The following is a 56895-nucleotide window of genomic DNA, read 5'->3' as shown; positions in this document are numbered from 1 at the left end:
AGGGGAAGAGCTTGAACAGCAGCACCCCAAGGATGAACGGCAGCGCGAACAGGAATCCCAGTCGCTTGTTTTCGTACATGCTGTCCCCTGCTTTTTATGGTTTTACAGGCATGGTCGGGAAGATTACCGCGTAGGGTGCAATAAGGCCGGAGGCCGCATTGCACCAAGGCTTGGGCGGTGCAATGCGCTGCGCTTATTGCACCCTGCGCAGCGTGGTGGCTTCTAGCCCCTCTCCTCGCGGGAGAGGGGTTGGGGTGAGGGAGCGGCGCTTGTTCATGGTGCCAACGGTTGATCAACCGTTGCTCCCTCACCCTGCCCTCTGATGAATCTCCTAAGCATCGAGCTAGGCCATCAAACAACAATGGCCAAGTCGCTGCTTATCCCAGAGGGAGAGGGTTCCAAAGCTAAACAGCTACGCGTTGACCAATCAACGCGCCAACCAACCACCATCCACCGCCACCGTATAGCCATTGATATAACTCGACGCCGGCGAAGCCAGGAACACCACCGGGCCGGCCAGATCGTCCGGGATACCCCAGCGACCGGCCGGGATGCGCTCCAGAATACTGGCATTGCGCTGCTCATCGGCGCGCAATGCTGCGGTGTTGTTGGTGGCCATATAGCCGGGGGCGATGGCGTTCACATTGATGCCGTGGGCGGCCCATTCGTTGGCCATCAGGCGGGTGATACCCATCACGCCGCTCTTCGATGCCGTGTACGAAGGCACACGTACACCGCCCTGGTATGACAGCATCGAGGCGATATTGATGATCTTGCCGCCCGTGCCTTGCGCAATGTACTGGCGCGCCACGGCTTGCGAGAAAAAGAAGGTCGACTTCAGGTTCAGGTCGATCACATCGTCCCAATCCTTTTCGCTGAACTTGATCGCGTCTTCGCGGCGGATGATGCCAGCGTTGTTGACGAGGATATCGACGCGGCCATACACGGCCAGCGCTTCTTTGACCAAGCCTTCAATGCAGCTGATGTCCGACAGATTGGCGCGCAGATCCAGAAACTTGCGGCCCAGCGCTTCGATCTGTTCGCGCGTTTCCTTGGGGTCGCTGACGTTCACACCCACGATATCGGCACCCGCCTGCGCCAGTGCGCGCGCCATGCCTTGACCCAGGCCGGTATCACAGCCCGTTACGATGGCAACGCGGCCATCCAGTTGGAAGGTATCGAGAATCATCTTGTTATTGCTCCGCTTGGGTTGAGCAGCATGTGCTTCCTTCCCCCTGCGCCGTCAGGGCGCGCGCGGGTCGGGCTTTGGTACGGTGACCGCAGCGGGGCGTGAGGCCCCGCTGACGGTATGAATACGGTGTGCCTGCGGATCAGCGCAGCGTGCGCATCGGCACGTGGTCCATATCCTTGAACACCTGGTTCTCGCCAACCATGCCCCAGATGAAGGTGTAAGCCTGCGTACCGACGCCGGAGTGGATGGACCAGCTCGGGCTGATCACAGCCTCTTCATTGCGCACGACCAGGTGACGCGTCTGCGTGGGTTCGCCGAGCATGTGGAAGACCACGGCATCCGGGTTCATGTCGAAGTAGAAATACACTTCCATGCGGCGATCGTGCGTGTGGCAGGGCATGGTGTTCCACAGGCTGCCCGGCTCCAGCTGCGTCATCCCCATCAGCAACTGGCAGGTCTGCAGCACATCGGGGACGAGGAACTTGTAGATCGTGCGGCGGTTACTGGTCTCGGGCGCGCCCAGCGTTTCGGGCGAGGCTTCGGCCAGCGTGACCTTGCGGTGCGGATACGCCACATGCGCGGGCGCACAGTTGAAATACAGCTTTGCGGGCGTAGCACCATCCACCGACTCGAAAGCCAGCTCCTTGGCACCCTGGCCCACATACAGCGCCTCACGCGCGCCGATCTCGAATACCTTGCTATCCACCGTGACGCGTGCAGCACCACCGATATTGATCAGGCCCAGTTCGCGGCGTTGCAGGAAGAAATCGGTGCCGGTGTGCTTGCCCAGCTCGGCCGAGAAAGTCACCGCCTTGCTCACCGGCATGATGCCGCCAACGATGATGCGGTCGATCTGGCTGTAGGTCAGCGTGGCTTCGTCGGGCTTGAACAGGCCTTCCACCAGAAACTGCTCGCGCAGGCCTTCGGTATCCAGCGTGCGGGCGTGTTGGCTATGGATGGGTTGGCGGATTTCCATCTTGTTCTCCTTGGCCGGACGGCCGGTATTCAGGTTTGGGTACAGATCATCGCGGCGATGCACGGCGCGGCAATCTGCACATCGTATTCGGGGGACTCACGTCGTTTCAAACATTGAACCAACGTTTCAACATTTTTGCCATACTAGCAAAAAAATTTATTGTGAACCACCGTTTCAAAATTTTCTTGAGTATACTTCGAAAAAATTACGTAAAAGCTCCAGCGCACCAGCAAAGCGCCGGACACCCCGAACAAGAGAACCGCGATGAACTTCTTCTTTGAGAACAGCAATACGCCCTGGACTGAACTGGGCGACGGCATCCGCCGCAAGATCGTCGGCCACACCCCCGAGCTGATGTCGGTGCTGGTGCACTTTGATCACGGCGCCATCGGCACCCCGCATGCGCACGATGCGCACGATCAGATTGCCTATGTGATTGCCGGCTCGTTCGAAGTGGAAGTCGATGGCCACAAGCGCATCTGCCGTCAGGGCGATGCCTTTGTCGCACCGCGCCTGCATACGCATGGCGTGGTGGCACTCGAAGCGAACAGCATGCTGCTGGATCAGTTCTCGCCGCGCCGCGACGACTATCTGTAAACGAATCCAAACTCGGGGGTTGGCACTGCAGCCATCGCCCGGCGATCTTGTGGCGCCCTCCGCGCGTTCACCCAGCCTGCCGGCTCGGGCTTCCCCCGCCCCCCGGCATCCCGTCCGGTCACTGCGGCCGCAAACGCAGCCCGGTGGGTGTTTCATAAATAGAACTGGAGACAACACAATGACCAAGCCTTACCCCCCGCATCGTGCCAAGCCGTTGGTTCTTGCCCTGATGGGTGCGGTATCGATGACTGCCGTGTCGCTGGGCTCTGCCCATGCCGCTGATGCCGCCAAGCCCGCCGAAGAAGGCATCGTCGTCACCGGTCTGCGCGCCTCGCTGCAAAGCGCCCTCAAGGCCAAGCGCAATGAAAAAGGCATCGTCGATGTGGTCAAGGCCGAAGACATTGCCAAGTTCCCTGACACCAACCTGGCCGAATCACTGCAACGCGTCCCCGGCGTGGTGATCGACCGCGATGCTGGTGAAGGCCGCAACATCACCGTGCGCGGCCTGGGTGCCGACTTCGCGCGTGTACGCATCAACGGTATCGAAGCCCTGGCCACCACTGGCGGCACCGATAGCTCCGGCGGTGCCAACCGCTCGCGGGGTTTTGATTTCAACGTGTTCGCGTCAGAACTGTTCAGCAGCCTCACCGTGCGCAAGAGCGCCTCCGCCGATGTGGAAGAAGGCTCGCTCGGTGCCACCGTCGATCTGCAGACCATGCGTCCGTTCGATCTGAAGAAGGGCATCACTGCTTCGGGGTCGGTCAAGGCACGCTACAACGATCTGGTCGGCAAGACCGATCCGCGCGCAGCGTTCCTGTTTGCCAACGTCAACGAGAACCGCACCTTCGGCGTGCTGCTGTCGGCCGCGTACTCGGAACGCAATCTGTATGAAGAGGGTTTCAGCACCGTACGCTGGGACAACGGTGCCAGCTCCGGCGGCTGGTGTGCGCCGGTGGGTGTGACCCCAGCCAACCCGACCAACTCCACGGCTACTACCTGCGGCCCGGCTGCCCAAGGCGTAGCACGTCTGCCCGCTTCCAGCGCCGCAACCGATGCCTACAACCTGGCCAGCAGCGCCAATAACTTCCACCCGCGCCTGCCACGCTACGGCCGCCTCACGCATGATCAGCAACGCCTGGGCGTGACCGGCTCGATGCAGTTCAAGCCGCGCGATGGCACCTTGCTGAACTTTGATGTGCTGTACGCCAAGCTCGATGCCACGCGTCAGGAAGATTTCCTGCAAGCGATCTCGTTCAGCCGCACTGCCACCCAGGGCGGCAAGCCGCAGACCAGCGTGGTGGCCACCGAATACGGCCCCAATGGCAACCTGCTGTACGGCAAGTACAACGGTGTCGATATCCGTTCCGAATCGCGTTACGACGAGCTGTCGACCACCTTCACCCAGCCCACGCTGTCGCTGGAGCAGAAGCTCACCGACAACCTGCGCCTGAACGCCCGCATCGGCCGCGCCGATTCCAAGTTCCGCAACCCGGTGCAGACCACGACCACGCTCGATGCGCTCAACGTCAACGGCTACAGCATCGACTTCCGTGGCGATGATCGCCTGCCAGCCATCAGCTACCCCTTCGATGTGACGCAAGCCGGTGGCAGCCTTGGCCTGGTGACGATTCCACAGGTCGCAACGGGCACCCAGCCGACCACGATCACCAACACGACTGCCAGCGAAATCCGCATCCGCCCTCAAGGTGCGAATAACCGTAACAGCTTGTTCCATGCTGATCTGGACTGGGATGTGCGCCCCGGCGAGCTGGCCATCAAGGGTGGCGTGGACTTCAAGAAGTTCGAGTTCGACACCTACGAGTTCCGCCGGGTGAACCAGAACGACACGATCTTCGCCCCGCCTGCCGGCACCACGGTGGCAGGCCTCACGACCATGATCACCGGCTTTGGCAAGGGCCTGAACCTGCCTGGTGGCACGCCCACCGCCTGGGTGATTCCCGACCTGAAGGCGATTGCCGCGGCTTACGATATCTACTGTAACTGCGTGAAGAGCGGGCCTGCCGGCGGCCCCGGCGATTTCAGCCTCTCGTCCACCACCAACGGCAACGCCCGCGGCAACAACCGCGCCGTGACCGAAACCGACAGCAGCGCCTACGTCATGGGTGAATTCGAGACCATGCTAGGCAACTACCCGGTCAAGGGCAACGCCGGTGTGCGTTACGTGAAGACCGAGCAGAAGGCGACGGGTTATCTTGCCACCGGCGGCGGCACGGCCGTGACGGTAGAAAACGAGTACACCGACACCCTGCCCTCGTTCAACCTGTCGGCTGACCTGAGCGACAAGCTGGTACTGCGCTTGGCCGCCGCCAAGGTGATGGCACGCCCGCAGCTGGGTAACCTGAACCCCGGTGGCACGATCAGCACCACGGGCACGCTGTCGGTCACCGCCGGTAACCCGCTGCTCAAGCCGTTCCGCGCCAAGACGCTGGACACCAGCCTCGAATGGTATTTCGATCGCAATGCCTTCCTGGGCGTGGGTCTGTTCCACAAGAACATCAACACCTACATCCAGACACTGCGCAACACCATGTCGTTCAAGGAAACCGGCCTGCCGCTGTCCTTGCTGCCATCGAACTTCACGGGTGACGAACAGTTCCAGGTGCAGGCACCGATCAACACCGAGGGCGGCAAGCTCAACGGCTTCGAAATCAACTACCAGCAACCATTCACCTTCCTGCCGGGCAAGCTCAAGAACATGGGCACCCTGCTGAACTACACGCAGGTGAAATCCAAGATCGCCTACCAGATCACGCCGACCAGCACGACGACGATCACGGACGACTTGCTGAACCTGTCGCCCAAGTCGTGGAACGCCACGCTGTACTACGACGACGGCAAGCTCAGCGCACGGGTTTCGGGTGCTTACCGCATGGGCTTCCTGACCCGCGTACCGGGCCAGAACAACAACGATGTGGAAGGCAAGAACAGCTCGGTGAACGTGGATGCATCGGTCAGCTACAAGATCAACGACCAGCTCGAAGTCACCCTCGAAGGCGTGAACCTGACCAACGAGGCCAACGACCAGTTCATCAGCCGTGCCCGCGACAGCGTGGTGGTCTACCACGTCACCGGTCGCGAGTTCCTGGCTGGCCTGCGCTACAAGTTCTGAACCTGAGGTTCTGCTGCGGATGTAGAACCCTTACCCGGTGCGTTCACGCGCACCGGTTTTTTTATCCCGGAACGCCCCACCAGGAGCGAGTTCATGCCGGCCCTTGAACCAGCCATGCGACACGACCCGCGCCGCCGCCTGCACCTGCAAGCCCTGCTAAGCGCCTGCATCAGCCCCATGCTGATGGCGGCGAGTGCCGACCCCGCACCGGCACCACCCGTCATACCCTCACCGTTCCCACTACAGTTCGCGACCATGCACCCCACACTCCATCTGGTGGGCGACTCCACCATGGCCGACAAGGCCCCCAATCCCCATAACCCTGAACGTGGCTGGGGCCAGCTATTCCGGCCGCTGATGCGCAATCCGGCCCAGCTACTGAACCATGCCGCCAACGGCCGCAGCACCAAGAGCTTCCGCGATCAGGGCCGCTGGCAGCATGTGCTCACACAGCTGGCATCGGGCGATTACGTGCTGATCCAGTTCGGCCATAACGACGCCAAGATCGACGACCCGACACGCTATGCCGACGCGCGCACCAGCTACCGCGACAATCTGCGCCGCTTCGTCTTTGATGTGCGCGAGCGCGGTGCCACGCCGTTGCTGGCCACGCCGATCATGCGCCGCCAGTTCGACGACGACGGCCAGCTGCACGATGGTCATGGCGCTTACCCGGCCGTGGTGCGTGAAGTCGCGCGCGCGCTCGATGTGCCGCTGCTCGATCTGCATCGTTTGAGTTATCTGTGGCTGGTGTCGCTGGGTGCCGAAGAATCGATCCAGCGTTTTGTCTGGATCAGCCCCGGCACCAATACGCTGTATCCCGAAGGCCGACGCGACAACACGCATTTCAACGAGCTGGGTGCAAGCGAGCTGGCAGCGATTGCAGCCGACGAGATGCGCCGTTTGCAGTGGCCGGCTGCCGCTTGGCTGCGCGACGCCGTGCCCACCCGCCCACGGCTGGCCCAGAAGCCACAGGGCATGGTGATGCCCTAGCGAGATCAGGCCGGCAGCACCAGCTCGGCCATCGCCTCAAGCGGAATCAAGGCGCCGCGGTGCTGCACCACGGTGCCAGCCAAGCGGTTGCCGACACTGGCAGCAGCCACTGCCGTGGCACCACCCAAGCGTGCGGCCAGATAGCCGCCGGCAAACGAATCGCCGGCGGCCGTGGTATCGATGACTTGGGCCACGCGCAGCGTCGCGGCCTCTTGTACCGGCTCGCCGGCAATGCGGATCAAGGTCGGCAAAGCGCCGCGCTTGATGACGACTTCGGGGCAGGTCTGCGCCAGGGTGCGCGACAAGGCCGTATCGGCATCCACGCCCCATAGCAGGCACTCATCATCGAGCGTGACCAGTGCCGTGCTCGCCAGCGCATACATACGCGTAAACGCTGCTTGCGCATCGACGTTTGATGCCCACAAACGCGGGCGGTAGTTGTTGTCGAACACGACTTGCGCACCCCGCGCGCGCAAGCTGGCGGCCAGTGCAAACAGGCGCTCACGGCCCGCGGGCGGCAGGATGGCGAGGCTGATACCGCTGACATACAGCACATCAATCTGCGCCGCCTGCAGCTCCAGCGGCGTTTCGCCCTCGGGCACATCAAAGTAGTCGCGCGCGGCGGCGTGCGAGCGCCAGTAGCTGAAGTGGCGTTCACCGCTGGCATCAACCTCGATCTGGTACAGCCCAGGCATGCGTCCCGCAAGACGCCTGACCAGGCTGGTGCTCAAGCCTTCGTCCTGCCAGCGCGACAGCATGCCGGTGCTGAGTTTGTCGTCACCCAGCGCGGTTGCGTAATCGATGGTCCAGCCACGGTTTGCCGCCATGCGCACCAGATACACCGCCGTATTGAGCGTGTCGCCGCCAAAGCCCTGGCGCAGAGTGCCAAACGCCTCACCCTGCAACTCGATCATGCATTCACCGAAACACACCACCCGTAACGAGGACGTCATTGCGCAGCACTTTCAATAAAATGAAACATCATTTCGATATTTTAGAATAGATGGGCCGATTATTGATAGCATCGTCGTCAATCCGACCATGGAACGCTGCCATGAACGCCACCCCCACCCTGCTGCTGACCGGTGCCGCCGGCTTGCTCGGCCGCACACTGCATGATCCTTTGCGCCCATTGTGCGCCCAGCTGATCCTCAGCGATCTGCCCGCCGCACTGCAAAGCGCCGGCCTGCCGTCCACCGCGGCGTGCGACCTCAGCGACGCCGCCGCTACCGATACGCTGCTTCAGGGCGTCGATACCGTGGTGCACTTCGGCGGCATTGCGATGGAAGGTCCGTTCGAACCCATCCTGCAGGCCAATATCCGCGGCATGTTCAATCTGTACGAGGCCGCACGGCGCGCGGGCACGCGGCGCATCGTGTTTGCCAGCTCCAACCACATCACCGGCTGCTACCCGCAAGGCCAGCGCATCACGCCCGATGACCCGGTGCGGCCCGACAGCAACTACGGCGTCAGCAAGCTGTTCGGTGAAGGTTTGGCGCGCATGTATTTCGACCGCTATGGCATCGAATCGGTCTGTTTGCGTCTGGGCACCTGCACGCTTACGCCGCCCGACCGCCGCAGCTTGGCCACCTGGATCAGCCCCGGTGATCTGGTGCGCCTCGTTTGCGCAGCCGTCACTGCGCCCGATGTAGGTTTCCTGATTGCCTACGGCGTATCGGCCAATCCACAGCGCTGGTGGGAGTGCGATGCGGCGTGGGCCAAGCTCGGCTTTGCGCCCCAAGACAGTGCCGAGCCTTGGGCAAGCGAGATCGAAGGAATCTGCCCGGCGCCCGAAGACCCGTGCGCACGGCTGCAAGGTGGCAGCTTTCTGGGGCTGGGCCCGTTTGACTAGCACGTCGGCCCGGTAGCGACACGATGCCGGCGCGCTACACTAAAGGCCAGTCTGCCCCATGAGCCCCACCGTGCACCCCCTTCTAGCTGACCTTGCCCATCTGCTCCCCGCCAGCAGCCTGATCACCGATCCCGCCACGCTGGCGCCGCGGCTCAGCGATATGCGCAAGAAGCTGCAAGGTCAGGCGCTCGCGCTGGCCCTGCCGGACAGCACCGAACAGGTCGCCGCCATCGTGCGCCTGTGCCGTCAGCACGGCGTATCCATCGTGCCGCAGGGAGGCAATACCGGCTTGGTCGGCGGTGCGACGCCACTTGATGCCAACACCCTGCTGCTGGGCAGCGACAAGCTCAATCGCATCCGCGCGGTGGATCCGGTCGGGTACAGCATCACCGTGGAAGCCGGCTGCATACTGGACGACGTACACGGTGCTGCTGCCAAGGTAGATCGGCTCTTTCCACTATGGCTGGGCTCATCAGGCAGCGCGCGCATCGGCGGCCTGATCGGCACCAACGCGGGTGGCATGCAAGTGCTTCGCTACGGCACCATGCGCGAGCTCGTGTTGGGTATCGAAGCCGTATTGCCCGACGGGCGCGTCTACCAGGGCCTGCACGCGCTGCGTAAACGCAATATCGGTTACGACCTCAAGCAGTGGTTCATCGGTGCCGAGGGCACGCTAGGTTTTGTGACGGCCGCCACGCTACGGCTGTTCCCCGCTGAGCGAGGCGAGGCGGTGGCGATGGTCGCTCTGCCCGATGCCGATGCGGTGCTGGCGCTGTTTGCCGCGGCCAAGGCCCGCGTGGGCGAGGTGCTGACGGCCTTCGAGATGCTCGATCACGAGTCGTTCACGCTGATGGCACGACACTTCCCGCAAGTCGCACAACCGTTCGACCCGCTGCCGCGCTATGCGGCGTTGATTGCCCTGACGGGCGGCGAAACCGATGCCGAGCTCGAAACACGGCTCACCGAGCTGCTGGCCGATGGCGACTACAGCGACGCCGTACTCGCGCAGGACAGCACCCAGCGTGCGGCACTATGGTCATTGCGTGAATGGATACCGGACGCACAACGCAAACAGGGCCCGTCGATCAAGCATGATCTGGCCCTGCCGATTGCAGCGATTCCCGCCTTCATGCGCGAGGCCGCGGCGGCGATTGCGAAGGATTTTCCGGCTGCCCGCCCCATCGTGTTCGGCCATGTGGGCGATGGCAATCTGCATTACAACCTGGGGCTGTCACCCGAAGCAGACTTCTACGCGACCGAAGCGCGCGCCAATGCGCTGCTGTTCCCGCTAGCGCGCGCTTATGGTGGCGAGATCAGCGCCGAGCACGGTATAGGTCGCTTCCGGCGCGAACAGGCTGATCAGCTGCACGATCCGGTCGAGCGGGCGCTGATGCGTGAACTCAAGCAGCAGCTCGATCCAGATGGGCTCTTCAATCCAGGCGTGCTGATCTGATCCAACCGGATCAGATCAGCCACATCGACCTTAACGTTTGAGCGTCTTGCGTTCCTGCGCGATCAGCTGGTTGATCGTGGCGAACAGTTTTTGCTCGTTGCCCGCCTGGTGGGCCGAGGTCACGTATTTGCCGTTGACGATAAAGGTCGGCACGCTGTCGATCCGGTAAGCCTTGGTCAGCTGCTTGGCTTTACCCAGCTGGGCGGCCATGCCGAACGAGCGGTAATTGGTTTCGAACTGTGCACGATTGATGCCGCGTGCGTTCACCCAGGTCATCAGCGTCTTCTCGTCGCGCAATTCCATGCGGCCGCCATGAATCGCATCAAAGGCCGCGCGCTGGTGCGCCCCGACGATACCCATGGTCCGCAAGGTTGCAAACAGCTTGGCGTGGCCGTCCATATCGCTGCGGCCATCCCAGAGTGCATGCTCGCGGCGGAACACCACATCGGCCGGCAGGGTCTTCTCCCAGGCTTCCACATAGGGCTCCAGCTGGTTGCAGTGACCGCAGCCATACCAGAAGAACTCGATCACCTCGATCTTGCCTGGCGTGGCCGTGGCTTGGGGGCTGGCGAGACGCGAGTAAGGCTCGCCGTGGTTACCTGCCGCCATGAGATTGAGGCCGGTCAGGGTAAGGCCCAGTGCCAGGGCGGTACGGACAAAATGGCGTTTGCTGTTCATGAATCGGGATTCCTGTTTGGAAAAGGTTCGTCAGGGAATGAGGCAGATCGGTCAGGGCAGGGTCAGCACCTGGGTTTGCGGCGGATAGCACAGGCCGCGTGTCTCGAAACAGCCCTGGCTGCGGGCCAGCAATTTGATCGGGCCGGCAGGCTTGCCCTCCAGTGTCAGCAGCACGCTGAACGGCTGGGTATAGACGGGCACGCTGCCGAATTCAGGATCCTGCTTGATCTCGGGCTGGGGGTAATCCACCCGGCTGATGCGCACACCCGGCGTGTCTTTAAGCGCCAGCTGCAATCGGTCCTTATAGACGTAATACGCCGGCGCGACACCGATCTCGACGCGAACCGTCTGCCGGTCCAGTCGCTTGGCCTTGACCGGAAAGGCCTGTTCCGGCGGCAAAGGCTCGGTGGAGGCGGCTCTGGGTTTGACCAGATTACCCAGCCAATCGGCCCGTACCGGGCTGTGGACCAGCAACAAGGCCGTCACCACCAGCACGTAAAGCAGCGCGGTCAGATGCCACTTGGGATGCGCACTGGCGGCGGGCAAAGAAAACATCGGCATGAGGAGTCGTTCGGATCAGTGGCAACAGGCAAGTTGAGACCACGGTGCGGCGGCAGGGTTCACTGACATGGCGGCTTGGTCAGATCGCCATGCAACCTAATTGAAGGCCCCGTATTTGAAGAACACGCTGACGATGAAACCGGCCACCACCACGAACAGCACGATGGCGGTGCGCAGGTTGCGGCGGCGCATCAATCGTTGCTGTGCATCCTGGCTGGGCAGGCTGGATTCCTGATCTGACATCGAACTTCCCTTGGGGCAAACATGAGGGGCTGGTGGTAAGGGCTTGCAGCCTGGACCACCGCAACAGTCGCCATGGTACCGAAGGGTCGGCGGCAGAGCACGCGTCGCCACCCCGTGCATACGCCGAACGGACTATTTTCCACCGGCATATACCCAGCTATATTTCGGGCATCAACTTGAACGAATGGTCTGGTCATGCTCCTGCGCGCCCTGCTGCCTGCCCTGATCTGCCTCGCCTTGCTACCCGCGCAGGCTGCCGACATTACCGTCTCTGCCGCCGCCAGCCTGGGTAATGCCTTCCAGCAAATCGCCCGTCTCTACGAGGCCCAATACCCCGACGCCAAAGTGGCCTTGAACCTCGGCGCATCGGGCGCGCTTTTGCAGCAGATCGCCAAGGGCGCACCGGTCGATGTGTTTGCCTCGGCCGATCAGGAAACGATGGATCAGGCACAACAGCTGCAACTAGTCACAGCCAAGGCCCGACATGACTTCTGCACCAATCAGCTGGTCGTGGTGACGCCAGCAGACAGCAAGCTTCCCCTGCAGCAGCTGACCGATCTGGCCAAACCCGCCGTGCAGCGCATCGCCATCGGCCTCCCGACCACCGTGCCCGCCGGCCGCTATGCCCGCCGGGCGCTCGATGTGGCGCAGCTCTGGCCGGCCATCGCGGCACGCGTGATTCCTGCCCAGAATGTCCGCCAGGCACTCGACTACGTGGCGCGGGGTGAAGTGGATGCCGGCTTTGTCTATGCCACCGATGCCCTGCTCCTCAAGGACAAAGTCCGGGTCGCCTTCACCGTGCGGCTGGATCAGGCGATCCGTTATCCGATTGCACCGCTGAATACCAGCGCCCATGCCGCCGAAGCCCGGCGCTTTGTGGCCTATGTACGTTCCCCTGCCGGGCAGGCCGTGCTGGCACAACATGGCTTCATGAAGCCCTGATCAGGTCGACCGCCCATGGACGCCATCCCCTCGGCACTGCTCATCTCGCTCAAGGTCGCCTTCTGGGCCACGGCCATCGATCTGGTGCTAGGTGTTGCCGTTGCCTGGCTCCTGGCACGCAAGCGCTTCATCGGGCGTGAGTTGCTCGATACCTTGTTAACACTCCCCATGGTGTTGCCACCCACCGTCCTCGGCTATTACCTGCTGGTGCTCGTGGGGCGAAACGGCTGGCTGGGGGGCTGGTTGCAATCGCAATGGGGCATCAACCTGATCTTCAGCTGGCAAGGAGCCGTACTCGCTGCGGCCGTGGTGGCCTTTCCGCTGGTTTTCAAACCGGCCCGCGCGGCCTTCGAGATGGTGGATACCCAGCTCGAAGGCGCAGCCACGGTGCTGGGCGTAAGCGCCATCGGCGTGTTCTGCCGGGTGACCCTCCCCTTGGCATGGCGCGGCATCATGGCCGGCGTGCTGCTGGCCTTTGCCCGTGCGCTGGGAGAGTTCGGCGCCACCCTGATGGTGGCTGGCAGCATTCCCGGCAAGACACAAACGCTGTCGATTGCAGTCTATGAGGCCGTGCAGGCCGGACAAGATGCACTGGCCAATACGCTGGTGGCCATCATTTCGGTTTGCTGCATTGCCATCCTGCTCACCGCCACCTGGCTATCTCCCGGCCACAGCGCGCGGCGCATGGGGGCGGCATGAGTCTGGAGCTCGATATCCGTACCACCCTGCGCGCGGGATCGCGGCGTTTCGAGCTGGCGGTGCAATGGCAATCGCAAAGCCAGCGCATCGTCGTGCTGGGCAATTCCGGTGCGGGCAAGAGCCTGCTGCTCAAAACCATCGCCGGGCTGCATGCACCGGATGCCGGCCAGATCCGCCTGGGCGGTCGTTTGCTGGTCGATACACAGCGTCGCGTGTCGGTGCCGGCGCGGCATCGCCAGCTCGCTTATGTGTATCAGGACTACGCGCTATTCCCGCATCTGGACGTGCGCCAGAACGTCGCATTTGGCCTGTATCGTGGCTGGCGCAACCCTCCCCGCACGCTGCGGGATCCGGACGTGGAGCACTGGCTGAGCACCATGCAGCTGCAGGAGCTCGCCCACCAGTTCCCCGTCGAGCTGTCAGGGGGGCAGCGGCAGCGTGTGGCACTGGCCCGCGCCCTGCTCACCCAACCAAAAGCCCTGCTGCTGGATGAGCCCTTTGCCGCGCTCGATACCGCACTGCGCGCACAGATGCGCCAGGAGCTCGATGCCTTGCAACGCCAACTGGCCATCCCGATGATCCTGATCACGCACGATCCCGAAGATGCCACCGCACTCGGGGGCGATACCCTGTACCTGCACAACGGCCAGCTTGCCGTGCCGGAGCGCGCTGATGTCCGCGCAGATTGAACTCCAAGGGGCGGTCTGGTTGACCGTCGACGGCGAGAAATTCGGCAGCAGCGCCCGGATCGATCTGCTCGCCGCGATTGCGGATTGTGGCTCCATCACCCATGCGGCCAAGGCGGTGAAACTCAGCTACAAAGCGGCCTGGGATGCGATCGACAGCATGAACAATCTGGCGGGCGAGCCGCTAGTGGAGCGCATGACCGGCGGCAAGGGCGGTGGCAGCACCCGGCTCACCGCGCGGGGCACCCAGCTTGTCGGCAACTTCCGGGCCATCGATAGCGCCCACCGTGCCTTCCTGCAGCAACTGAGCCAGCAAGCCGGTCATCTGGCTGACGATTACGCCCTGATCCGGAGGATGAGCATGCGTACCAGCGCCCGCAACCAGTACCTTGGCAAGGTCTCGCGCATCCGTCAGGGTGCCGTGAACGACGAGGTCGAACTCATCATCACGGGGGGCCATACGCTGGTGGCCGTGATTACCCGCGAGAGCACCGCCAGCCTGGGCCTGCACGAAGGCAGCGATGCCTATGCCCTGGTGAAATCCTCGTCGGTGATGCTGGCCTGCGGCGAGAGCGACGTGCGTTACTCGGCACGCAACCAGCTGGCCGGCACGGTCAGCCGTATCGTGCCCGGCAGCATCAACCATGAAGTCACCCTCAGCCTGCCGGGGGGCAGCAGCATTGCCGCCATCATTACGCGGGAAAGCTGCGACGCACTGGGTCTCGCGGAAGGCCAGCCTGCCGTGGCATTGTTCAAGGCGGCCAGCGTCATCCTGGCCGTACCCGCCTGAGTACACCCATGGCCACGTGGCTATCGTGGTCTTTCCTGATGGTCGCACCGGAACGGGCATCTATACTGTGCCCATGCTCAACCCTTCCGCCTTGCTGCGCATTCTCTCGGGTCACCCCTACCGCATTGCCGCCGCCAGCTGCGCGCTCATTCTGCTGGGCCTGATCCTTGAACTGACGGTCGCCGAGCACCTGCGGATTCCCGACTACGGTGGCTGGCACAGCCTGCTGGAGGCGCTGTCCATCAGCATCAGCTTTGCGGTTGCCATGATGGCGGGCCTGTATACCCGCGGAGCGCCGCGCTACCCCTTGTTTGCGGTTGGCTTCCTGCTGGTTGCCCTGCTCGATGGTCTGCATCTGGTGTCCTATGCAGGCCAGCCGGACTTTTTCTCTCCCGCCACCACCCAGAAAGCCATCGTGCCGTGGCTGGCCGCGCGGTTTGTGCTGGCGCTGACCTTTGCCCAGCTGCTGCTGCCTACCCGCTGGCAGCAAAGGCTGGTGTTCCCGTTTGGCATTGGCGGCATCGTAATCGCGATCTGGGGCGTCGCGCTGCCCGATACCCTGCCTGCGCTGTATGTACCGGGCAGCGGCCTGACCCTGCTCAAGCAGGTACTCGAATGGTCGGTGTGCCTTATCTATCTGGCGCTGGCATGGGGCATACGCTTGATGTTGCCACGCAATAACCCGAACGACTGGCTGGCCGCAGGGCTGCTGGTACTGGGCTGTGGCGAGCTGCTGTTCAGTGTCTACAGGCAGGCCGACAGCGTGGCCAACGGCATGGGGCATCTGTTCAAGCTGCTGGGTCAAGGCTTTTTCCTGATCAGCCTGCTGCAGTCCCGGGTGATCACGCCCTATCGCGAGCTGGAATTCTCGCAACGGCGTCTGCGCGAGAGCGAATCCCGCCTCAATGCCTTGTTCAAGGGTGCCCCCGTCGGGGTACTGCTGGTCGACAACGATGGCAACATCGTCCACAGCAATGCCCGTGCAGATACCATCTTCAGCGCCACGGCCGGCCTCAAGGGCTACAGCGTGGATCAGCTGCTGCCATTCGGGCACCGTCACGCCCACGCACAGAAGCGGGCCGAGTACCTGAGCCATGCCGACACCCGCAGTATGAGTAACCGGCCCATTCTGGCCGGCCAGCGGCTGGATGGCGAGATGCTCAATGTACAGGTGGCGCTGTCGCCCATTGAATGGGAAGGGCAGAGCATGACAGCGGCGTTTGTCAGCGATGTCAGCCAGCAGGTCGAGCAGATGCGCCACCTGGAATGGCTGTCGGAACACGATCCGCTGACCGCGCTGCCCAACCGCACTGCCGCCAACATGATGATCTCCGCCATGTTTGCCGCCCGCGACCGCAAGATCGTGGTGGTGGTGAGTCTGGATGCCCTGAAGAACATCAACCAGGTGTTCGGCCATGAAACCGGCGACAGGCTTTTGCAGGCGGCCGCCGACCGGCTTCGCGCTGCCTTGCGCCCTGGTGAGATGCTGGCACGACTGGAAGGCGATAACTTCCTGCTGCTGCTACCCCGCAATGACGACAGCGATACCCGTGCGCAGGCGCTTCTGGCCAGCCTGGATGCGCCGTTTGTGCTGTCGGATGAGGTCACGCTGCAGGTGCGTGTATCGGGCGGGCTGTGCTATCTGCCCGAGGACGGCGATAGCGCCGAGCAGTTCCTTCAGCACGCGGAACTGGCGCTCGCCTCCGCCAAGCGCAGCCAGAAACGGGGGCTGGTGGGATTCGAGGCCGCGCAGCCCGATCGCAGTCGCCGCTGGCTGGATCTGGCGGGTCGCCTGCAGGGCGCCATTGCCAACCATGAGTTGCATCTGGTCTATCAGCCACGCATCGCACTGGCGACCAACACCGTGGCAGGGTTCGAGGTATTGGTGCGCTGGGACAGCGGCGGCGCCGCCATCAGCCCGGCAGAGTTCATTCCCATTGCCGAGGAATCGGGGCAAATGCCCGATCTGGGACGCTGGATATTCAACACCGCGTTCGACCAGCTGGCGCAGTGGCAGGCACAGGGACTGGATGTCGGTTGCGTGGCCATCAATCTGTCCACCCAGCAGATGGCCGACAACTCCCTTGCCGCTTTTCTGGCTGAGCGCCTAGCGGCGCAGGGGCTGGATGCCAGCAAGCTGGAGCTGGAAATCACCGAAACCGCCGCCATGGAGAACCTGGACTGGGCCATCCCGCGCATGGCCACTCTGCGCCAGCTGGGCTTCCAGATTGCCCTGGACGACTTCGGTACCGGCTACTCCTCACTCGCCTATCTGCAGAGTCTGCCTTTGGCCGTGCTCAAGATCGACATTGCCTTTGTCAGCCGGCTCGACGACCCGGCAGGTCAAGCAGTAGCGCAGACCATCATTGCACTGGCGCAGAGCCTGGGCCTGCGCACGGTGGCAGAAGGGGTGGAAACAGCGGCCCAGCGGACCTGGCTGCATGAGCATCAATGTGACGAAATCCAGGGTTTCCTGGAGTCCCGTCCCATCCGCGCCGAGGCTGTGCCCGAGTTGCTTGCCCGCTATGCACCGCCGGCTGACTGAGGGGGTGTAGCGGATTCGACTGCCGCAGGCGCCGAGCCGACGGGCTCCGCCACGGTGTCGTCCCACCCCAGGCGCCCCACAAAGGGCAGGCGCAGCGCCGGGCGATTCAGATCCAGCCCGAAGTTGAGACCGATCAGGTTCAGCTCCAGGCCCTCCTGTACCCCGATACTCATCCCCAGCAATCCCAACAAAGAAAACTGCACTCCAGCACCCGATGACGACAGGCCCACCGGCTGCGTCAGCGGCCGGTAATCCTTGCCGATGGCGTTGGCGGGCAGGTCGAGCTTGAGGGCCGGCACTTCACGGCCGATATGCGCCAGAAAGGTGTTGCTGTTGGGGCCGGGATAGCTACGGTACTCACTGGCGTAGGGATAACTCGCCACTGCAGCTTCGATATCGCCAATCATGCCCGCGGCACTGGCACCGCGATGATCCACCAGCAAGCGGGGCGTGGCGCCATACCAGAGACCGTCCGCAACGGCGTAATTCCGCTGTACCACCTCGGGCCGCCGCCACCCCACCACGTCGTAACGCGTGTACGCCTGCTCCCCGGCACGCTTGTAGATGATCCAGGGATGCACCGCGAAAGCACCGCGCCAACCATAAGTCGACGCCGCATACACCTGCACGATGGCCTCATCGGCATGGCGTACCGGGTCAGGCGCGATCCCTGCCGAATGCCGCGGCGCCGTCCGCCAGCTACGTTCACCCGAAGCCGGGCTCGCCGCCATTACCGAGGCTACGCTGAGCGCAAAGGAAACCGCGGTCAGCAACAAGCCGCCCAGACCCAAACGGCGGAGAGAAATCCGGTTCGACATCGTCTATCCATGACATGGCAAAAGGGTGTTTGAACACGCCAGCGGCGCCGGGTTCCCCCACGGCACCAACCCGCAACCCAACAAAATAATTGTTTGCTAATATATTAATTATCAACAAGGTGGGGTGCAGCGATTGTGCGACGGAATAGCGATCGCAGTGCCGCACACCAATTACCCCGCTCATGGGAGTCCTACATGCTTTCACTGCTCCGCAACTGGTTCAACGCCACAGACACGGTCCGCGCACTGAATAGCGCCCAGGCCGTCATACAGTTCAAGACCGACGGAACGATAGAGACCGCGAATCCGATTTTTCTCGGCTTGATGGGCTACACGCTAGATGAGATTCGCGGCAAGCATCATCGCATCTTTGTAGAACCAGCCGAGGCCGGGTCTGCCGGCTATCGCGACTTCTGGGCCAAGCTGGCGCAAGGCAAGGCACAAACGGCCTGCTTCAAACGCTTTACCAAAAGCGGCAAGGAAGTCTGGATTCAAGCGTCCTACGTGCCCATTCTCAGGGGCAACCAGGTCACGAGCGTCATCAAGTTTGCGACCGAAGTGACCGCGCAGGTCCTGCAGAACGCTGATTACTCGTCGCAGATTGCGGCCATAAGCCGGTCACAGGCGATTATCGAGTTCGATACCGACGGCATCATCCTCAATGCCAACGAGAACTTCCTGCACTTGACCGGCTACCGGCTCGACGAGATCAAGGGCCAGCATCACCGCATGTTCGTGGCTCCGGACGAGGCGGCGAGCCAGGACTACAGCAACTTCTGGCATCGGCTGAGGCAAGGTGAGTACCAGTCTGCCGAGTACAAGCGATTCGGCAAGGACGGCCGGCCTGTCTGGATACAGGCTACCTACAATCCGATCAAGACACCGGATGGCCGCATCATCAAGGTGGTCAAGTACGCCACGGATATCACTGAGGATATTCGTCGGCGCGAGGAGTTCCAGCTGCTGTCCCTTGTCACGCATGAATCGGACAACTCGGTGATCATCACCGATGCCAATGGGCGGATCATTTTTGTGAATGCGGGGTTCACCGCCATGACCGGCTTCAGCGCTGACGAAGTCAAGGGCCGAAAACCCGGCGAATGCCTGCAAGGACCGGGCACTGACAAAGCCACGGTGGCGCGGATCAGCAAGGATCTAGCGGCACGCAAGCCCCTGGTGGAAGAAATCCTCAATTACGACCGGAACGGCAAGCCTCACTGGGTTTCACTGGCCATCAACCCGGTGTTCAATCAGCAAGGTCAGCTTGAACGCTTCATTTCGATCCAGACCGACATCACCAACACCAAAGAACAGTCGCTGGAGTACACCAAGCGCCTTGAGGCCATTGGTCTGCATAACGGCGTAGGTGAGTACGATCTAGATGGCAATCTGCTGACCGCGAATCAATACATCATTGACCATCTTGGTTACCCCTCGCTGGAAGCATTGCTGCCGCGTTCCCGCAACCTCAGGGAAATCGCTGGTGAGGAAGTATTCCGGCGATTGCGGAGTGGCGAAGACCATGTCGGGGAATTCATCCTGCTCGATATCCACGGTGAGGAGCACCAGTTCACCGGCACGCTCTGTCCGATCCAGAACTCGGAGGGCAATCTGCGCCACATTGTGGCCTATGGCACGGATGTCAGCGCCAAAATCCAGGCGCAGCGTGTCACGGACGAAGAGATGAAGGAAGTGATTGCCTCCACCTCAGAAATCACCCAGATCATCGGCGTCATCAACGCCATTTCCTCTCAGACCAATCTGCTGGCGCTCAATGCCGCCATCGAAGCCGCCCGCGCGGGTGAAGTGGGTCGTGGCTTTGCCGTCGTCGCTGACGAGGTACGCAAACTGGCCGAGCAATCCGCCAGCTCGGCAGACCGTATAGCCGGGCTGGTCACGCGGACCCGCCAGCGCGTGGAAAATCTGGCTGAGTCGCTACGCCGGCTGAACAACGCGGATATATAAATCGGCTTCTCATCAGCCGGGAGGATGTTGCTGCCGTGCGAGCATTTGACGCTATTGGATTTAACAATTCAATAGCACTAAAGCTATTGCGCTGATTTGTAAATGCAATTTGCTCTCATGGGGTACGGATACCAAACTGCATCACGTGATCGACCTACCCGACACTCGCAGACCAAGGAGACCTCCCATGACAGCAGAAGCCAAGTGCCCGTTTTCAGGCGCCATGCAGCACGCCGGTAACGCCGTTGCCGGCGCCAAAGGCAACCGCGACTGGTGGCCCAACCAGCTCAACCTGAACGTCCTGCACCAGCATTCCAGCAAGGTCAGCCCTTTGCCTGCGGATTTTGACTACGCCAAGGCATTCCAGTCACTGGACCTTGATGCCCTGGTGGCTGATCTGAAAGCGTTGATGACCGATTCGCAGGACTGGTGGCCCGCCGATTATGGCCATTACGGCCCACTGTTCATCCGCATGGCCTGGCATGCAGCAGGGACCTACCGGATTGCGGATGGTCGCGGCGGCGCGGGCACCGGTGCACAGCGCTTTGCCCCGCTCAATAGCTGGCCCGATAACGGCAACCTCGATAAGGCGCGCCGGCTTCTCTGGCCAATCAAGCAAAAATACGGGGACAAGATTTCCTGGGCAGACCTGATGATCCTGACCGGCAATGTCGCGCTGGAGTCCATGGGCTTCAAGACCTTCGGCTTTGCCGGTGGTCGCCCCGATATCTGGGAACCCGAACAGGACATCAACTGGGGGCCAGAAGCCGAATGGCTGGCCACCAGCGACAAGCCCGGCGGGCGCTATTCCGGCAATCGTGAACTCGCCAACCCGCTGGCGGCAGTACAGATGGGCCTGATCTACGTGAATCCCGAAGGCCCGGATGGCAACCCGGACCCCGTGGCATCCGGCCGAGATGTGCGCGAAACCTTTGCCCGCATGGCGATGAATGACGAAGAAACCGTGGCACTGGTTGCCGGTGGCCACACCTTCGGCAAAGCGCATGGTGCGGGTGATCCCAAGCTGGTAGGCGCGGAACCCGAAGGCGCCGGGATCGAACACCAAGGGCTGGGCTGGATCAATGCCTTCGGCACCGGCAAGGGGGCTCACACCACCACCAGCGGCATCGAAGGCGCATGGAAGCCTAATCCCACGACCTGGGACAACGGTTACTTCGACATGCTGTTCGGTTACGAGTGGGCGCTGACAAAGAGCCCCGCAGGTGCGCACCAGTGGGTAGCCCAGAATGTGAAGCCGGAGCACCTGATTCCGGATGCACACGACCCCAGCAAAAAGCACCCGCCGATGATGACGACGGCCGACTTGTCGCTGCGTTTCGACCCGGCTTACGAAAAGATTTCCCGCCGCTTCCACCAGAACCCCGCCGAGTTTGCCGATGCCTTTGCGCGTGCCTGGTTCAAGCTGACCCATCGCGATATGGGACCGCGCGCGCGTTATCTGGGCAAGCTCGTGCCCAAGGAAGAACTGATCTGGCAAGACCCGATCCCAGCCGCCAGCGGCCCGCAGCTCGACGCGAAGGATATCGATACCCTCAAAGCGCAGGTGTTGGCATCGGGCCTGAGCACGGCGCAACTAGTCAACACGGCCTGGGCCTCTGCCGCCAGTTTCCGCGGTAGCGACAAGCGCGGTGGTGCCAACGGCGCGCGTATCCGTCTGGCCCCGCAAAAGGACTGGGAGGTGAACCAGCCTGCCGAATTGGCCAAGGTGCTGGCCAGCCTGGAAAGTATCCAGCAGGCGTTCAACGCCGGCGGCAAGCAGGTCTCGCTGGCTGATCTGATCGTGCTTGCGGGTGGTGCGGCGATCGAAGCCGCTGCCAAGCAGGCCGGTCACGTGATCAGTGTGCCCTTCCACCCGGGCCGCACCGATGCCACCCAGGCTCAGACCGATGTGGACTCGTTTGCGGTACTCGAACCCAAGGCCGACGGCTTCCGCAACTATGCACGCAAGGGGCTGGAAAACATGGCTGCCGAGCTAATGATCGACAAGGCCCAGTTGCTGAACCTGAGTGCACCCGAAATGACTGCACTGGTCGGTGGTTTGCGCGCACTGGATGCCAACACGGGCCGGCGTCCGCATGGCGTGTTCACCAAACGTCCCGGCGTGCTCAGCAACGACTTTTTCATCAATCTGCTGGACATGAACACCCGCTGGCAGCGCTCTGCCACAGAGGCGGGGGTACTGGAAGGCCGTGATCGCCAGACCGGCGCAATCAAATGGACCGGCACGGTGGTGGACTTGGTCTTCGGCTCGAACTCGCAGCTGCGTGCCATCGCCGAGGTATACGCGAGCCGCGATGGTGAACAGCGCTTCCTGCAAACCTTTGTGGCCGCCTGGACCAAGGTCATGGAGGCCGACCGGTTCGATCTGAAGTAAGCGACGCCCAACCCGGCCGTCCAACAAAAAGCCCACCCGCAAAGGGTGGGCTTTTTGTTGCTATCCACGCCGGGGTATCAGACCACGCCATCGGCATCTCGCTAGCTAGCGGGACCAAGGTGATTTGGGGGGCTTGGGCTTGGCCAGGCTGGCCTCCGGCTTACCCGACTTGGGTTTGGACGTGGACTTGGGCGCGAGCTTGGGGGCAGCGGGTGCAGCGATACCCGGCACCTTGGGCTTCTTCTGCTTCTTGGGCTTCTTGACCAGTTGCCCGCGAGCGTCGGTCATGGGCACACGATGCGCCGGGATGAAACCCGGCTCCTCATGGCGGGGCAGCATTTGCTGGGTCAGCACTTCAATGGCAGCGAGCTGCTGTACCTCGTCGGCACAGACCAGCGAGATCGCCTCGCCCTGTGCGCCCGCTCGACCAGTGCGGCCTATGCGGTGCACATAGTCTTCGGCCACGATGGGCAAGTCCAGGTTCACCACCAGGGGCAAGTCATCGATATCCAGGCCGCGCGCGGCCACATCGGTGGCGATCAGCAACTGCACCTCGCCAGCCTTGAACCGTGCCAAGGCCCGCAAACGGGCTGGCTGGTTCTTGTCGCCGTGGATCGCATCCACTTGCAGGCCGCGTTCGGTCAGTACGTCGACCAGCTCATCCACGCCCTTGCGTGTCTTCACGAATACCAGCACCTGCCCCCAGCGTCGCTCGGCCAGCAGGTGACAAAACAGCTCGGCCTTGCGCTTCTTGTCCACGGTGATGACCGACTGCCTCACGCTGCGCGTGGTGGTATTGCGCGGGCTGATATCCACGCGCAATGGGTCATGCAATAGCGTATCCGCCATTGCCCGGATCGCCTCCGAAAAAGTGGCCGAGAACAGCAGGGTCTGGCGTCGCCGCGGGACGGCATTGAGCACGGCATTGAGTTCGCGCGAGAAACCCAAGTCCAGCATCCGGTCGGCCTCATCCAGCACCAGTAGCTGCACCTGATTGAACTTGACCGCGTTCTGACCATACAGGTCCATAAGACGCCCCGGCGTGGCCACCAGCACATCCACGCCCCGGCGCAGCTTCATCATTTGCGGGTTGATGCTCACCCCGCCATAGGCCACCAGATAACGCAACGGCAAAAACTGGCCATAAGCACGGAAGCTCTCGTACACCTGTTCCGCCAGTTCACGGGTCGGCACCAGCACCAGTGCACGCACCGCGTTGCTGCCGACCGGCCGGCCATCCTCAACCAAACGTTGCAGCAGTGGCAGGGCAAAGCCGGCTGTCTTGCCCGTACCGGTCTGGGCGGCAGCCATCACATCGCGGCCGGCAAGTACAGCGGGTATCACGGCGGCCTGCACGGGGGTGGGGGTGCGGTACGCCAGCGTGTCGGTGGCACGCAGCAGAGGTTCAATCAGGCCGAGGGCAGCAAAAGTCATGGTATCGCCGAAAAAGAAAACAGGCCGGATTCAGGCAACGGCATCATCGCCGCCCGCGCTATGTGCCGTCTTGGAGCGGGGCGCTTTCGGGGGCTTTGCGGCAGTCTCTGCAGCGGGCTGTGCCGCAATGTCCGCCAGCGGAATATTGCCGCCACGTGGGTCGATGTGATCGCCCATCAGATCAATCAGCTCGTTGAGGTGCTGTGCCAGACCTGCTAACCGGGTCGGGTCCAGCCGGGACAGGGCATCGGGCAGGACCCCGCGTATCGGCTGTGGCGCCTTGCGATACAGTTGCTCACCCGCCTCGGTGGGATACAGCAACACTACCCGCTGATCCAGTTCGCCTCGCTGACGCCGGATCAGACCAAGCTGCACCAAGCCCTCGACCAGATTGCTGGCCGTGGACTGATGAATCGTCATCGCTTTGGCCAGTTCGGTGACTCGCAATCCAGGCGCCTCCACGACCTTGGCTAGGGCCCATAGCTGCGATCCGGACACCCCGCACAGCGCTTCGACCGATTGAAAATGCTTGCGGACCGACTGGAATATCACCCGGAATTGCTTGAGAACGTCAGCTTCCCGATGGGATTCGCGGTGAGAGGCAGGCATGGCGTTAGGTAAGGCGAGGGAAGGATACCCACTAGTTTAATGGGAATGCCTGATCGTAGCGGTGCGATGTATAATTACATTTGTACAAATTGAAATGCCGTCCTGCCTGTTCCTCTCGGCTGCCAATCTGCAGGCTTGGCGCGGCACCGAGGGAGCGCTTGGCCTGGCGGGATCTTTGGGATCAATCCTTCGTCCAAGTGATGCTCTCTGCAGGCACACGGGCCAAAAAAAATGCAGCGCCTGAAGGCGCTGCGCAATGCTCTGGATGCTCCTCGCCCCGAGAGGCGTCGCGTTACCGCGAAAAGGCAAAGTAGCACGCACCATTACATTTGTGCAAATGCACCACCCTCGCGGCGGTATCTATCCCATATCGGAGACCCATCATGCTGACTGTCGCCATCCCCGCCCTCAATGAGGCTGAAAACATTCAGACCGTGATCCGGTTTGCGCTCACACATCCAGCCGTGACCAAGGTCGTGGTGGTAGATGATGGCTCGATTGACGATACGGTCATGCTCGCGCGCGCAGCAGGCGCGCATGTGATCACCAGCACCCTGCTAGGCAAAGGTCCCTCCATGCGGGACGCCCTGACCGAAGTGCATACGGATTTCGTGCTCTATCTCGATGCCGATATGCGCCGCCTTGACCCTGCACTGATCGACCGCATGCTGGCACCACTCCATGGAGGCGCGGATTTCGTCAAGGCGCGCTTTAGCCGTGCCTCGGGCCGAGTGACGGAGCTGACTGCACGCCCCCTGCTCAAGACCCTGTTCCCCGAGCTGTCTGCTTATGGTCAACCTCTAGGCGGCATCATGGCGGCACGCACCGAACTGCTCACCCGGCTGCACTTCGAAGATGACTTCGGGGTGGATGTGGGGCTGCTGATCGACGCCCACTTCATGGGTGCCGCTGTGGTGGAGGTGGATGTGGGCCTGGTGGAGCACGACAGCAAGCCGCTGGATCAGCTCGGCAAGATGGCGATCGAGGTCAGCCGGGCGATCCTGCGTCGGGCTGAGATGGTGGGCCGGCTCAAACCCGAGCTGCTGCTCGAGATCATGGAACATGAGCGGCAGCTCAGTGCGGAGATCGAGGTGATCGCCCACGCCATTGAGCCCGGCGGAAAACTGGCGCTATTCGACATGGATGGCACCTTGCTCGAAGGTCGTTTCATCGAGCATCTCGCCGCGGCAGCCGGGTTGGACAAGGTGCTAGCCGAGCTACTGGATCATCACGAACTGGATGCAGCCACGCGCACCGCCAGCATCGCTCGCGCACTCCAAGGCGTACCCAAGGACTTGTTCGTCAAGGTCGCCAAATCGATCCCGCTGCAAGCCGGCGCCGTGGAAGCCGTGGTGGCCCTACGGCGGCAGGGTTACCGCGTAGGATTGGTGACAGACAGCTATTTCATCGCCGCAGACATTGTCCGCAAACGGGTTTTTGCTGATTTCGCGGTAGCACATGTGCTGAGTTTCAGTAACGGCGAGGCGACGGGCGAGATTCGCATCAATGACCTGTTCCGTCACGAACAAGGCTGCATGGCACACCCCATCTGCAAGCGGAATGTGCTGGTCCATCTTGAAGACTTTAGCGGCATGCCGTTCCGGCACTCCCTGATGGTCGGTGACGGTGACAACGATATCTGCCTGATCCGCAGCGTGCACCAAGGGTTCGCCTACCGCCCCCGTTCCCCACTGGTGCGCATGGCCGGCTTGCCCCTCACGCACCTGGGCGAGCTGGGCCCACAGGTTCAGGCAAGCACCGGCGGCATGAGGGTAACAGCATGATCACACTCGCTGACCCGACGCCATGGCAGACCGCGCCGATTGCCCGCCAGTCCATATGGCTGGCCTGCCTGACCGTACTCACGATCCTGACAGCGCCCGTGCATGCGCTGCAAGGCGAGCCCCCAGTGGTCTCAACACCCATCGACAGCACAGCGCCGGTGACCGAAACCGAGACACCGCCACTGCGGGCAGAGCTGCAAGGCGTGGAGTACGTTCGCGCCTTCGTCGCACCTGTGCAATTGGGAGAACATTGGCGTCTGGTGTATCAGCTTGCGCACACCCCCAGCGCTGGCGATATGCTGATTCTGGCTAAAGGGGCACAACACGTTGCCGTGTATGCCCGGCAGATTGCACAGCTACCCGGCAAGGCAGCACGCTATGCCCTGACAGAAAGCCAGGACCTCCCCACCCTGCCGGCCCATGCGCGTTTGGCTCGCTGCAGCTTGCCGGGAGAATCCACCCGCTCCGCCATCGTGCTTTCGGGACGCGTCGCTGGGCCTACCCAGCGCGTGTGGGGCGTACGGATCGATGACCGCGCGCGCTTGGCGGCACTATCCGCCACCGAACTGGCGAGTGTGCATTGCCTCAAGCAAGGGGTGACCGTGCAGATAAAGTAGCGGGCGCAGCCCTACCGCCGGCCAGGTGCACCTGCAGTTGTCAGGCATTCATGATCCACGGCAAACTGGTGCGACTTGTCCTGTTTGCCTTATGAAATCCATCCCGCGTCAATTGCTGCCCGCCCTGCTGCTCTGGGCCATGATGCTTGTGCCACTGATCGCTGGCCTTGCTCATGGCAGCGTGGCGCATACTGCGCATCCGGCTGCAGTGCATGAGCACGTGCACCTCCACGATCATGCTCACCACCCTGCACATGACGACTCGGGCTACACGCATACACACGGCGCTGATCACTCCCACGATCCCGGCAAGATGCTGCCTACCTTTGTCATACCGGGTATCCAGGCCGCCACGCTGCGGCAGTTCCCGTATCACTTCTCCCTGATCGCCGCACCACCCGCCCCGTTCGAGCGCCCACCCAGAACCTGACTTGCTTGAGATGCCGGGCTACATGCGCAGCCCTCCATTCAATCAAGAACAGGATCAACCATCATGTATAGAACGATCACGGCTGCCGGCGCGGAGGCTTTGCGCGCCGTGCCCGGCTTGAGCCCGGGCCGCGTGCTCTGGGCGCTCTGCTGCCTGCTATGGCTCAGCGGGGCAGCCATGGCTCATGGCGTGGCTGACGGCGACAAGGGCTATATCCAGGAAATCACGGGTGTACATCTGTTGCCCTTTGCTTATCTGGGTGCCAAGCACATGGTCACCGGTTATGACCATCTGCTGTTTCTCTTCGGTGTCATTTTCTTTCTCTACCGGCTACGCGATATCGGGCTGTATGTGAGCCTGTTCGCCATCGGGCACTCGACCATCATGTTGCTGGGGGTGTACTTCGGTATAGGTATCAGTGGCTACCTGATCGACGCGATCATCGGTTTGTCCGTCGTGTACAAAGCGCTGGATAACGTCGGCACGTTCCAGCGCTGGTTCGGATACCAGCCGGATACCGCCACCGCCACGCTGATCTTCGGCCTGTTTCATGGCCTGGGGTTGGCCACCAAGGTTCAGGAGTACGAGATCGCGCGCGATGGTCTGTTGCCGAACCTGCTGGCATTCAATGTCGGTGTGGAGATCGGCCAGCTGCTTGCCCTGTCAGCCATTCTCATCCTGATGAGCTACTGGCGCCGGACCGACAGTTTCCTGCGCCATGCCTACACCGCCAATATCGCCATGATGTGTGCCGGCTTCATCCTCGTGGGGATGCAGCTCACCGGCTACTTCGTCGCCTGAACCCAGAGGAAACACCATGTACAACACGGATATGCCCAGCCGCGCCGAGCTACCCAGCAGCCGGCAACTGATCCAGTCAACCCTGGCTGCTATCGTCATCGCTGCGGTACTGCTGATCACCGTAGTCCTGCCCGCCGAATATGCCATCGACCCCACCGGCATCGGCCAGTCCCTGGGACTGACCCGGATGGGCGAGATCAAGACCCAGCTGGCAGCCGAAGCGACGGGTGCCAGTACGGCAGAGGCCGTTGCGCCGGCCGTGCCTGCGCCGGCACCGGCCGGCCCAGTCACAGCAGAGGTCGCCACACCGGACGCAGGCACGCGCCAGGATCAAATGACGGTGACGCTGAAGCCCAATGAGGCCACCGAGATCAAGCTGGCCATGAACAAGGGCGATCGCATCGACTTCCGCTGGCAGGTGCAGGGTGGCGTGGTGAACTACGACACCCATGGCGACCAAGGCCAGACGATCAAGTACCACGGCTACGGCAAGGGCAAAGGATCAGCGGGCGAGGCTGGCATGCTGGAGGCCGCGTTCGATGGGCACCATGGCTGGTTCTGGCGCAACCGGGGTTCGGCACCGGTCACGGTGACGCTGGAGACCCGCGGTCATTATCAGGACATCAAGAAAGTCCTGTAAGTCACCCAGCCAGCAACGATGAGGAGGCGACGGGTTACCGTGAGGGTTGCCCGCCGCCGCGCCTCAGAGCGTCTCGATCCGGCTCAGGTAGAACTCGGCTTGCTTCAAGGTGGCTTGCTGTTCCGTTTCTGGCAGCTTGCGCCACACGGCATAGGGCATGGCCAGACGGGGATTGCGGCTCAGACGATCAGCGTGGCGGGCATGAAAATGCCAATACAGGCTGTTCAAGGGGCAGGCCCGCTCGCCATGGCGGTCACGCGCGGCGTAGTAGCATGAGCCGCAGTAGTCCGACTGCTTGCTCATGTAACTGGCCGACCCGCAGTAGGGCTTGCTGCCCACGATGCCGCCATCGGCAAACTGGCTCATGCCGCGGGTGTTGGGAAGCTCCACCCACTCAAACGCATCGATATAGATCCCCAGATACCAGGCATCCACCTCGTCCGGATGGCAGCCGGCCAGCATGGCAAAGTTCCCTGTGACCATCAGTCGCTGGATATGGTGCGCATAGGCCGTCTGCAGCGATTGTGTAATGGCTTCCCGTAAACAGGCCATCTGGGTCTCACCGGTCCAGAACCAGCCCGGCAGCGGCCGCTGCGCGCCCAGCACATTGAGCGTGCGGTAATCGGGCATCCTGGCCCAATAAACCCCTCGCACATATTCCCGCCAGCCCAGAATCTGCCGGACAAAGCCCTCGCAACTGGGCAGTGCGACCTTGCCCGCCAGATAGGCGCCAACCGCCGCTTCAATCACTTCACGCGGATTCAGCAGCTTGATATTCAAGGCAAAGCTCAAACCGGAATGAAACAGGGTCGATGAGCGCGTGCTCATGGCATCCTGAAAGCGCCCAAAATGCGGCAAGGCGTGGGTAATGAAGTGCTGCAGCCAAGTGCGCGCCTCACGGCGTGTGAGCGGCCAGCGGCAGTGTTCGGCATCTGGCTCGCCCAAGGTCTGGATGCCGCTTTGCCGAATGGTCGCCCAGAGATCACGCAGATCGTGGCCACCCTGTGGCCAGTCCACCGCCGCCGGTTCTCCCTGCCAGCGGGCACGGTTTTCCGTATCGAAGTTCCAGCGCCCGCCCATAGGGGTGCCATCCGGTTCCAGCAAGCACTGCCAGCGCTGGCGTTCGGCGCGGTAGAAGGTCTCCATGCGCGGTACGCGCTGCCGGAATGCGCTGGCCAGCGCATCGCGGGCGTTAAGGAAGTGCTCGCTGTCCACCACATCGCAAGGCAGCGCCAAGTCTGTCTGGAGTGACTGCAGCGCCGACTCCACACGCCATTCATCGGCTTGCATGCGTGACCAGCAGGAAAACACACCCGACGCCAGGCACGCCTGCACATTGGCGGCGAGGCTCTGGCGGTTGGCCGGATCATCAATCCGCAGGTACTGCACGCGGTGGCCAGCCTGTTCCAGTGCCGCGGCAAACCGGCGCATAGCGGCGAAGATCGCCAGCACCTTTTGCGCATGGTGGCGCACATAGTCCGTCTCGCTGCGCACCTCCATCAGGAGATAGCAGACCGCGGGATCGCGCTGGCGGAACCAGCTATGCCCAGCGTTAAGCTGATCGCCCAGAATCAGTCGCAGCTCACTCATGGCACAGCCAAGTCTGCCGGTAGGCGGCTTCCGGATCATAGCGCCGGGCCTGCGCACGGGTATCAAAGCGGCGCACCGCGCGGGGATCATTGCCCACACCGGCCAAGTATTGCCAGTTGCCATAATTGCTGGCCGGGTCGTAGTCGAGCAAATGGTGCTCGAACCAGGCCGCTCCCCAACGCCAATCTATACCCAGATCATGGATCAGATAACTGGCCATGTTCTGGCGCGCGCGGTTGCCGATGTAGCCGGTAGTGATGAGTTCCAGCTGCCCTGCATCCACCAGGGCATCACCGGTTTGCCCCTGACACCAGTGCGCAAAATCGCTCAGGTCATGGCGCCAGTTCCGCGTTTGACCTTGCATGCCCGTGACCGTGAACAGACGGCGACCATGACGCGCAGCACTCCAGGCAAAGAAATCGCGCCACAACAATTCGAACACCAGCCACTCGGCCGATTCATGCCGGCCCGCTTGGGCCATATGGGTCTCAATGGCCGCCAGCAAAGTACGCGGACTCAGCTGCCCCTGCGCCAGCCAGGGAGAAAACTTGCTGGAATAGTCCGTCCCCATGAAGCCATTGCGGCTGTCCTTGTAATGCCGCACTGCTTGCGACCCGAACAGATAGTCGGTCATGCGTTGCAGGGCGGCGGACTCCCCTGCCGCAAAGGGAAAGACACTCCGCACATCGGTATCCAGCTCAACCGGGTGCGGCAAGGACACCTGACCGGGTACCGGATGCAGGTCACACAGCGGCAGACAGCTGGGCGCCGGCAGTGGCGGCACGGCTGCCCAGCCTTGCCGATCCAGCGCCTGACGAAACACGGTAAAAACGCGCGGCAAGTCGTCGAGCCTGAACGGCAACTGCGACGGTGCCAGCAAGGTGTGCTGCCAGATCGATTTGAACGCCACGCCCCGGGCGGCCAGCGCCGACGCCAGTGCCTGCGCTTGGGCGGCCTCCTCGGTGCCCTGGGCTTCACTGCACACCAGTTCATCCGCACGCCAGACCTTTGCCAGCTCAGCCAGGCACACGGCAGGCTGGCCGCGTAACACCAGCAGATCACTCCCGCGTGCGCGCAACGCCGACCGCAGCGCCTGCCAGCCCGACAGCACGAATTGCTGGGCTCGCACACTGCGGCGGGTAAAACCCAGGTTGACCCCGTCAATGCTGACGGGCTGTATCGCCGTATCGTCGAGCACCACCACCGGCAGCAGGGCGCTCAGATCAGCGGCATCCGCCAGGCAATGCTGATCATGGAGTCGGGCATCACGGCGCACCCACCAGATTCGTCGTGTCATGTCAGCCCCCTTTTCGCGCATGTCGACAGCGTTCGGAGCAATACCGGACCTCATCCCATACGGCAGCCCACTTCTTGCGCCAGCTGAACGGTCGGGCACAGGCAACACACAGCTTGGTAGGCAGCATCGACTTCTTGCGCATTTTCATGACTTGCCTCCCTCGGGAAACAGACCCAACTGGCGCCCGGAAGCGGCGCGCGGCGCAGTACGCACGGGCTGCTTGGCCCGGCTACCGTGACGCTCGTACACCTGCCGGGCCATCTCACGCATCCCCGGCTGCTGTCGCCACAGGGCAAACCGTGCCTTGGCTTCGCGGTAGCTTTGATCGAAGTCCACTATCGGTGCGGGGTAGTCCACATCAAGGCGAAACCCCACTTGGCGTTGTAACGATGCCGGCATCAACCAGGGCTGGAACAGCCACGCATCCGGCACACGGCGCAATGCCGGTAGCCAGCGGCGGACAAAATGACCGTGCGGATCATGATCCTGGGCCTGCTTGATGGGGTTATAGATGCGCAAGGCATTGATACCGGTGACCCCTGATTGCATCTGTATCTGCGGGTAGTGGATACCCGGCTCGTAATCGGTGAACAGACGCGCCAAGTGCCACGCAGGCGCCTGCCAATGGAGCCAGAGGTTGTAACTGGCAAAGCTGACCAGCATGGCGCGCATGCGGAAGTTCAACCACCCTGTCCGGGTCAGCATGGCCATGCAGGCATCCACCAGTGGGTAGCCTGTCTCTCCCGCAGCCCAGGAAGCATAGTGCGGACCCGCCAAGCCGGGTTCACGCAGACCCTCGTAGCCCGGATGCAGGCAATGCTGTTCCAGCGCGGGTGCCATTTCCAGCTTCTGGATGAAATGGCAGTGCCAATGCAAGCGGGATTCAAACTGACGCAAAGACACACATGCCTGGGCGTGCTCAGCCGATTCACCCAAGGCCAGGGCCTGACGACGGGTTGCCTGCAGGACCTCGCGTACCGACAGGTTGCCCCAGGCAAGATATGGCGATAAGCGTGAACACGCGGTGGGAGCGCGCAGCGGACTGGAGATGCCGCCGCGATATTGCTGGCAACGCGCGGTCAGAAAATCGGTCAGTACACCGACCGCAGCACGACGACCACCGGGCTGGGCGGCAGTCTCCAGCCGTGCCGCCTGAGGCTGGACCCGCTGCCAGCGGGTATCGTCGTGCAGCACCAGCAGCGGCGTTGCTTGCGGCGGCGGTAGTGGCGCGATCGGGGAGGCCATGAAGGCGGACCAGTGCGCGTGCCAGTCATCGCGACTGGCCAGACGACGCACCACGCCGAACTGCGGGATCTCCTGCCAGGGCACACCTTGGTCACGGCACCAGCGCCCGACTGCCCGGTCACGGGCATAGCTGGCGAGATTGCCGGTTTCCTCATGACTCCACAAACCCGCTAGCGGATGGCACGCGCGCAAAACCTGCAGGGCATCCACCACCTCGCCGGCCCACCTGAACAAAGGAACGCCTAAGCGGGACAAGTCATGCGCCAGCTCGGCCAGACTCTGGTCGATGAACAGCCGATGCCGATCCGAAAAATCCGGCAGCGCACGCAGGGCGGGCTCCTCACCGTACAGTGCAATCACCTGACCGGCTTGCATGGCGCGGTATAGCGGCCAATGATCGCGAACCCGCAAGTCACGCTTGAACCAGACCACGTGCAACGGTGCCATGCTTGCCCCTCTCGCGCCCAGCCACGGCTTGCGCACCCTGAATCGTTTTGACGTACAATAATTGTATTATACGTAAAGGTGTTTTATGCAAAAGAGACACTACATCGGTATCGGCTGTTTGCTGCTTGCGCTGGCTGCGGTCCTCGTCTGGCAACGTGCGGCCCAACCCAAACCGGTGCCGATTGAGGTGCTGCGCCCCAGTGAAGTCAATCTGGATCTGGGCCTGACCGGCCGGCTGCAGGCGCAGGATCGGGTGACTGTGGCGCCGCTGCTCAGCAGCCGGGTCGAGGCCCTGCATGCCGAGGAAGGCGCCATGGTGAAATCAGGGCAGCTGCTGGCCACCGTCAGCGTACTCGCCCTGTCCGCACAGAACGAGCAGGCCCGCGCCTTGCGCAATCAGGCTGCTGCGCAGGTAGCCCAGCTTGAGCAGGATCTGGCGCGAGAGCGTCGCCTGCAGCAGCAAGGATTCCTGTCCGATGCCGCGCTGGCACGACGCGAGTCGGAGCTCGCCCAGGCACGCGCCGCGCTTGCAGCCAGCACCGCCGGAACGCGCGAAACCGTTGCAAAGCAACAAGAGACACGGATTCTCGCCCCGATGGACGGGATCGTGCTGCGTCGGCTAGCCGATCCCGGTGCCATCGTGGATGGTCGTAACGGCATCATGGAGCTGGCCAGCCCGCATACCCAGTTGCTGGAAGCCGATATCGACGAAGCCATCGCCGACCAGTTGCGCCCCGGCATGGCCGCCAAGATACGCTGGCAGGATAAGCAACTGGATGGGTCGGTTTCCTATCTGGCCCCGGACGTGGACACGGCCACCGGTGGCCGACTGGTCCGCATCACGCCCAAGCAGTCATTGGCTGCACCCATTGGCCGCAGCATGGACCTGATCATCCGTGTCGCTACGCTGCCGGACAGCATCACGATTCCCCGTTCCGCGCTGCTCTCGGGCAGCACCGCTCAGGCTGCCGCGCAGGGTACGGGGGAAGTGCTGGTATTGCAGGGCGATAAAGCCGTAAGGCGCACGATCCGCTTCCGGGATTGGCCAGCCGAGCGTGTGGCGGTTCTGGCTGGCCTGCGTGCCGGCGAGCAACTGGTCCTGTCTCCCCGTGCAGTGCCTGCACCGCCATTGCGCGGCGTGGTGACGGAATGATGCCCTTCTCTACCCGGGTGGCACTGCGCTACCTGTGGTCGTCTCCGCTGCAAACGGCGCTTTTGCTCGCCGGCGTTGGCGTTGCGGTGCTGGCCTTCGTGTTCATCACCAGCCTGATCAATGGCTTGGCCACCACACTGACACGCCAGACCATCGGTAATATCGCGCACATCACGCTGGAACGTGAGCCCGCAGGCATCCGTGCGGACTGGACCGAGCCCGGCTCGACGGCGACCCAGTTGCTGGCGGAGCAGGTGCTTGAACTAGAACGCCCGCAGATTCGCGAATGGACAGCCCTGTCAGCACGGCTTGATGCTTTGCCCGGCGTGATCGGCACCTCGCCCGAGGTCACCGGCGCTGGCTTCGTGCGCCGTAGCGGCGCATCCAGCCCGGTGAGTTATATCGGCGTGTTGCCGGAACGCGCATCCCTGATTGCCGATCTGGCAGGTACCCTGCAAGAAGGCAAGGCTACGCTGTCGGTCGGCGAGGTGCTGATCGGCCGCGATCTCGCCAACAAGCTCCGGCTCCGCCCCGGTAGCGTGCTTACCCTGCGGGGGGATAACGACACGGCGGTACGCCTGCGGATTGCCGGCATCTTCAAGCTGGGGATCTCGTCCGTGGATGAACGGATCGTTTATTTGCACTTGCGCAATGCCCGCGTACTGGCCGGGCTCGATAACGGCATCAGCCGCATCCAGCTCAAGCTCGCGGACCCCGCAGCCGCGCCCGTGCTGGCCGCACAACTCCGTCGCGAAACGGGTCTCAAGGTCTACGACTGGACCGAGAAGAACACCCAGCTCAAGCAGGCGCTCACGGCACAAGGCAATACGGGGCGCATGATCCAGACATTTTCCCTGCTCACCATGCTGCTCGTCATTGCGTCCAGCCTCTTGTTGTCTACCCAGAAGCGCAAGGCCGAGATCGGCATCATGCGCAGCGCGGGCGTGCCCCGGCGCTTTGTCTTCAGTGTCTTCCTGCAACAGGGGATCTGGATAGGCTGGCTGGGGGGCGTAAGCGGCGCGCTGGTGGGTTGGGGATTCAGCAGCTTTCTGGCCACGCTCAAGCGTGCCGATGGCACGCAAGCACTCCCGATCGACCCTCAACAAGGTGGTTACCTCATCGTGATCAGCGCCGCCGTGGTCATCGGTGCACTGGCCGCGACCTTGCCTGCCTGGCGCGCTGCAAAGCTCGATCCTCTGGAGGCCATCGGCACATGACTTCGACGATCCTGACTGCCCAAGGCCTCATCAAGCGTTACCGGGATGGCGAGAGTGACACCACCGTGCTCAAGGGCATCGACGTAACACTCCAGCGAGGGGACATGGTGGCCCTGCTTGGCCCTTCGGGCAGCGGCAAGTCCACGCTACTGGGGATACTGGGCTTGCTGCAACGGGCCAGTGAAGGCGAGCTGCACATCGATGGCCAGCGTGTCGATACCCTGACAGAGACCGAGCGCGCACGTATACGCCTGCGAAAGATGGGCTTTGTTTTCCAGTTCCACCACCTGCTCCCGGACTTTTCCGCACTGGAGAACGTGGCCTTCCCACTGGCTACGGTGGAAGGCGGCCTGCACCCTGCCCTGCGCCAACGCGCGGGCGATCTGCTGGCGGCCGTGGGGCTGGCCGACATGGCCAGGCGTCCCGCCGGGCAGCTATCTGGCGGGCAAAAACAGCGCGTCGCCATTGCTCGCGCTCTGGTTGCTTCACCGCTACTGGTTTTTGGCGATGAGCCCACCGGTAATCTGGATCGCGAAAACAGCCGGAATGTGATGTCCCTGCTGCGTCAGATCAACCAGCAGGAAGGCACCACCTTCCTGATCAGCACCCATGATCCCGAGATTGCCGCGGCTTGCGATCGCCAGTGGCACGTCAGTGATGGGCGCTTGCTAGTGCCTTGAGCCAAAACACCAGCTGCCATGCATGCCCACCATGCCCGGCACCACGCCACGGCCAGACTAAGGCAGCACCGCTGCGCCACCGGGCAAGCCACTCGCATATTCGCGCAAATGCGCCAGAAACTCGGTTGCGATCGGTGACAGGCGTTTGCCCTTGAGGTGCACGATGTACCAGTTCGCTTCGATCGGAAACTGTGCCACCGGCAAGATAGCCAGACCATCCAAGGCGGGATCACTATGGAGTGCATGGCGTGACAACACGGCCAGGCCCAGTCCTGCCGCCACGGAGTGCTTGATCGCCTCGTTGCTGCCCAACTCCATGCGGATGGAGGGATCAAAACCCAGCGCAGCGAAATGTTTGTCTACCGCACGGCGTGTACCGGAACCCGGCTCGCGCAGAATGAATCGCTCCTGCCGCAAGGCATTCAGATCTGTCGCACCGCGCCCGGCAAGCGGATGATCGCGGGCCGCAATCAGCACCAGCGGATTGCTCAGGAAGGCCTCGGCCATGATCTCCGCATCCTGTGGTGGCTGGGACATGATGTACAGATCGTCTTCATTACGGGTTAGCCTGCCCAAGACGCCATCCCGATTCAGGACCGAGAGGCTGACATCCACCGCTGGATGCGCCCGGCATAGCGCGCCCAGCAGAGCGGGCACGAAATACTTGGCCGTACTCACCACCGCCACCTTGAGCCGCCCACGCTGCAAGCCCTGCATCTGATCGATCTGCTCGCCGAACTCCCGCCAAGCCCGCTGCATGGTTTGCGCCGTCTCCACCAGCTGGTGCCCGGCCTCCGTCAAGGAGATGCGCTTGCCGACGACCTCATAAAGCGGCAGGCCCACACTTTCAGACAGCTCGCGTAGCTGCATGGACACCGTAGGCTGGGTTACATGACACGCTTTGGCCGCCGCGCTGATACTGCCGTGCTCCGCCAAAGCCAGGAACAGCTGCAGCTGCCGGAAAGTGACGTTCATAATCTTTTATCTATGAAAACAAACATTAATATCGATTTTACATGATTCCAAAGGCCGCTTAGCATGCCGCCCATTCCTCGATTGGAGCGCTCGTATGCAAAACCTGCTGGATCCCGCCATCTTGTTCTTCATCTTCGGCGTGCTGGCTGGCTTGCTGAAATCCAATCTGGAAATCCCCCCCGCTATCTCCCGGTTTCTGTCTCTGTATCTGCTGATGGCGCTGGGTCTCAAAGGCGGGTTCGCGCTCGCGCAGACCGGGCTCACGGTGGAAGTCGTCCGCAGCCTGCTGATTGCCATTGCGCTGGCCGTGATCATCCCGCTTGTCGGCTACACGGTGCTCAAGCGACGCGTGGCACCACTGGATGCCGCCGCCATTGCCGCCACCTACGGCTCGGTGAGCGCGGTGACCTTCATCACGGCCACCCAGTTCCTGGATAACAGAGGTATCGAATACGGTGGTCACATGGCCGCCGCCATGGCGCTGATGGAGTCGCCAGCCATCATCCTGGCCGTGATCCTCGCCAATCAACTGCGTCAGCAGGCCCAGCTTGCCACCATGGGGAACGGTGTCGCGGCACTGGCCACCACACCCGGACCGCGCCCTGCGATTGGCAAGCTACTGCATGAGTCGCTGACGGATGGCGCTCAGCTCTTGCTGATCGGTGCCATGGTGGTAGGCCTGCTGACCGGCGACGCCGGCAAAGCCGCCATGCAGCCTTTTTCTGGCGACCTGTTCAAAGGCATGCTGGCGTTCTTCCTGTTGGACATGGGTTTGCTGGCTGCGCGCCAACTGCCCCAACTGCGCCAAAGCTCGCCCTGGCTCGCGGCTTATGCGATTGCCGCCCCCCTGGCCCACGCCACCCTCGCCTTGCTGCTCGCCGCCCTGCTGGGTGTCGAGGCCGGCAATGCCGCCCTGCTGATGGTGCTTGCCGCCAGCGCCTCCTACATTGCCGTGCCGGCCGCCCTGCGCGTCGCCATCCCCGAAGCCAGCCCCTCGCTCTATATCGGCATGTCGCTGGGTATTACCTTCCCGCTCAACATCCTACTCGGCATCCCCCTCTACGCGGGCATGGCAGAGGCGGTGCTCGGCTAGACACAGCATCAAGCCAACCCGGTAGGCCGACGGGCCCACTTTCACAACGCCAGAATGCAACAAAGGCCTAGCCCGGAGGGCTAAGCCTTTGTCTGGTTTGGTGCCGACTATCCGAATCGAACGGATGACCTGCTGATTACAAGCTCGATCTAACTCATTGTTTTTTTATCAATATTACCCGCCCTCGCTCGCCAATACCCGTCTAGAACTGTCACGGTCCAGATCAGGAAACATGGCTTAACAGTGTTTCACGCTTTAGCGCTCGGCTACCCAAAGTCCCTCCGTCTCACCCATTTGGATGATGCCTACACTGCCCAGCACAAGTACATTTGGGCTTTGAGGTCTGTGGAGCACGGTCTCAAGACTACCTCGGTGAGAACCTACGGGTTGGCCTCATAATCTTGACGGCTTTGCACAATCTATTAGGATGTCTAACGCGCCCACGAAACGATACATCCTTTTAAATCAAAGCCCTACAGAAACAGTCATTCATTTTATGCGTCACAATGACGTGATTAATCACGTCAAATAGGACGTCTACTTAACGTTAGGCAATCTTTGGCATGGCATCAGACTCAACCCTAGCTGCATTGAATCGCAATCAACCAAACGAATTGCTTCATTTGGTTGTTGCCATTTCTCTCAATGAGGCCAACATTGATGAGGCTATTGAAGTTTGTTCAATTCTCGCAAAGCATCCTGATGCTAATGTTCGTGGCAACGCTCTACTCGGCTTTGGCCACATCGCACGCCGCTTTAACCGCCTCCCCAAAGATCCGGTAGAGACATTGGTAAAGTCTGGCCTCAAGGACTCTTCAGCGTATGTCCAAGCACAATCACTTACTGCCGTAGAAGACATTGAGCAATTCGTGGGGTGGAAAATTGCCTAACCTTTCGGTCAACGTGACGGCCCAAAGCTACGCTTTGGGTTCCCTCCACGCCTGCGGCGTTCCGGCCGCACGTTACCTCCAACGTTAGGCGCAATTAAGCTCAGGGAACAACTTAGAATTCACTCAAGGAGGACATCATGGCTAAACCTAGAATATTTATCAGCTCTACGTATTACGACCTCAAGCATGCGAGAAAGCATCTTGAGATATTTATCGAATCTTTAGGGTACGATTCCGTACTTTTTGAGAGTGGTGACATACCATTTAGACATGACCACTCGATAGATGAGTCTTGCTACAGTGAAATCACAACTTGCCACATGCTGGTACTCATCATTGGTGGTCGCTATGGAAGTGCCGCATCAACAGAAATAAAAGTGCCGGACAAAGAAACAGACAAAATATACGAACAATACAACTCCATAACAAAAAAGGAATATATAGCAGCGCGCGACAGAGACATTCCAATATTTATCTTCGTAGAGAAAAATGTTCTCGCCGAATTTAACACCTACAAAGCAAATCGAGACAACACCAGCATAAAGTGGGCGCACGTCGATAGCATTAACATATTCACCTTACTTGAAGAAATAATCGGACAAAAGCGCAATAACTTTGTAAGGGGCTTCGAAAATTTAGACGAAATATCAAACTGGCTTAAAGACCAATGGGCCGGATTATTTGCCGACTTCCTTTCAAGGAAGAGTCAAGAAACAACCATGTCCAATCTATCCGCACAGATTGGGGAGCTCGAAAGCGTAAACAAAGCCCTAAGGGAATATACCGAAACCATTCTGAAATCTGTTGCGCCGGATGAGTCCAGTCAAATCATTTCAAAGCAACACAACAGAATAGCCTCATATAAGTTAAAGAGATTTTATTTGGAGCCGATGATTAATTACATTGTCAGGGAAGCCAACCTAGAGGCGAATGCCGCAGAAATATACAGTGCATTTCAGAAAGCAGACACTTTAGAGTCATTCTTAAAGTTATGTCATGCCGGCGACGATTTTACCGATAAATTCATGGTGCAGCATGAAGCTCTCGGAAGAAAAGACTTTGATGACCTTAAAGAGCGATACTCTTTTTCACCAGAAGACATACACGATCCTGAGCCAATTGAAATACGCACCACAAGGCGAACCACCAAGAAATAGAGCGCCTAACCTTTCGGTCAACGTGACAGCCCAAAGCTGCGCTTTGGGTTCCCTCCGCTGCTCCGCAGCTCCGGCTGCACGTTACCTCCAACGTTAGGCTGGTGCCAACCTTGCAATCGCTCACTTTCAAACTGTCGCTAACGGAAACCGCATCGGTGCCGTTTGAGGCGGTTTTAATTGGCGTTGCTGGTTTATTTAAATCTGATGGTTTTGCGCTGATCCAAAACCGGAAACAGCACTTCTCCGTAAGAACGCCGCTTCAAATTACGGCCGCCAGGTTTATTCAGTTTGTCAGGCTTGTGTTGAGCCAAATCCTGAACCGTTCGCACTTCGTCAGAACCGCGCTTCGGCTTGGCGTCGCAAAGCATCGCAGCTTTGGGATGCGGCAGTCGGGAACGGTCAGTGCTGCACACACGGCAGCGTCCGAACGGGCTATGCTCAACCATCGTCGCCAGAATGACCTGCAGGGGTTTCGCCGCCAGCCTAACACTGCAGTCAACCGGACCGCCCAAAGCTGCGCTTTGGGTTCCCGGCGCCGCTTCGCGTCACCGGCGGCCCGTTACTACCAACGTTAGGCACTCATGAAAATTGCCGCGCACATCAAATCATCTTTGGATGCCAGTGATGCAAGAGAGCTGGATAAGGCCATGTTATTCGCATGTTTGGCTGTGGATGGCACAGCCAAAAGATCGTATCCGGACATTCCCCAAACAGGACGACGTTTCAAGCAATTCATCACTGACAATATCGATATAATTGAGTTGATGTTTGGCGGCATAAATCTAAGAGAAACAAACTTTCCCTTCAAAAATAGCAAGGGTGTCGTTGGTGTAAAATTTGAAGACATAATTTATGAAAAAATTCGATGCACTCTGGCACACGGGGATGAGTTGCCCGATGGATACGAGATAGTTATCAAAATCGCAGAAGGTATACACCAATTCGAAATTGATATTGAGCATCAATATATGACCCTGCCCGAGACAGTAATATATGCCTTAGGACTAGCTTGCGTTCTTGCCCCGGTCAATGCAGATCAGAAGATCGGCATTGATAGTTATCACTATCGCGATTCAATTAACATTTTTCCTATTGATCGCTGGTGGGGGAAACAGGACTGCGCTAGGCAGATAATGGACTTTGAACGAGCAGTTAAAGTGCACATTGATTTTTCCAATGTTTGGCCAGCCCCATAATCCGTGCCTAACCTTTCAGTCAACCTGACCGCCCAAAGCTGCGCTTTGGGTTCCCTCCATGCCTCCGGCATTCCGGCGGCAGGTTACTTCCAACGTTAGAGCCCATGCACACTACCCGCGTACCAGCTTCAAACTGTCAGTCCAATTGCCCAAGATGCAGATTGCCGACAGACTTTCTCATGTTTGAAAGCGGGCCCGGTGGTGACTTTGCAACTTACGTTGGCAATTCCACGGGCAACTTATATCGCCTAGATCTTGGCCAAATTTTTCATCTAAATAAATCAATGGAAGAATTGCTAGCCCCACTAAATTTTCAAGAACCTTCTGGCTATCGAAAGGTACCTGAATCACTCAAGTGCAAAATATGCGGCAATGAATTTTCTGCGCTTGGCATTTCATACAGCGGCGAGCAGTTCGTAAATGCATTTCTCATTTAACTTTCAGGGCTCTAACCTTTCGGTCAACGTGACGGCCCAAAGCTACGCTTTGGGTTCCCTCCATGCCTGCGGCATTCCGGCCGCACGTTACCTCCAACGTTAGAGCCTCTGTTCTCGCCCATGGAATTTCTCACTGATCAGCAGTTCAAGGTGCTCGCTAATCCTGGCGTCACATCTACTCAACTTCTCTCTCCACACAACTCTCTTTCTGAGCGTGTAACCATCACCAGAGTGGTCGTTGAGCCGGGTCACACTCAACCCCGGCATCTTCACGAATCATCTGAGCAAATCTGGATCGCCATCTCCGGCAGTGGCACATTGCTGCTAGAAAGCGAAAACACCTTGGAAATTCACGAAGGTCAGGTTGTTAGGTTTGCTGACGGAGATATGCACGGGTTCACTAACTCTGGAAGCAGCCCATTCGTTTATATCTCGGTTACGTCACCACCCATTAATTTTTCCTACGCATATAAAGGTGCCTAGGTAATCATAAATAAATGCGGCTCTAACCTTTCAGTCAACCTGACCGCCCAAAGCTGCGCTTTGGGTTCCCTCCATGCCTCCGGCATTCCGGCGGCAGGTTACTTCCAACGTTAGCCATCTTTTGACACCTGCGTTCTCATATATGAAATCACTCATTCTTTTCCTCTTATGCACGCTCTCGTCTTTTGCTGATGCCGAGATCATATCCCTGCCGGATTCTGGGGTCTCTTTTGATGCTCCCAGCGGCTTTACAACGCTTTCTCCGAGTGAGCTTGCTTTAAAATATCCATCCAATAGAGCCCCTCGCTTTGCCATTGGCAACACTCGGAGAACGACGAGCATAGCCTATGACATAAAAATCAACTCACTACCACCTGACAAGCTCAATGAAGCAAAAGATGCATTCGAGCACATATTCAACCGCATAATCCCAGGCATTGAATGGAGAGATCGATCCATTGTGCGCCTAAAGAATAGGGACTGGATAAGGCTTGAACTTACCTCGCGAGCAATTGATACGGATATTCACAATATTATGCTCATTACTCCCTACAGAAACGGGTCACTAATATTTAACTTCAACTCCACAAAGAGTGAGTTCCCTTTAATTAAGGATGAACTATTGAAAAGCATTGAATCCATATCGATAGATGGCTAACCTTTCAGTCAACCTGACCGCCCAAAGCTGCGCTTTGGGTTCCCTCCATGCCTCCGGCATTCCGGCGGCAGGTTACTCCCAACGTTAGGTTTATTGGAACGCGCATCACCAATGGACGGTTTAGTGCCAATATTTCTTGCAGTCACAGTCGCACTTACAGCGCTCAACTTTGCGCTGTTAGCCTATGCACTGTTTAAACTGCTAACACGCTCGGCTGTGACAGTCAGTACCTTCAACACGTATTTATTACTTACGGCCCTATCAGCAGCTTTAGTAATCTCTTCGTTATTCTTGGCAAGCACCGGTATGGGGTTCTTCACTAGCCTAGTAAATTTTCTCATCACACTAGGCTGGCTACTCTCTCTTTTAGTTGCATACAAAAATGCAAAAGTTAAATTGGTTAAATAAACCTAACCTTTCGGTCAACGTGACGGCCCAAAGCTGCGCTTTGGGTTCCCTCCATGCCTGCGGCATTCCGGCCGCACGTTACCTCCAACGTTAGCCGCCAATCATCAACTCGGAACCATGTGCTCAATGAAATCACTTGATCTCCTCTTTCCATATGTAGTGCCATCTAGCTGGGTTGAAAATATCGGCGTCAACTCCCTCATCTCTTGGCGAATCTCGGACGACGTTCATGTCACTCTCGTCTTTGACGCAAATGGTGCCGTAATGAATGCGCGCCCCGCAGACCTTGATGCCCTAAATGTAAGTGAGGAAGAAGCATTTGATATTGCGACCCAAAATCTTACAAAAGCCTGGGAACGAGAAGAGTTCGACATTGGATCGGCCACGCTGCTTGATGGTGTGCAAATTGGGTACGCCCGTGGAAATTGGATGGCGCCCGCCGCGGGGTTAATCCTCGGGGGGTTTTATGGGGCACTAAACCATCAATTTGGGTGTACCGATTTCGCGGCAGTCGCCCCAAATCAAGAGTGTCTATTCGCTTTTCCAACAGATGAACTAACACTTGCCTCTAAGTCATTACGTCTCGCCATCGACGATGAGTTTGAAGGTCATCCAAAGCCCATTTCACGCCAATGGCTTTTACTCAATGGACAATGGCCGCGGCAATTCCCGAGTACGCAGCTCTTCTAGCATGGCGGCTAACCTTTCAGTCAACCTGACTGCCCAAAGCTGCGCTTTGGGTTCCCTCCGTTGCTGCGCAACTCCGGCAGCAGGTTACTTCCAACGTTAAGCATCGAATGAACCTACTCTATTTGCTCAATCTAGCCCTGAAAAGCGATGAAGTTATTGAGGTGCTCGAAGATTACAACATCACTGTCGTATATGATTTTGATAGGTTCCGAGAAAATAGCCCTGATCTGTATTGGGCATCATCAGCTGATGCTGGTTTCGAGCTACGATTCAACGAGAGGCAAGTCTTAGATACAATATTTATGTACGCCTCACCCCGTCATAGCTTCAACTCCGTTGCATCAGGAATCGAAGGTGTGCCCTGTTTTAATTCATTCGAAGCTGCTACAGAAGGATTTAAGCGAATGGGCATTGCTTATGAAGCTGCGCCCGAGGGTAATGACTGGATAAAAGGCGACTTTAACGCCTACCAGGTTCATTATGAATTTTGCCATGACGGAGCGCTTGGCTTGGTTACCATAATGGCTACCAATGCTTAACCTTTCGGTCAACGTGACAGCCCAAAGCTGCGCTTTGGGTTCCCTCCGCTGCTTCGCAGCTCCGGCTGCACGTTACCTCCAACGTTAGAGCTCTGGATTTTGCCAAACTCAATCGTCATTCTCCGAACAAACATGCCATATAGCATTGAGTACGAATCGATGCTTCTGCGCATTTGCAAACAGGACATTTCACTATTCTGTGCGGCGGGAGAGTTTTCGGATCAATGGGAAGAGGCAATGGACTATCTGGTAATCATAGAATCTGAGCACTACCCAAATAAATTTATCGCAACCACTAGCCATAGAAATGAACCATTTGAAGACGTTGTAAATATGGCTAGAAATTGGAATGTTAAAAATGGGCCAGCAAGTCTTCAAATTGTCGAGCTCTAACCTTTCAGTCAACCGGACCGCCCAAAGCTGCGCTTTGGGTTCCCGGCGCGCCTTCGGCACCCCGGCGGCCCGTTACTTCCAACGTTAGGTATCTCTGTGAAATTGTTGCAATCCGTTAGCGCCGAGAAACAAGACGCAATAAATTTGCAGTTCCCTGAGCTGCGCGCAATTAAAGAGAACGATCCGAACTCCATGAATCGAGTCGCGATATCGGTCTTTGATCACTGGCTCAGGGACGAGAGCGAATGGCATTTACTTGATTGTTACGACGGCAAGGAAAGAGAAAGCAGAGACAGGAAATTTCTGTCCCACTGGCAAGCCATATTTGAATCGACCGAAGTTTATACACTTAGATATCGCGGCCGATGGCCACGAAAGTCAAAATTAGTGATAAAACAATACGCGGACAAACATGGTTTCTTAACCCAATGCAAATTCGATCCTCGCCGCGCTCCTAGCCAATTGGTCATACTGCCGGAATTTGATTGCGTCTATGCAGCCTCCTGGGATGACACAAATGTTGTGTACTTTAACTCTAGGGAAAAGGCAGATTCGATAATTGGCTTAGCTAAGATCCAAGGACTACATTGCCTTGAATTCGATACCTAACCTTTCGGTCAACGTGACAGCCCAAAGCTGCGCTTTGGGTTCCCTCCGCTGCTTCGCAGCTCCGGCTGCACGTTACCTCCAACGTTAGAGGTTTCAGTGCCCCTGCAAACCAAAATTCATACAGCCTTTCATGGGAAGCTATTTCTTAGGCCTTTGTTCTACAGTTATCCAAACGGCCTGAGATTTGAACTTTCCGAGAATGGATCATTTATCGATATGTTCTTGTGTGCCATGCAAAAGGCACAAGTAATAATCCGAGATATTTTCCCTGACGAATCAAAAATCACTGTATGCCTACGCTTCTGGAGCAGCGGCAGTCGAGCAGAGTTCAAGCGTATTGCCAAAGAACTTAATTCCCTTGAGTTAAAGGTTCCGACTCAGCGAGAAATATGGGCAGAACTGAATGACGACAGAGACTACGATGATGAAGATGGCGAGAGCTATTGGATTAATATCGCGTTCCATGCGAATCCAGATCAGTTATCAAAACTTCTATGGTGTGCACTTGCAGTAGACTTGGGCTCTATTAGGCCCAAACTGGGCTGTTTGGTTTACTTTATCAACTTAGAGTCGGAGCTAGCCGCTTTCCCCTACGATGATCGCGGAATGGATGTAATAGGAAACAGTCTGGAAAAATTGCTATTTCTCTACCAGAAGCACAACAATTACTTGCTGGATCACGACCGAGAGCAAATGTGTGATCAATTCAAAAACCTCTAACCTTTCAGTCAACTGGACAGCCCAAAGCTTCGCTTTGGGTTCCCTCCGCTGCTTCGCAGCTCCGGCTGCCAGTTACTTCCAACGTTAGAACTTTGAACATGGGCAATGTCATCAGTCCAATCCCTGCAAAGCCGTTGCGAATGATACTAATCTTCGCAATCGCATTAGTAATTGGCGCTGCTACTCACCTACGCCCTCAAGCGCCTGCTCGCATTACATACGTTTCAACAGTTTCGTTCACTCATTACCAGAAGGGCCGGCAAGCTGGCCAAGCTCTATCCCAACAGGGAATACGGCAAATATTTGCAAGAAAGTATCCTAATCACCCGATGTTTTTTGCAACTCCCGCCCAGGTTCATGAACGTCTAGTGCGGCTTGAAAAATTGTCAAAAAAATACCGCTTCGATATTGTTCACCAACCAGATTCTGACGTAATTACAGGCACGGAAAGCTTTTTAACCGGAATTAATGATCAAATGCTGATCGAAATTCTGACGAGTCATCCTGATTTCAAGCAAGATCAGCGATTAAATCCCGACTTGTATGAGATTAACTTTTCCACCCAATTCGGTGACATATCGGTGCTTAATGATGCACGAAAAACGTTCTAACCTTTCAGTCAACCTGACTGCCCAAAGCTGCGCTTTGGGTTCCCTCCGTTGCTGCGCAACTCCGGCAGCAGGTTACTTCCAACGTTAGGTGCTTCCAAATTGAGGCTCTTTGCTCTGAAAATTATTGTTGGCCTATTGGTTATCTTTAGCCTTGTAATCACAGCGGGCCTCACCGGTATCACATTTACCCTCTGGCCAACATCTATCAGTGACCACGAACTAGACATTTCGACAGTCACGATAGATAAGTTGAAAAAGCTACGACTTGAGCGAAAGTTCGATGCTGATCAAGCTAAATTCTATTTCGGAGCCCCAAATGAATTAGCTCGTGCTGCAGCCCAATCTTCGGTTGATGCAGTTATTGATACCCTGTTACAAACTTTGCCAAGCAACCCGAGGCGTGCCCTAGTACTCCAAACCTTTAAATCGGCGCTCGCGAACTTCCACTCAGCAGAGTCAGAGGAACGTGACCGGTTGTTGCAGTACTTTGAGCAAATCATGATCATTGTGGGCATAGAAAACTCAGGTGAGCTGTTCAATGTATGGCGCTATGGCTTTCCATATGGCTGGTTCCTACGCACCTAACCTTTCAGTCAACCTGACCGCCCAAAGCTGCGCTTTGGGTTCCCTCCATGCCTCCGGCATTCCGGCGGCAGGTTACCTCCAACGTTAGCCAACACTCCATGCGCAAACTTCTCACATTTATCACGCTTGCTCTAATCGCTCTAATAGGCCGCACAGAGAATACTCAGCAGGCTGCAGAGGCACCCACTGTTTGGCTGCTGATCGCTCAAGATCATTACATCTTTAATGGAAAAATAATCAAAGGAAAATCTGGGCTCGTCGCCGCGCTCAAATCCTTTCCTCATAAGGATAAAATAGCTCTCGGCTATACCGAATTCACCAACAAAACAAATAATTTCAAAGCAATTGAAGCTATGGCTGCCGATGCAAAAGATGCCATGTTTGAAGTAGGCATTCAACGAGCTGGTGAAGTAAAAAATGAAATATTTTAGCCCCAGTCAACAATTTAAATTGGAGTTGGCTAACCTTTCAGTCAACCTGACTGCCCAAAGCTGCGCTTTGGGTTCCCTCCGTTGCTGCGCAACTCCGGCAGCAGGTTACTTCCAACGTTAGCCTTTCCCCATGCGCCGCGAACAATGCATCTCATTAATTTTGGCCATTACATGGCTCAGTAGTTCGTTGCTGATCATAGGTGCTGAGCCTGAAGTACTTGGCCCAGACAAATGGCCTGAGAATATTGATGTCGCGGCTGATATGTTTATTTCTCGTCTTCCAAGCAAGGATCAGGAGCTAATACGCGTAACCAAGAAAAATGACTTGGTTCAGTACCATCACGGCTGGGGAACCAGCATCCGCAACGAATACGGGCTTTGGCGAGGGAATCAGAAATTGATCATGTCTGCTTGCGGTGGAAATCTCTGCCATCCAGACGACGCATCAATGAACATCATCGAGACGGTATGGCAAAGGTTGCAAAAATGAACTGGCACCAGGCTAACCTTTCGGTCAACGTGACAGCCCAAAGCTGCGCTTTGGGTTCCCTCCGCTGCTTCGCAGCTCCGGCTGCACGTTACCTCCAACGTTAGGCAAGTCATGAGCCGCATCTCATTTCTGAGTTTAGTATTTGCATGGGTTGCAATACCGTCTTGTGTATTCGCTACAGAACCACTTCATGATGGGTTTTCATATCAGGGCCGAACAGGCAATATCTTTCCAGATAAATGCTGCTGGATGGAATTACCCGCATCGCAGAGACTCACTGAGATTCGTCAAGGAGAGCAATGCAGTGCCCTGGGTGGTCCTGTGGGTGAGTTCGAGTATTCAAATGGCAAGCTATGGCTTACTGAGTTGCGTCGCTGCGGCGGAAAAATCCCTTTGGCAGAGGTTTACCCTAAAACGCGTGAATCAATTTTTGCAAATTGGCTAACTGGAAAATTTAACGCACGGATTGGCCACATGTGTCGCGATGCGAATTTCAAATCAATTTATGAAAGTGAAATTGAGTTAACCGTTAAAGATGGCGTGGTTACTTCACTCGTCGAGAGTAAAAATGACAGATCCCTGTGCAAATAACTTGCCTAACCTTTCGGTCAACGTGACAGCCCAAAGCTCCGCTTTGGGTTCCCTCCGCTGCTTCGCAGCTCCGGCTGCACGTTACCTCCAACGTTAGGTGCTACGAGTAATGTCGGCCATTGAAGCAATAAATGAGTCCTGGGGCTGGATTGGCATCGAAGCTGAAGAGATTGTCGGAGAGAATGACTTCGGCAATCTTCTTATCCGTGATAAGAACGGCAAATATTGGCGGCTATGCCCTGAAGATGCATATTGTGAGGTTGTTGCTCAAGACCGTCGTGAACTTGATGCAATATCTGCCAATCAAGAATTCTTAGCTGACTGGTATATGTCTAATCTAGTTAGCCAAGCAAAAGAGAAACTAGGCCCATTGTTGCCGGGTCGGAAGTACCACCTTGCAATCCCTAGTCCATTAGGTGGCGCATATAGCGCAGAGAATATGCGTGCAGTTCCTCAGATTGAACAAATTCGCTTCTCCGGCGACATCGCACGGCAAATCAGTACGCTGCCGGATGGGTGTCAAATTGAGTTGAAAGTGCTCAAATGAAGATCGCACCTAACCTTTCGGTCAACGTGACGGCCCAAAGCTGCGCTTTGGGTTCCCTCCACGCCTGCGGCGTTCCGGCCGCACGTTACCTCCAACGTTAGGCCCAGCATCCCAGCCGCCATGTGGAACTACTTATTATTTTCCCCAGTAGCTCTCTCACTCGTGTTCCTTGCCATAAAGCTCACGCGCGATGAGGGCAAAGTATCAAGTTCACACGCAGGCTCACTCACTATCGCGCTATGGTTCATATCGTGGCTTCTAGTTGTAGGGCCTATATACGCCAAGTCTTCAATTGGCTTGCCCGATGCGTTTGTTCTACAGCGTGAGGTTGGCTACTGGGCTGGGAGCGCCTTATTCGTTTCCTTGCCATTCATCGCTGTCTTCGCGGTAAGTAAAGCATTGCTCTCTACTGGTTGGCCGCAGTCAGCCAAGCGAGTTGTCGCCTTGTCTGTAGCTACACTGGCCTGGCTCTTTACTCCTGGGTTGTTCTTTATCGGATGGATCATGGGCTGCGTCATGCTCGGGTATCGGTCATGCTTGTAGTCGCGGCAGGGCCTAACCTTTCGGTCAACGTGACGGCCCAAAGCTGCGCTTTGGGTTCCCTCCACGCCTGCGGCGTTCCGGCCGCACGTTACCTCCAACGTTAGGCCGCAGACACACACATGGATACTCTGCTGTTCTGGACCATAGTTCTCGGCGGTCCCGCTTGTGCCGCTCTCGCGCTAGCCGATGCCTCGCGCACAGGGCAGTTCACTTGGGCCAATGTCTCCGTGCTAATTGTTCCACCAGCCCTCTTCATTGCCACCGCGCTTGTCGCCGGGTCACAAGACGCCGGCCTTGGCTTGATGCTCTGGCCGGTCGCTGTGTTCCTCGTCTCCGCCTACGGCCTGGCGCTCAAGGTATTTATCGTCGACCGTGCTCTTCGTGCTCCGTTCCTCTTCACAAGTCGTGTCTGGCTTGTAACTGCGTCTTCGGCGTCCGTCATATTTGGCTTCGCAGCGCCACCATGGATGAAGTAGCCCTCCGCATGTCGCCACTCCAAGGAACGTTCGCCGTGCCGCCTAACCTTTCGGTCAACGTGACGGCCCAAAGCTGCGCTTTGGGTTCCCTCCATGCCTGCGGCATTCCGGCCGCACGTTACCTCCAACGTTCGGCGTCTTGAGCATGCCCATCACCACCGTCACCGCACTGAACGAGACTGATGATCAAAGCCGGTCAGATCTTCATTGGCATTGTTTCTACTCAAACACTGCCGCTGTCCGCGCATGCATTGCAAACGGATATAACGTAAACGCTCAAGATCAGAGTGGTTACACACCGCTCATGTGTTTGGTGAAAGTGCACAACAGTAAACTTCTCCGGCAGCGTAAACGGATGTTTCGCTACCTCATTGCTGCTGGCGCCGATATCACTTTGACTGACAATGTCGGCGCAAGTCTTAAAGACCATATTCGGCATGATCAGCGCGGTAACTTCAGAGCCTTTGTCCGCTCTGAAATTTCCCGCATCACTCGTACTAAAAAATCATGAGCACTTGCCCAGCCGCCGAACACTGCGCTCAGCCGGACAGCCCAAAGCTGCGCTTTGGGTTCCCTACGCTGCTTCGCAGCTCCGGCTGCCGGCTAGCTCCACGTTAGGGGCTCTTAATGTCCGTAGAGTTGTGCAATGTCCAAGGCGAGAAGTTTCGGTTTTCAACCATTGGGTGGGCATTTTATTTGAACTTGGCCGCCATCTATTATGGCTGGGATAAGGTCGGGACATTGCCACCCAAAGAATGGGGAGAGACGGATGGTAATTGGGAGGGAGCCTATGACTGGAATGCAGGACAAATCGTAGCCCAACAAGATAGCTTCAATCTATCCGTTGCCTTAGAAAGTTATTTGGCAGATCCAAACGGGAAGGTAACAGCTAAAGAATTGGCAACGGGCTTAAGCGAGGCAATTGGTATAGAAGTCTCTGCGGACGAAAATGACGATGAATACATCGCCTCTTTTATTAAGTTTGCCCGGCTGGGGGATTTTCAAATATGGTAGCCCCTAACCTTTCGGTCAACGTGACAGCCCAAAGCTGCGCTTTGGGTCCCCTCCGCTGCTTCGCAGCTCCGGCTGCACGTTACCTCCAACGTTAGAGCTAATCGATGCAATCACGGTATCTAAGATTTGCGGTTTTTAGTTTGCTCTGTTCGTGGGCAACTCTGTTCTTGCTCTACTTCGTGGGTCATTTACGTTGGGACAACCGGATACTGTGGCTACCACCAGCATTAATGGTTTTCTCTTTCTTTTTTGCCCTGGCTAGCTGGGACTATGAAGAGAGACGCTTACCGCTAGTTCTTACTGCCCTACTGGCATTCATCAGTCTGCCGATTTATATTACTGGTTACATTTTCCTTTTCCGCTACTCAATTCCAGCCGGCTAGCAAAAATACACTCACACATCCTGCTTCAAATTGAGTTTATTAATTAACCACTTCCGCAGCAGCCGACTTTATATTTTTATGCCCCATAAAATTATCATCGCATTCAACCCTAATCCGAACAGCCACCTAGGTCCAGGTAGATAACATTGACACAACGCTCTAACCTTTCGGTCAACGTGACAGCCCAAAGCTGCGCTTTGGGTTCCCTCCGCTGCTACGCAGCTCCGGCTGCACGTTACCTCCAACGTTCGGTTTTCTCCGGCACATGCGCATATCTCAGAATAAAATCACCCAGTCGCGCACATGCTTCTCTTAGCCAATCATGAAGATCAGCCCTTACAAACACTATTTACTTATGATCTGGCTGCCAATTGCCTTGTTTTTTAGCATTGCCTTGCCGATTATCCTCACAGAGATAGCTCACCCAGCTTTTACAATTCTCATATTCTTTCTGATTCACGGGTTCACTTTTGTCTACGCCAAAAGGATCATCTGCCCACAATGTAAGACTCCAGTCGGCGCAAAAGGGCACCGTCCTTATTCCATATATATCAGTCACTTGTGTCCTTGTTGCAACTATGACCTAACAATTATTCCGCCCCCAGCACCGAAAATAGACGATGGACGTTCCGTCCGCATTCGGCCGGATGAGAAATAATCTATACATACATATTCCTAACTTCATGCGTATAAAAAACCTAACCTTTCAGTCAACATGGACAGCCCAAAGCTACGCTTTGGGTTCCCTCCGCTGCTGCGCAGCTCCGGCTGCCAGTTACTTCCAACGTTAGAGCTAATCGATGCAATCACGGTATCTAAGATTTGTGGTTTTTAGTTTGCTCTGTTCGTTGGCAACTCTGTTCTTGCTCTACTTCGTGGGTCATTTACGGTGGGACAACCGGATACTGTGGCTACCACCAGCATTAATGGTTTTCTCTTTCTTTTTTGCCCTGGCTAGCTGGGACTATGAAGAGAGACGCTTACCGCTAGTTCTTACTGCCCTACTGGCATTCATCAGTCTGCCGATTTATATTACTGGTTACATTTTCCTTTTCCGCTACTCAATTCCAGCCGGCTAGCAAAAATACACTCACACATCCTGCTTCAAATTGAGTTTATTAATTAACTACTTCCGTAGCAGCCGACTTTATATTTTTATGCCCCATAAAATTATCATCGCATTCAACCCTAATCCGAACAGCCACCTAGGTCCAGGTAGATAACATTGACACAACGCTCTAACCTTTCGGTCAACGTGACAGCCCAAAGCTGCGCTTTGGGTTCCCTCCGCTGCTTCGCAGCTCCGGCTGCACGTTACCTCCAACGTTAGAAATTGCCGATCACCGACGCATGCAGACCTTGCAAATGATTACCGACACTCGCTCTGGGCTTGTTCAGATCAGTGAGATTGGGCTTAAGCTAGACATACCCTTGCTACGTGACGCGGTACTTGACGAAGTACACAAGTGCATCATCATTCTGTACGGTCAGTACCCTGAAATACATATCGACGCGTATTCGTTAGAAACTAATTTCAGCCAAGAAATTACGGTGAATTCAGATGCAATTCCACAGCATCTAGTTCAATCCAATGACAAAGCAGTATCCGTGGTTTGCGCAATGGACGATGCTGACTATAAATTCAAAATTGATCACCAAAACCTGAAACTTTGCGCTCCTAAGCGAACTTATTAAGTCAGGGGAAAAAATTTCTAACCTTTCAGTCAACCTGACCGCCCAAAGCTGCGCTTTGGGTTCCCTCCATGCCTCCGGCATTCCGGCGGCAGGTTACTTCTAACGTTAGGGCTTACTGCCATCCAAACCATGCTCTGCTTCTAATTAGCAACCCCAAGCAAACCGAAAGGTATAGAAAATGCAAAATTTTAGATCAAAATTAACCTGCCAAATTTCAGCTTTATCCTCAACAATTTTCCTTTCTTTGGCGCCCACAGTTGTTTTTGCAGACTGTGCGTCAAACTGGGATATTTATGATGCAATGAAGTGCGAGGCCATTGAGGCATGCAAAAAGAATCCCCCTAAGGTCGAGCTAAAAGGAAAAGCCATTCAGGAGTTCTGCGAATGCCATGCGGCCTCGAATACAAGCATTAAGAGCCAGAAGCTAATGGGCATTATTAGTGATAAAGAAATGGAAAAAATGAATGCGGACGCCATTAAAGAATGTGCGCAGGAGAATAATGGGCAAGTTTCGCCAGAAAAGCCCTAACCTTTCGGTCAACGTGACAGCCCAAAGCTGCGCTTTGGGTTCCCTCCGCTGCTTCGCAGCTCCGGCTGCACGTTACCTCCAACGTTAGGCGTCATACATTGACTTCCGCCCCTGAAAAGGAGTTTGGAAAACTCTCCGTAGAACAGTTTCGCGCCTTCGTGAAGGAGCTACCCGAGATTCGTTCTCAGTTTGCAGAGTTACCTAGGCTCGTTCACACCAAGACCAAAGAAGAGGTAGATGCGCTACTCGGGGATAACTTTGTTTGGTCAGCGGCATATGAATGGTCGTTTCTTGAAACGCTTGCTTGTCTTCTAGTCGCACTTGGCAAAGCGGCGGACTTGGCAAAGTGGGCTGAGTCTAACGACCCCACCCAAGCGCTCATTGATGACATGCACTTGGATGAACCGTCTGAGTGGTCATGCCCATTCGGTGGAATCTTTACCAAAGCCCAAGTTATAGGGCTGTCCGCTATTCTGCAACGAAATATCCAGTCTTTGATGATCCACCATCGGTCAATCAACGCGCTGGTAGCAGAGGTAAAGGCATGTGACGCAAACTGGCAAGAGCCATTCTTCAACGCAGTCCGTATCGACCGTTCAGTCCTGACTTGCCCTACCTTCGCGTTGCGGCTCACTCGGGCCGAGCTGGAAAAAGACCGGCACTTTTTCTTGCGGCTGCGATCCGCCATCAAGGGGCCCAGCCAGAAACACTGGCAGTCTTATCAAGACCTCCGGTTTGTCTTTGTCATGCTTCGTGAGATGGGGTTCGATCGCCTCTCCGACAAGCAAATGGAAAGGCTGCTGATTCACGAGCTACAGCTTTATCCCGACACGCCGACAGCGCTCCGCAACCTTCGCAAGCAGTTCCACGCTTCACGAAACTTTTCCACCACCTGAAATCGCATTTTCAGGTGGTCGATCCCGATTGGGCTGATCCATAGATTCCGTATCCGTTCCGGCAAGCCACACAGGCATGGTCGGCAGCTCCGAAAGGAACGGATATGTCTCAGTCCCACAAGCAGGGCGACCAAGGCCCGCACAGCTCCGCTGTTAGACCAACCGCCGAACCCACCCTTTACGCCCGCACCGCGCGCCCAGCGCGGGTGGACGTCGCGGGTGGGTCGGCGGAACCGCGAAGCGAGGATGCGCCGCCTAGTAACACAGCATCCTCAAACTGCAATCTAGATGCTCTGCCTTACTTCAAACCTCTGAGATGGGGTGTCGATAGCCTGTATCTGTCCTTTCCGGGACAGCTCTCCAGCAATACCGAGTGGTTGCTGACTGAGCTGAAGAAGCTCGCCCAGTCCGGCGATCCTAGCCAGCAAGCCAAAGCCCAGTTGCCGTTGTCGGGCCATGTGTTCGAGGTGAAGGACAAGGGCGCGTCGATGTCTCCCTTCATTCTTGATGACGCGGCATTCCGGATTCAACTCGCCAAGCCGAGCAAGACGCTTCCCATGGCCTATGCCAAGGTCGCAGCGGCCTTTCTAGCGCATCGCCCGCCCCAGGACGCGGAAGCCCACCTACAGGGGCTGCTGGCCCAGTTAGGCGACCTGCATGAGCGGCCCAATGTGAGCCGGATCGATTTGTTCGTCGATTTCGTGTCGTCGGTCGATATGGAAAGCTGGGGTCGGCAGGCATGGGTGACACGCGCTAACTCGGTCAACGCCTACTCGGTCGCTGGGGCGTTCTCAGGCTGGTCGATTGGGGTGGGTGGCTCGATGGGCTGTCGGCTCTATAACAAGTCGCTGGAGCATGCACAAAACGGCAAGGACTATCTGTTGCCTTTATGGGCGGAAGCAGGCCGCAAGGAAGGTGAAACGGTGTGGCGGCTGGAGTTCGAGTTCAAGCGTGAGTCGCTGACGCTCAAGGGGCTGAGCAAACTCGAACAGGTGCTTGCTAATCTGAACGGTCTTTGGAGTTATGCCACCACCGAGTGGCTAAAGCTGACCGAGCCAAATCCCGCCGATAGCACTCGTAGTCGCTGGCCAGTGCATCCGCTCTGGAGCCATTTGGCTTCGGTGGATTGGGAAACCCAAGGCGGACCATTGGCGAACAGCTACCCCGATACCCGAGCGCCCAGTGATGAGCGTCTGTTCTCCACCGGGCTCAGTACGCTCGTGTCCTATATGGCCCGCGAGCACATCGACGACCTGTACCAAGGCAATGAGCAATTCATTACCGATCTGTACCGCTTCCACGATGCCAAGAGTGCGCGGCTAGGGATGTCGTTCGATGAGTACATCACCGGGAAGCTGGCCTCCAAACGGCGGCTGTTCAATACGGACCTGAACGAT

At 58.1% G+C, this 56895-nt stretch carries 58 protein-coding genes (2 of these 58 only partly in view); 43 read left to right on the top strand and 15 right to left on the bottom strand.

Annotation, left to right across the window (positions count from 1 at the left end):
• The 3 genes from O9X62_RS10935 to kduI all read right to left on the bottom strand — a co-directional run.
• On the bottom strand, positions 1-79 hold the beginning of the coding sequence (locus tag O9X62_RS10935) for a carbohydrate ABC transporter permease (RefSeq protein ID WP_269532891.1). 809 nt of this gene lie to the left of the window's left edge; only the first 79 of its 888 coding nucleotides appear in the window; it begins with the start codon at positions 77-79; the stop codon falls past the left edge of the window.
• A gap of 348 nt (positions 80-427) precedes the next feature.
• A complete protein-coding gene (gene kduD / locus O9X62_RS10930; protein ID WP_269532890.1) occupies positions 428-1189 on the bottom strand; it encodes a 2-dehydro-3-deoxy-D-gluconate 5-dehydrogenase KduD in 762 nt (253 codons plus the stop codon).
• A gap of 142 nt (positions 1190-1331) precedes the next feature.
• The gene (gene kduI / locus O9X62_RS10925; RefSeq protein ID WP_308446463.1) at positions 1332-2231 is read right to left on the bottom strand and encodes a 5-dehydro-4-deoxy-D-glucuronate isomerase; all 900 of its coding nucleotides are present in this window, start codon (positions 2229-2231) and stop codon (positions 1332-1334) included.
• 201 nt (positions 2232-2432) lie between these two features.
• On the opposite strand from kduI, the gene O9X62_RS10920 reads away from it, so the two are divergent.
• The 3 genes from O9X62_RS10920 (at position 2433) to O9X62_RS10910 (ending at position 6888) form a co-directional block, all read left to right on the top strand.
• Positions 2433-2765 (top strand): cupin domain-containing protein, encoded by a 333-nt coding sequence (locus tag O9X62_RS10920; protein WP_269532889.1) that lies wholly within the window; start codon positions 2433-2435, stop codon positions 2763-2765.
• Between the two features lie 178 nt (positions 2766-2943).
• The gene (locus tag O9X62_RS10915; RefSeq protein ID WP_269532888.1) at positions 2944-5895 is read left to right on the top strand and encodes a TonB-dependent receptor; all 2952 of its coding nucleotides are present in this window, start codon (positions 2944-2946) and stop codon (positions 5893-5895) included.
• Between the two features lie 93 nt (positions 5896-5988).
• On the top strand, positions 5989-6888 hold the full coding sequence (locus O9X62_RS10910) for a rhamnogalacturonan acetylesterase (protein ID WP_269532887.1): 900 nt from the start codon (positions 5989-5991) through the stop codon (positions 6886-6888).
• Between the two features lie 5 nt (positions 6889-6893).
• Here the strand turns inward: O9X62_RS10910 and O9X62_RS10905 are convergent, their stop codons facing one another.
• Positions 6894-7841, bottom strand: a complete 948-nt coding sequence (locus O9X62_RS10905; RefSeq protein WP_269532886.1) for a sugar kinase — start codon at positions 7839-7841, stop codon at positions 6894-6896.
• A gap of 101 nt (positions 7842-7942) precedes the next feature.
• On the opposite strand from O9X62_RS10905, the gene O9X62_RS10900 reads away from it, so the two are divergent.
• Positions 7943-8740, top strand: a complete 798-nt coding sequence (locus O9X62_RS10900) for an NAD(P)-dependent oxidoreductase (RefSeq protein ID WP_269532885.1) — start codon at positions 7943-7945, stop codon at positions 8738-8740.
• 70 nt (positions 8741-8810) lie between these two features.
• Entirely contained in the window at positions 8811-10193 is a 1383-nt protein-coding gene (locus tag O9X62_RS10895; protein WP_269532884.1) for an FAD-binding oxidoreductase, read from the top strand.
• Between the two features lie 30 nt (positions 10194-10223).
• Here the strand turns inward: O9X62_RS10895 and O9X62_RS10890 are convergent, their stop codons facing one another.
• The 3 genes from O9X62_RS10890 to O9X62_RS10880 all read right to left on the bottom strand — a co-directional run bounded on the left by O9X62_RS10890 (position 10224) and on the right by O9X62_RS10880 (position 11675).
• Positions 10224-10871 (bottom strand): thiol:disulfide interchange protein DsbA/DsbL, encoded by a 648-nt coding sequence (locus O9X62_RS10890; RefSeq protein ID WP_269532883.1) that lies wholly within the window; start codon positions 10869-10871, stop codon positions 10224-10226.
• Between the two features lie 51 nt (positions 10872-10922).
• Positions 10923-11432, bottom strand: a complete 510-nt coding sequence (locus O9X62_RS10885; RefSeq protein WP_269532882.1) for a protein-disulfide reductase DsbD N-terminal domain-containing protein — start codon at positions 11430-11432, stop codon at positions 10923-10925.
• A 96-nt stretch (positions 11433-11528) separates the two neighbouring features.
• Positions 11529-11675, bottom strand: a complete 147-nt coding sequence (locus O9X62_RS10880) for a hypothetical protein (protein WP_269532881.1) — start codon at positions 11673-11675, stop codon at positions 11529-11531.
• Positions 11676-11870: 195 nt separating this feature from the next.
• Between O9X62_RS10880 and modA the strand changes: the two genes are divergently transcribed.
• The 5 genes from modA to O9X62_RS10855 all read left to right on the top strand — a co-directional run bounded on the left by modA (position 11871) and on the right by O9X62_RS10855 (position 17337).
• Positions 11871-12617, top strand: coding sequence for a molybdate ABC transporter substrate-binding protein (gene modA, locus O9X62_RS10875; RefSeq protein ID WP_269532880.1), 747 nt, complete (start codon positions 11871-11873; stop codon positions 12615-12617).
• 15 nt (positions 12618-12632) lie between these two features.
• A complete protein-coding gene (modB, locus tag O9X62_RS10870) occupies positions 12633-13316 on the top strand; it encodes a molybdate ABC transporter permease subunit (protein WP_269532879.1) in 684 nt (227 codons plus the stop codon).
• Positions 13313-14005, top strand: a complete 693-nt coding sequence (locus O9X62_RS10865) for an ABC transporter ATP-binding protein (protein ID WP_269532878.1) — start codon at positions 13313-13315, stop codon at positions 14003-14005. Before modB ends, O9X62_RS10865 begins: the two co-directional genes overlap by 4 nt.
• Complete coding sequence (locus O9X62_RS10860; RefSeq protein ID WP_269532877.1) at positions 13989-14792, top strand: TOBE domain-containing protein; 804 nt, start codon at positions 13989-13991, stop codon at positions 14790-14792. The genes O9X62_RS10865 and O9X62_RS10860 overlap by 17 nt, the downstream gene beginning before the upstream one ends.
• Positions 14793-14865: 73 nt before the next feature.
• Entirely contained in the window at positions 14866-17337 is a 2472-nt protein-coding gene (locus tag O9X62_RS10855) for an EAL domain-containing protein (protein ID WP_269532876.1), read from the top strand.
• Here the strand turns inward: O9X62_RS10855 and O9X62_RS10850 are convergent.
• Complete coding sequence (locus O9X62_RS10850) at positions 17316-18155, bottom strand: DUF3750 domain-containing protein (protein WP_269532875.1); 840 nt, start codon at positions 18153-18155, stop codon at positions 17316-17318. The genes O9X62_RS10855 and O9X62_RS10850 overlap by 22 nt on opposite strands.
• A 195-nt stretch (positions 18156-18350) precedes the next feature.
• On the opposite strand from O9X62_RS10850, the gene O9X62_RS10845 reads away from it, so the two are divergent.
• Both O9X62_RS10845 and katG read left to right on the top strand, forming a co-directional pair.
• Positions 18351-20120, top strand: a complete 1770-nt coding sequence (locus O9X62_RS10845; protein WP_269532874.1) for a PAS domain S-box protein — start codon at positions 18351-18353, stop codon at positions 20118-20120.
• Between the two features lie 187 nt (positions 20121-20307).
• Complete coding sequence (gene katG, locus O9X62_RS10840) at positions 20308-22515, top strand: catalase/peroxidase HPI (RefSeq protein ID WP_269532873.1); 2208 nt, start codon at positions 20308-20310, stop codon at positions 22513-22515.
• 105 nt (positions 22516-22620) lie between these two features.
• Here katG and O9X62_RS10835 read toward each other — a convergent pair whose 3' ends face one another.
• Positions 22621-23949, bottom strand: coding sequence for a DEAD/DEAH box helicase (locus O9X62_RS10835; protein WP_269532872.1), 1329 nt, complete (start codon positions 23947-23949; stop codon positions 22621-22623).
• A gap of 30 nt (positions 23950-23979) precedes the next feature.
• Positions 23980-24558, bottom strand: coding sequence for a MarR family winged helix-turn-helix transcriptional regulator (locus O9X62_RS10830; protein ID WP_269532871.1), 579 nt, complete (start codon positions 24556-24558; stop codon positions 23980-23982).
• A 383-nt stretch (positions 24559-24941) separates the two neighbouring features.
• Between O9X62_RS10830 and O9X62_RS10825 the strand changes: the two genes are divergently transcribed.
• The 5 genes from O9X62_RS10825 (at position 24942) to O9X62_RS10805 (ending at position 28830) form a co-directional block, all read left to right on the top strand.
• Positions 24942-26342, top strand: a complete 1401-nt coding sequence (locus tag O9X62_RS10825; protein ID WP_269532870.1) for an HAD-IB family phosphatase — start codon at positions 24942-24944, stop codon at positions 26340-26342.
• The gene (locus O9X62_RS10820) at positions 26339-26959 is read left to right on the top strand and encodes a hypothetical protein (protein WP_269532869.1); all 621 of its coding nucleotides are present in this window, start codon (positions 26339-26341) and stop codon (positions 26957-26959) included. Before O9X62_RS10825 ends, O9X62_RS10820 begins: the two co-directional genes overlap by 4 nt.
• A gap of 91 nt (positions 26960-27050) precedes the next feature.
• On the top strand, positions 27051-27389 hold the full coding sequence (locus O9X62_RS10815) for a hypothetical protein (RefSeq protein ID WP_269532868.1): 339 nt from the start codon (positions 27051-27053) through the stop codon (positions 27387-27389).
• A 177-nt stretch (positions 27390-27566) separates the two neighbouring features.
• A complete protein-coding gene (locus O9X62_RS10810; protein ID WP_269533135.1) occupies positions 27567-28190 on the top strand; it encodes a HupE/UreJ family protein in 624 nt (207 codons plus the stop codon).
• Positions 28191-28206: 16 nt separating this feature from the next.
• Complete coding sequence (locus O9X62_RS10805; protein ID WP_269532867.1) at positions 28207-28830, top strand: transmembrane anchor protein; 624 nt, start codon at positions 28207-28209, stop codon at positions 28828-28830.
• A gap of 63 nt (positions 28831-28893) precedes the next feature.
• On the opposite strand, the gene O9X62_RS10800 is transcribed toward O9X62_RS10805, so the two are convergent.
• From O9X62_RS10800 to O9X62_RS10785, 4 genes are read right to left on the bottom strand one after another with little or no spacing between them, the layout of a single operon-like run.
• On the bottom strand, positions 28894-30420 hold the full coding sequence (locus O9X62_RS10800) for a cryptochrome/photolyase family protein (RefSeq protein WP_269532866.1): 1527 nt from the start codon (positions 30418-30420) through the stop codon (positions 28894-28896).
• A complete protein-coding gene (locus O9X62_RS10795) occupies positions 30413-31717 on the bottom strand; it encodes a DASH family cryptochrome (RefSeq protein WP_269532865.1) in 1305 nt (434 codons plus the stop codon). Before O9X62_RS10795 ends, O9X62_RS10800 begins: the two co-directional genes overlap by 8 nt.
• A 1-nt stretch (position 31718) precedes the next feature.
• The gene (locus O9X62_RS10790) at positions 31719-31844 is read right to left on the bottom strand and encodes a DUF2256 domain-containing protein (RefSeq protein WP_308446469.1); all 126 of its coding nucleotides are present in this window, start codon (positions 31842-31844) and stop codon (positions 31719-31721) included.
• 17 nt (positions 31845-31861) lie between these two features.
• A complete protein-coding gene (locus O9X62_RS10785) occupies positions 31862-33409 on the bottom strand; it encodes a cryptochrome/deoxyribodipyrimidine photo-lyase family protein (RefSeq protein WP_269532863.1) in 1548 nt (515 codons plus the stop codon).
• A gap of 85 nt (positions 33410-33494) precedes the next feature.
• On the opposite strand from O9X62_RS10785, the gene O9X62_RS10780 reads away from it, so the two are divergent.
• Genes O9X62_RS10780 through O9X62_RS10770 form a run of 3 tightly spaced genes read left to right on the top strand, consistent with a single transcriptional unit; the run spans position 33495 to position 36459 of the window.
• Positions 33495-34562: an efflux RND transporter periplasmic adaptor subunit gene (locus tag O9X62_RS10780; RefSeq protein ID WP_269532861.1), complete on the top strand. Its 1068-nt coding sequence runs from the start codon at positions 33495-33497 to the stop codon at positions 34560-34562.
• Entirely contained in the window at positions 34559-35779 is a 1221-nt protein-coding gene (locus O9X62_RS10775; RefSeq protein ID WP_269532860.1) for an ABC transporter permease, read from the top strand. Before O9X62_RS10780 ends, O9X62_RS10775 begins: the two co-directional genes overlap by 4 nt.
• Positions 35776-36459 (top strand): ABC transporter ATP-binding protein, encoded by a 684-nt coding sequence (locus O9X62_RS10770; protein WP_269532859.1) that lies wholly within the window; start codon positions 35776-35778, stop codon positions 36457-36459. The genes O9X62_RS10775 and O9X62_RS10770 overlap by 4 nt, the downstream gene beginning before the upstream one ends.
• Positions 36460-36516: 57 nt before the next feature.
• On the opposite strand, the gene O9X62_RS10765 is transcribed toward O9X62_RS10770, so the two are convergent.
• Positions 36517-37434 carry a LysR family transcriptional regulator gene (locus O9X62_RS10765; RefSeq protein WP_269532858.1) on the bottom strand — a complete coding sequence of 306 codons (918 nt, stop codon included), beginning with the start codon at positions 37432-37434 and terminating at the stop codon, positions 36517-36519.
• Between the two features lie 94 nt (positions 37435-37528).
• Between O9X62_RS10765 and O9X62_RS10760 the strand changes: the two genes are divergently transcribed.
• The 23 genes from O9X62_RS10760 to O9X62_RS10650 form a co-directional block, all read left to right on the top strand.
• Complete coding sequence (locus O9X62_RS10760; RefSeq protein WP_269532857.1) at positions 37529-38527, top strand: sodium-dependent bicarbonate transport family permease; 999 nt, start codon at positions 37529-37531, stop codon at positions 38525-38527.
• 563 nt (positions 38528-39090) lie between these two features.
• Entirely contained in the window at positions 39091-39417 is a 327-nt protein-coding gene (locus O9X62_RS10755; protein WP_269532856.1) for a hypothetical protein, read from the top strand.
• 137 nt (positions 39418-39554) lie between these two features.
• Entirely contained in the window at positions 39555-40574 is a 1020-nt protein-coding gene (locus O9X62_RS10750; protein ID WP_269532855.1) for a DUF4062 domain-containing protein, read from the top strand.
• Positions 40575-40684: 110 nt separating this feature from the next.
• Complete coding sequence (locus O9X62_RS10745; RefSeq protein WP_269532854.1) at positions 40685-41149, top strand: hypothetical protein; 465 nt, start codon at positions 40685-40687, stop codon at positions 41147-41149.
• 6 nt (positions 41150-41155) lie between these two features.
• Positions 41156-41770, top strand: coding sequence for a hypothetical protein (locus tag O9X62_RS10740; RefSeq protein WP_269532853.1), 615 nt, complete (start codon positions 41156-41158; stop codon positions 41768-41770).
• Between the two features lie 557 nt (positions 41771-42327).
• Complete coding sequence (locus O9X62_RS10735; RefSeq protein ID WP_269532852.1) at positions 42328-42690, top strand: cupin domain-containing protein; 363 nt, start codon at positions 42328-42330, stop codon at positions 42688-42690.
• 142 nt (positions 42691-42832) lie between these two features.
• Entirely contained in the window at positions 42833-43348 is a 516-nt protein-coding gene (locus O9X62_RS10730) for a hypothetical protein (RefSeq protein WP_269532851.1), read from the top strand.
• A 534-nt stretch (positions 43349-43882) separates the two neighbouring features.
• Complete coding sequence (locus O9X62_RS10725; RefSeq protein ID WP_269532850.1) at positions 43883-44446, top strand: hypothetical protein; 564 nt, start codon at positions 43883-43885, stop codon at positions 44444-44446.
• A gap of 107 nt (positions 44447-44553) precedes the next feature.
• Positions 44554-44985, top strand: coding sequence for a hypothetical protein (locus tag O9X62_RS10720; RefSeq protein ID WP_269532849.1), 432 nt, complete (start codon positions 44554-44556; stop codon positions 44983-44985).
• A gap of 1098 nt (positions 44986-46083) precedes the next feature.
• Positions 46084-46707, top strand: coding sequence for a DUF3885 domain-containing protein (locus tag O9X62_RS10715; RefSeq protein ID WP_269532848.1), 624 nt, complete (start codon positions 46084-46086; stop codon positions 46705-46707).
• Positions 46708-46805: 98 nt separating this feature from the next.
• Positions 46806-47318: a hypothetical protein gene (locus O9X62_RS10710; RefSeq protein WP_269532847.1), complete on the top strand. Its 513-nt coding sequence runs from the start codon at positions 46806-46808 to the stop codon at positions 47316-47318.
• 48 nt (positions 47319-47366) lie between these two features.
• Positions 47367-47903, top strand: coding sequence for a DUF4844 domain-containing protein (locus tag O9X62_RS10705; RefSeq protein ID WP_269532846.1), 537 nt, complete (start codon positions 47367-47369; stop codon positions 47901-47903).
• A gap of 98 nt (positions 47904-48001) precedes the next feature.
• Positions 48002-48334, top strand: coding sequence for a hypothetical protein (locus O9X62_RS10700; RefSeq protein ID WP_269532845.1), 333 nt, complete (start codon positions 48002-48004; stop codon positions 48332-48334).
• A gap of 130 nt (positions 48335-48464) precedes the next feature.
• Positions 48465-48824, top strand: coding sequence for a DUF6794 domain-containing protein (locus tag O9X62_RS10695; RefSeq protein WP_269532844.1), 360 nt, complete (start codon positions 48465-48467; stop codon positions 48822-48824).
• A 111-nt stretch (positions 48825-48935) separates the two neighbouring features.
• Positions 48936-49415: a hypothetical protein gene (locus tag O9X62_RS10690; RefSeq protein ID WP_269532843.1), complete on the top strand. Its 480-nt coding sequence runs from the start codon at positions 48936-48938 to the stop codon at positions 49413-49415.
• Between the two features lie 109 nt (positions 49416-49524).
• Positions 49525-49962, top strand: coding sequence for a T6SS immunity protein Tdi1 domain-containing protein (locus O9X62_RS10685; protein WP_269532842.1), 438 nt, complete (start codon positions 49525-49527; stop codon positions 49960-49962).
• Positions 49963-50624: 662 nt separating this feature from the next.
• Positions 50625-50981, top strand: a complete 357-nt coding sequence (locus O9X62_RS10680; protein ID WP_269532841.1) for a hypothetical protein — start codon at positions 50625-50627, stop codon at positions 50979-50981.
• Positions 50982-51126: 145 nt separating this feature from the next.
• Positions 51127-51492, top strand: coding sequence for an ankyrin repeat domain-containing protein (locus O9X62_RS10675; RefSeq protein WP_269532840.1), 366 nt, complete (start codon positions 51127-51129; stop codon positions 51490-51492).
• A gap of 116 nt (positions 51493-51608) precedes the next feature.
• Positions 51609-51995 (top strand): hypothetical protein, encoded by a 387-nt coding sequence (locus tag O9X62_RS10670; RefSeq protein WP_269532839.1) that lies wholly within the window; start codon positions 51609-51611, stop codon positions 51993-51995.
• 1733 nt (positions 51996-53728) lie between these two features.
• Positions 53729-54073: a hypothetical protein gene (locus O9X62_RS10665; RefSeq protein WP_269532838.1), complete on the top strand. Its 345-nt coding sequence runs from the start codon at positions 53729-53731 to the stop codon at positions 54071-54073.
• Between the two features lie 178 nt (positions 54074-54251).
• Complete coding sequence (locus tag O9X62_RS10660; protein ID WP_269532837.1) at positions 54252-54602, top strand: hypothetical protein; 351 nt, start codon at positions 54252-54254, stop codon at positions 54600-54602.
• A gap of 98 nt (positions 54603-54700) precedes the next feature.
• On the top strand, positions 54701-55498 hold the full coding sequence (locus tag O9X62_RS10655) for a hypothetical protein (RefSeq protein WP_269532836.1): 798 nt from the start codon (positions 54701-54703) through the stop codon (positions 55496-55498).
• 377 nt (positions 55499-55875) lie between these two features.
• Positions 55876-56895 carry the 5' portion of a hypothetical protein gene (locus O9X62_RS10650; RefSeq protein WP_269532835.1) on the top strand. 78 nt of this gene lie beyond the right edge of the window, so only the first 1020 of its 1098 coding nucleotides appear in the window; it begins with the start codon at positions 55876-55878; its stop codon lies off the right edge, out of view.

Origin of the sequence: Chitinimonas sp. BJYL2 (assembly GCF_027257935.1) — a bacterium.
Lineage (GTDB): Bacteria > Pseudomonadota > Gammaproteobacteria > Burkholderiales > Chitinimonadaceae > Chitinimonas.
This window is presented reverse-complemented; position numbering and strand designations above follow the sequence as displayed.

Bases quoted from the DNA above. Each gene is read 5' to 3' on its own strand.
- kduD (WP_269532890.1), bottom strand. From the start codon at position 1,189: ATGATTCTCGATACCTTCCAACTGGATGGCCGCGTTGCCATCGTAACG.
- O9X62_RS10920 (WP_269532889.1), top strand. From the start codon at position 2,433: ATGAACTTCTTCTTTGAGAACAGCAATACGCCCTGGACTGAACTGGGC.
- O9X62_RS10915 (WP_269532888.1), top strand. From the start codon at position 2,944: ATGACCAAGCCTTACCCCCCGCATCGTGCCAAGCCGTTGGTTCTTGCC.
- O9X62_RS10910 (WP_269532887.1), top strand. From the start codon at position 5,989: ATGCCGGCCCTTGAACCAGCCATGCGACACGACCCGCGCCGCCGCCTG.
- O9X62_RS10905 (WP_269532886.1), bottom strand. From the start codon at position 7,841: ATGACGTCCTCGTTACGGGTGGTGTGTTTCGGTGAATGCATGATCGAG.
- O9X62_RS10900 (WP_269532885.1), top strand. From the start codon at position 7,943: ATGAACGCCACCCCCACCCTGCTGCTGACCGGTGCCGCCGGCTTGCTC.
- O9X62_RS10890 (WP_269532883.1), bottom strand. From the start codon at position 10,871: ATGAACAGCAAACGCCATTTTGTCCGTACCGCCCTGGCACTGGGCCTT.
- O9X62_RS10885 (WP_269532882.1), bottom strand. From the start codon at position 11,432: ATGCCGATGTTTTCTTTGCCCGCCGCCAGTGCGCATCCCAAGTGGCAT.
- O9X62_RS10880 (WP_269532881.1), bottom strand. From the start codon at position 11,675: ATGTCAGATCAGGAATCCAGCCTGCCCAGCCAGGATGCACAGCAACGA.
- modA (WP_269532880.1), top strand. From the start codon at position 11,871: ATGCTCCTGCGCGCCCTGCTGCCTGCCCTGATCTGCCTCGCCTTGCTA.
- modB (WP_269532879.1), top strand. From the start codon at position 12,633: ATGGACGCCATCCCCTCGGCACTGCTCATCTCGCTCAAGGTCGCCTTC.
- O9X62_RS10865 (WP_269532878.1), top strand. From the start codon at position 13,313: ATGAGTCTGGAGCTCGATATCCGTACCACCCTGCGCGCGGGATCGCGG.
- O9X62_RS10860 (WP_269532877.1), top strand. From the start codon at position 13,989: ATGTCCGCGCAGATTGAACTCCAAGGGGCGGTCTGGTTGACCGTCGAC.
- O9X62_RS10855 (WP_269532876.1), top strand. From the start codon at position 14,866: ATGCTCAACCCTTCCGCCTTGCTGCGCATTCTCTCGGGTCACCCCTAC.
- O9X62_RS10850 (WP_269532875.1), bottom strand. From the start codon at position 18,155: ATGTCGAACCGGATTTCTCTCCGCCGTTTGGGTCTGGGCGGCTTGTTG.
- O9X62_RS10845 (WP_269532874.1), top strand. From the start codon at position 18,351: ATGCTTTCACTGCTCCGCAACTGGTTCAACGCCACAGACACGGTCCGC.
- katG (WP_269532873.1), top strand. From the start codon at position 20,308: ATGACAGCAGAAGCCAAGTGCCCGTTTTCAGGCGCCATGCAGCACGCC.
- O9X62_RS10835 (WP_269532872.1), bottom strand. From the start codon at position 23,949: ATGACTTTTGCTGCCCTCGGCCTGATTGAACCTCTGCTGCGTGCCACC.
- O9X62_RS10830 (WP_269532871.1), bottom strand. From the start codon at position 24,558: ATGCCTGCCTCTCACCGCGAATCCCATCGGGAAGCTGACGTTCTCAAG.
- O9X62_RS10825 (WP_269532870.1), top strand. From the start codon at position 24,942: ATGCTGACTGTCGCCATCCCCGCCCTCAATGAGGCTGAAAACATTCAG.
- O9X62_RS10820 (WP_269532869.1), top strand. From the start codon at position 26,339: ATGATCACACTCGCTGACCCGACGCCATGGCAGACCGCGCCGATTGCC.
- O9X62_RS10815 (WP_269532868.1), top strand. From the start codon at position 27,051: ATGAAATCCATCCCGCGTCAATTGCTGCCCGCCCTGCTGCTCTGGGCC.
- O9X62_RS10810 (WP_269533135.1), top strand. From the start codon at position 27,567: ATGGCTCATGGCGTGGCTGACGGCGACAAGGGCTATATCCAGGAAATC.
- O9X62_RS10805 (WP_269532867.1), top strand. From the start codon at position 28,207: ATGTACAACACGGATATGCCCAGCCGCGCCGAGCTACCCAGCAGCCGG.
- O9X62_RS10800 (WP_269532866.1), bottom strand. From the start codon at position 30,420: ATGAGTGAGCTGCGACTGATTCTGGGCGATCAGCTTAACGCTGGGCAT.
- O9X62_RS10795 (WP_269532865.1), bottom strand. From the start codon at position 31,717: ATGACACGACGAATCTGGTGGGTGCGCCGTGATGCCCGACTCCATGAT.
- O9X62_RS10790 (WP_308446469.1), bottom strand. From the start codon at position 31,844: ATGCTGCCTACCAAGCTGTGTGTTGCCTGTGCCCGACCGTTCAGCTGG.
- O9X62_RS10785 (WP_269532863.1), bottom strand. From the start codon at position 33,409: ATGGCACCGTTGCACGTGGTCTGGTTCAAGCGTGACTTGCGGGTTCGC.
- O9X62_RS10780 (WP_269532861.1), top strand. From the start codon at position 33,495: ATGCAAAAGAGACACTACATCGGTATCGGCTGTTTGCTGCTTGCGCTG.
- O9X62_RS10775 (WP_269532860.1), top strand. From the start codon at position 34,559: ATGATGCCCTTCTCTACCCGGGTGGCACTGCGCTACCTGTGGTCGTCT.
- O9X62_RS10770 (WP_269532859.1), top strand. From the start codon at position 35,776: ATGACTTCGACGATCCTGACTGCCCAAGGCCTCATCAAGCGTTACCGG.
- O9X62_RS10765 (WP_269532858.1), bottom strand. From the start codon at position 37,434: ATGAACGTCACTTTCCGGCAGCTGCAGCTGTTCCTGGCTTTGGCGGAG.
- O9X62_RS10760 (WP_269532857.1), top strand. From the start codon at position 37,529: ATGCAAAACCTGCTGGATCCCGCCATCTTGTTCTTCATCTTCGGCGTG.
- O9X62_RS10755 (WP_269532856.1), top strand. From the start codon at position 39,091: ATGGCATCAGACTCAACCCTAGCTGCATTGAATCGCAATCAACCAAAC.
- O9X62_RS10750 (WP_269532855.1), top strand. From the start codon at position 39,555: ATGGCTAAACCTAGAATATTTATCAGCTCTACGTATTACGACCTCAAG.
- O9X62_RS10740 (WP_269532853.1), top strand. From the start codon at position 41,156: ATGAAAATTGCCGCGCACATCAAATCATCTTTGGATGCCAGTGATGCA.
- O9X62_RS10735 (WP_269532852.1), top strand. From the start codon at position 42,328: ATGGAATTTCTCACTGATCAGCAGTTCAAGGTGCTCGCTAATCCTGGC.
- O9X62_RS10730 (WP_269532851.1), top strand. From the start codon at position 42,833: ATGAAATCACTCATTCTTTTCCTCTTATGCACGCTCTCGTCTTTTGCT.
- O9X62_RS10725 (WP_269532850.1), top strand. From the start codon at position 43,883: ATGAAATCACTTGATCTCCTCTTTCCATATGTAGTGCCATCTAGCTGG.
- O9X62_RS10720 (WP_269532849.1), top strand. From the start codon at position 44,554: ATGAACCTACTCTATTTGCTCAATCTAGCCCTGAAAAGCGATGAAGTT.
- O9X62_RS10710 (WP_269532847.1), top strand. From the start codon at position 46,806: ATGGGCAATGTCATCAGTCCAATCCCTGCAAAGCCGTTGCGAATGATA.
- O9X62_RS10700 (WP_269532845.1), top strand. From the start codon at position 48,002: ATGCGCAAACTTCTCACATTTATCACGCTTGCTCTAATCGCTCTAATA.
- O9X62_RS10695 (WP_269532844.1), top strand. From the start codon at position 48,465: ATGCGCCGCGAACAATGCATCTCATTAATTTTGGCCATTACATGGCTC.
- O9X62_RS10690 (WP_269532843.1), top strand. From the start codon at position 48,936: ATGAGCCGCATCTCATTTCTGAGTTTAGTATTTGCATGGGTTGCAATA.
- O9X62_RS10685 (WP_269532842.1), top strand. From the start codon at position 49,525: ATGTCGGCCATTGAAGCAATAAATGAGTCCTGGGGCTGGATTGGCATC.
- O9X62_RS10680 (WP_269532841.1), top strand. From the start codon at position 50,625: ATGGATACTCTGCTGTTCTGGACCATAGTTCTCGGCGGTCCCGCTTGT.
- O9X62_RS10675 (WP_269532840.1), top strand. From the start codon at position 51,127: ATGCCCATCACCACCGTCACCGCACTGAACGAGACTGATGATCAAAGC.
- O9X62_RS10670 (WP_269532839.1), top strand. From the start codon at position 51,609: ATGTCCGTAGAGTTGTGCAATGTCCAAGGCGAGAAGTTTCGGTTTTCA.
- O9X62_RS10665 (WP_269532838.1), top strand. From the start codon at position 53,729: ATGCAGACCTTGCAAATGATTACCGACACTCGCTCTGGGCTTGTTCAG.
- O9X62_RS10660 (WP_269532837.1), top strand. From the start codon at position 54,252: ATGCAAAATTTTAGATCAAAATTAACCTGCCAAATTTCAGCTTTATCC.